Origin of the sequence: Mangrovihabitans endophyticus (assembly GCF_014646155.1) — a bacterium.
Classification (GTDB): Bacteria; Actinomycetota; Actinomycetes; order Mycobacteriales; family Micromonosporaceae; genus Actinoplanes; species Actinoplanes endophyticus.
Window position 1 is genome coordinate 346,030 of sequence record NZ_BMMX01000002.1, and the last position, 50,292, is coordinate 396,321.

Here is a 50,292-nt window from a genome sequence, read left to right on the forward strand (position 1 = left end):
GCCGATCTTCTGGGGTTGATCCGCGCCCCGGGCGACCTGCGCTGGCCCGTCACCACGGCCGACGGCGACGACCTCGACCCGGCCGTGGTCGAGCTGCACGAGGCCATTCTCGCCGCCACCCGGGAGCTGAACCCCACCGAGACGTCACTCAAACAGAGCGCCACCCGGCTGACCAGCGCGCTCACCGACCTGCAAGCGCAGCTACCCGCCGCCGGTCAGGACCACCGGCCGGAGTGGGACACCGACGAGGGCGTCATCGTCGTCCGCGTCGCCGACGACCAGGGCCTGAGCCCGGTCGCGCAATTCGCCGGCCGGATCGCCACCGAACGCCGCGACCAGGAGCAGCTGCTCACCGACGCCGAGCAGCGGGTGTTCGAGGACGCGCTGCTGGGCCAGCTCGCCGGGCAGATCCACCGCCGTACGGTCGAGGCCCGCGACCTGGTCGCCGCGATGGACACCCAGATGCGCGCCCGGCGGATGTCCTCGGGCCTGACCGTCGGCGTGGGCTGGCGCCTGTCCGACGACCTCGACGCCGAGCAACGCGAGGTGTGCAAGCTGCTCGAACGCGACCCCGCCCGGCTCGGCCCGGCGCAGCTCACCACGTTGCGGCGGCACTTCGCGGGCCGGATCCGCTCGGCCCGCGCGCAGGCGCCCGAGAAGCCCTACCGCGACCTGCTCGCCGAGGTCCTCGACTACCGGCAATGGCGGGTCTTCGCGTTCACCCTGCACCGCCCCGGCGGCGTCACGGAAGCGCTCACCCGCGCGCGGCACAGCCAGCTGTCCGGCGGCGAGCAGTCCGTGTCGCTGCACCTGCCGCTGTTCGCGGCCGCCAACGCGCTGTTCGGCTCCGCCCGCCCCGACGCGCCCCGGCTGCTCGGCCTGGACGAGGCCTTCGCCGGCGTCGACGACAACGGCCGCGGCGAGCTGATGGCGCTGGCCAAGCGGTTCGACCTCGACCTGTTCATGACCGGCTACGACCTGTGGGCCACCTATCCCGCGGTGACCGGAGCCGCCCACTACGACCTGTCTCACTCCAGCGTGGACCACACCGTCTCGGCGGTGCTGCTGGTGTGGGACGGCACCGCGAGCATCGCCGACTTCGACGGCAGCCTCGCGCACGCTCTCGGCGCCCCCTCGTCCCGGGCCGCCGCGCATGGCTGACCTCACCGCGGATCCCGGCTGGCGCCGGCTGCTGGCGGCGGCCAGGCGGAGCCTCGAACGCACCGGCGGCGCCCTCGACGGCACGATCTCTCTGTCCATGCCCGACGACGCCGAACGGCTCGTGGTCATCGGCATCACCGGCACGCACCGGCCGCCGGGCGTCGGCCGGGTCACCGTATGGCTGGCGGAGCTGGACGCGCACCTGCGCGCCGTCTACGACCTCGGCCTGGCCGACGCGGTCGGACCGTTCCGCGACCGCCCCGGCGAACGCGCCCGCGAAGCCACCGCCCGCGACGACGTCATATCCCTCGCCGGCACCAGCCGCCACGCCGGCACGCCGTGGTTCACGCGCTGGCTTGCCGGCCTGCCGCTCACCCGCATCGTCCGCGCCGGCGTGCCGTTCCCCTCGGTCATCGCCGTCCTCGACGCCCTGCCCGCCGCCCTTGAGCCGCTGCCCGCCTTCGCCGAGCGGGTCCTCGGCGACACCAAGGCCCTCGCCGGCGGCTCGGCCCGAGGCCTCGTCCTGCGCGCCCTGGCCGCCTGGCACGGGCTGCCCGCCCCCATCGGCGCGGAGCAGGAACGCGCCCTGTGGGAGCTGGCCGGCGTGATCCCCGACGACCTCGCCAGCCAAGTCCTGGTACTCAACCTGCCCGCGTCCGGCGGCCCACTCGGCGACTGGCTGACCTCGGCCGCCGCGGACCACGTACCATTCCGCGCCACCCTGCACCAGCTACGCCTGTACACACTGCACCTCGACGCGCCCGCCGTCTTCGTGTGCGAGAACCCGGCGATCCTGCGTGCCGCGGCGGGGCGTCCCGGCTCCCCGCTGCTCTGCACCGAGGGCGTCCCGTCCGCCGCCGTGCACGCGCTGCTGGCCGCCGCTCCCGCCGCCACGATCCGCTGGCGCAACGACTTCGACTGGACCGGAGTGCGCCTCACGGGCTCGGCGCTCACCCGCTACCCCGGCGCGGTGCCCTGGCGGATGAGCGCGGCCGACTACGCCGGTGCGGCGGGCAGCGGGGTAGCCCTTTCCGGTGCATCCGCGCCGACGCCGTGGGATCCCGGCCTCGCCGAGCTGATGTCCCGAACCGGCCGCGCCGTCATGGAGGAACGCCTGCTCGACACGCTGCTGAACGACCTCACCCACACCACCCGGCCGAGCCGTTAGAAGAGCCGTCCCCGGTAGGGGTGGGCGGGCCCTGCCGCTCCTCCCACCGCAGCAGGTCAGCCTGCCATTCCGGGAGGTCGGGACAGTATTCCCTGATGGCCTGTGGTTGCGGCTGGGCGACCAGGAATTGCCAGTAGTCCTCGATCGCCGTCCGCGCGACATCGGCCGCGAACTCGTCCTCGGCACCGGGCACTCAAAGGTTGGTGATCAGCAGCGCCGTGGGCGTGAACGACACTGCGTAGTTTTCGCTGCTCCATTCGTCGAACGGCGGCTCGCCACGAGCCGCCTCGTCAGCCATCGCCAACGCGTCCAGGATGACGATGAAAAAGGTGCCGAGGTCGGTGGTCAGCCACTCACCGAGCAGGTCGTACCGCTGATCCTCAACCTGATAGACGGGATGTCGGTGCACGCGAACGCCTTGCCTCAATGAAGGGCAGCTCCCAGAGGAGCTGCGACGCGCGCTAGCGGACACTGAAATCGTCCTGACCCTTGACACCGGATCCAGTTCCTGAGCGCCTCGTGATGCACGTTCAACTGCTCGGCCAGCCGGCGGATCGTCGGTTTCGGGTCCGACTCGCGGTACAAGCGCACGGCACGCGCTCGCAGCTCATCGGGGTACTTCTTCGGTGCGGCCACGGATACTTCCTCCCCATGATCAGACGATCATGCTTGACCAGCAACAACCCACCCATATCTGAACTACTTCAGATACACTGGGGGCATGTCGGTGCAAAGCTTCCCGTACAGCTCTTTTCTTCGAGGGCCTTCTCAGGTCCTGCCGTCGCTCACCGACGCTGACGTCATTCTTGAGCGCCGTGACGAGGAGAATCTCATCCTCAGCCGTGCCGAGCGGTTCGAAGCGGTCGCCACCGGCCTTCGCATCGCGGCACGATCGCTGGCCATCCTCGCCCGCCGCCACCGCGACCTAGCCGAAGAGGCACTCGCCGAGGAACTCCCCTGGCTGACCTGGCTCCCAGCCGAGGAACGCCTCACCTGCGTACGCGAACTGCTCGCCGACCTCGTTGCCGGCGCCGACACCGGCCTCCTGATCCCCTTCGCCCGCAATCTCGCATCATGGCGTTCCACCGCCGAAGCGTGGTCCGACCCGCGACTCGCCCGCGACCTACAGGGCCCGTTCGATGGCGACGGCCCCGTCCTCGACCGCCCGGCCGGCGATCCGGCATGAGCGGACGCGGCGCGGAACTCCCCCGGCCCAACCCCTGGACCGTGCGAGCAGCGGATCGTCAGGCCTTCCAAGGCTGGCAGCGTCTTCTGACGGCAATCCCCGACAACCTCGACCGGGCCTGGACAGCGCTGACCAGCGACCCTCGCCACATCGGCCAGCGCCAACACCCCTTGAAAGGCCAGCTCGGCACCGTCAAGGTCGGCGGAGCATCACTCGAACAATGGCAGTACGAGGTCACCGGCGCCGGACGCATCTGGTACGCCATCGACGACGACAACCGCACGCTCTGGATCACCCGCGCCGGCGCAGGCCACCCGAAACAAACAGACACCCGCGGCCGATAACCGATCCGATCAGATGCTCGATCAACCGCAGAAGGTGGTCGGCAGAACCAGCCGCATCTCACCCAGCAGATGTCCCGCACAGGCACTGCACAGGCAAGCTGCCGGGCGATATGTCCTCGACCACGAGGTGTCAACCGCCCGCGCGCGAGGCAACAGCCCGAGTTCCGGCTGCTCCGGTTCATCAGCTTTGGCGATGCGTGACGGTGCCGGACCGAGGCGAGCGATCCGGGTGTCTCACGCGAACATCTGCCACTTCGCGGGACTTCTGGTCGTGGGCGACGGTGCCCGGCTCGTGCACGGACAGGCTGTGCGACACGATTGTGTATTGAACTGGACCAATGTGCAGACCTCGATAGGCTTGCACGGATTGCCGCACTACCCCGGGAGGGTCGTATGGAGCCACGCAGCGCCGCGGCGGCCGGCGACGACTTCCCGTACGAGTTGCGCACCACCTGCTACATCGAGGTCGGCAACGACGGCAGTGTCACGCAGGGCGTTAGCGAGCAGGCGTACCAGCGGGCGGTGGCGGGCACCTCGCGGTTGTTCGCGGTGTGGCCGGGCTCCTACTCCAGCGACCTGTTCGCGATCGACGCCGGACGTGGTCCAGAGGCAGACTTACCTCTCGAGCGATACGTAGACTCCGGTCGGACAGCGCCTTGGCGAGGTCACCTGATGGATTCGACGTGTCGGCGAGAGGATGTCCGGGGGTCACCGGCAGGTCTCGCAGCAGAAAGTCCCATACCGCGAGAGCTTGCGGCGCCGGAGGATCTACGGCCCATGCGCTGCTGAGAGCCATCACCAGGCGCTCGCCGTCAGTCCCGTACTGGTCAGTCACGCTGGCTCGTTGGCCGGTAATAAAGTCGGCGAGCACCACAGGACCGTCACCTGCCGCGCCGGACTTCGACAGCTTCGCAAAAACCGATCGAATACGGGCCTGTGGTACCCGTGTCACCGCGGACACGTACGCTGTCGCGGCACGGTCGCCGCGATTCAGGGTCACGCGGCGGGTGCCTTCAGATCCTGCTCAACGCGTTCCGTGTAGCCGGCGGCCTGAAGCAGCGCGTTCAGCACCGTCGTTCCGGACACGGCGCCACGCAGACCGAGCCGGCCGCCCTTGCCCCTCAGATGGCGCGCAAGTCCAGCCCGGGTTTCGCGGCGGCCGGCCAGGAGATCCGCGGCGACCTTGCCTACGTGAGCAGGATTATGGCCTCCCATGCGATCGTCCAGCAGGTCAGCAACGGTTCGCCCGGGAGAAGTGACTGGTAGCCCGTTGACCACGGTCACTTCGGCATTGTCGAGGGCACGAACTCGATACCGAACATCCTGCTGCCTACTCCAGCGACGGTACGGGACAGTGATGTCCGCCGGCCATGCGGACAGATCACCGGCTTGCCACACCTGAGCGGCCGCCGCATGGGAAAGGACGGGGCCACTGGCAAGGTCAGCGTCGGGGTCTCGGTCAGGGTTGGTCGCCAGCCATGCAGCCCTGAGATCCAGCAGGTCCGGCGTGTTACCCCTCACGAGGTAGATACCGCGACGCAGCGGAAGGATCACCTCAGCTTGCGCGAGACGGCCTAGAGCGGCACGGCTGATCCCTCGTACGGCAGCCTGAGCCGTGCTGACCAGCCCAGTCTGCTGCTCCGCTATCGCCGCCAGTGTCGCGAACCTTCGCGCTTCCATACCGCTAATGTACGGCCCAGCGATACAAACGTCCACCTAAAGCGTCGCCCTACCTAGCTGACTGGACGCTGTCGCTGCCAAATAGTCCCGCCTAGTACGGCAGCCGCCATTCGTGATCATGGCTGGAGTTCGAGGTTGAGGCGGCGGGAGTAGTGGGCTCGTCTAGCTCGTGCCTGATGCCGGCGTCGCCAGCGTGACCAGCGCAAACGGTAGGCGATGCTGCGCGTTGGCCGGATCAGCAGGACGTTGATCAGGCGGCGGATCTCGTTGACGGTCAGGTCGATCATGTCGGGCCGGTCTGCCGATCGGGCATTGGCGGCGCAGATCGCGAGGACCGCGAGAGCGGCCAGGGCAAGGGTGGCAAACCGGTGCCAGGATGTCCACCGGCGGACCTGGTGCTGGTCCAGGCCGACCTGGCCCTTTCCAGCCTGAAACTCTCATCCGCGATCCAACGAACTCCGCCACCCGCACCGGCCGGAGTTTCAAGGCAATCGACACGGCTCGGCGATACTCGACTCGACTTTCTTCTCGCCGCGGCGCCCGACGGTCTCTCCGCGAGCGTGGTCCGGTTGGACATCTGCCGGTTCATGCTCGACGCCCAACGCCTCTACGAGCTATAGGGCTTCCAGGAACGAGAGCCTTACGAAGGCAGCGAGATTCCCCGCAGACCTTCAGCCGTACTGGCGGTTCTACGAACGTGAGCTCTGATTGCCGATCTCGTTCTTCCACAGTGACGCGTCGAGTTCGGCGATCGCCTTGTCCCGGTGTCGCCGGTACGTGTTGAACGACAGGTGCAGTTGAACCGCTATGCGTTCCTGGGTGGTGGTCGGCCGGAGGAACGTCCGGCTCATCAGCTCGCTCGCGTCGGGTTCCAGCGAGCCGACGCCCGCCTCGATCAGTTCTCGGAGCGTTTCGGCGGGCGTTCGGCCGTCGCGCGCGTTCCGCCGGATCATTCGCGTGCGCAACAAGGGGTTGTCTCGCAATTGTTCCGGGTCGTGCAGATGACGAAGCGCATCCCGTAGGCCATCGGTGAACTCGGATCGCGACAGAACTGTCTCGCCGGCGCTGTCCGCGGCCGGACGTGCCGGTGCACCCAGTTGGCGGGCATGGAGAACCTCGACCCAGTCCGGGATGCCGACCCGCCGCCAGTCATGGGCGAATACCGGGAACACCGTCGTGCCGACAGTGAAGTCGGCATCGGTGGCTACCCAGAAGTCGAGGAACTCCATGGTGGGCGTCCAGAGCTCGGCGTTCTCGAAGGCGGCGACCAGGCTCCAGGCCGTGTCGTCACGCAACTGCAGGATGTCCAGCATTTGGCAGGCCACGAACAGGGTCAGAGACGGTGACGGGTGCTGGCCACGCTCGCGATCGAGGAAGAAACGCCAGGCACGAACCCGCTCGTCGGCACGAAGCGTGCCGCGTTTCGACGCGTACAGCCACATCGCGTCCGCGCCCGGGTCCACGCCGAGATCGGCCTCGGTCAGGTCGAGGCAGGCGGTATACCCGCACAGGTCACCGGAGGCCGAGCGGAAGACCCGGAAAGCTTCAGGACGGCAGGCCATCCAGTACGCCGCCAGCTCGGCCTGCTCTGCCCCCTGCCATTCGGCTGTCATGGCGACGATGGACGCCCGGTCGCCGTCCTGCAGTCCGTCGGCGTACGTCTGCATCGGCGGTGCCAACGCACTCAACGCTTCGAGCCCGGAGCGGGCACCGTTGAGCACGACCGTACGTGCGAAGAGCTGAAGCCGCTGCCGTTCGTCGGTCAGTGCGAGCACTTGCTGATGAAACGCGGCGAGTTTCCGGCGATGCATGTCGCAATACCGAGCCGGGTCTCGCCAGCGCAGATCCGCGTCAATGAGGTCGCGGACGACGTCGTGCGGGAACAATCCGTGCGGGCTCTCCTCCACGAATGGCAGGCGGCGCAGCCAGGAGAACAACTCGCCCACGTCACCGCCGACCATCGACCGCAGGAGATCCTCGGTGGTAGTCGGTGCGTGCGCGAACACTTCCAGCGCTGTCCGATGCCGCGGGCTAGGTGCCTCGCCGATCATCTGGGCGATCAGCATGCGCATCACATCGGGCAGGTCACCGAACGTACGCGGCACGGCGCCCCGGCGCACCACGTCGAGCAGCATCGCCAGTGTCAGCGGGTGGCCACGGCTGATGGCCAGCAAGCGATCCTGCGTCCAACCGGAAACACCCCGACCCGTCAGCCATGCCCGCGCATCCCGATCGGTCAGATTACCCAAAGTGATGACTCGCATCAGTTCACGCCATGCCGGGTCGGTGAGCCACCGCGGCCCCGGGGCCTGTCTGCCGGCGATGACCACGAGGCAGTCTCCGGGCAGCGTCGGCAGGTACTTCTCGCGCACCCAGTCGTCAATCGGTTCGAGCAGCTCGTAGGTATCGATGAGCAGGACCAGCCGACTGTCGTCCAGCATGGGCAGGGTCGCCGATCCGAATGCCAGATGCCGGGCGTCAACCTGAATCGTCGTACGCCCCTGCTGTGCCGCCAGGTGCGCGAACGTGCTGAGCAAGGTGCTCTTACCCACTCCACCGGGACCGTGTACGAAGATCATGCCCGGGGTGTTCAGCGCGTCCTGGAACAACGCGACTTCCGCGTTCCGGTCGGCGAGAGACTGGCGCCGCAACTCGTCGATTACCTCACCGAGCGATGCCATAGAGCCGATTCTAGATCGGCCGTGCGGACACTCACGACTGCTGCGGTCGTCAACCCACTGCGTTCCGAACGGGAACCGGGCATCAATGGGCATCGGATGGGCAGCCGGATGGGCAGCCGGCTTCAGGTCCGCCGCGCGATGCTCGTGGCGTCATCCATCCGAAGGGGTCACATGAACAGCACGAAACCTCACGAGTTCCCCAGCAACTGGGGACGGTGGGGCGACAACGATGAGCTCGGTGCCGTCAACCTCATCACCGACGAGGCCCGGGCACGGGGCGCCGCCGAGGCTCGCACCGGCGTGACGGTGTCACTCGCCCGGGTGACCACGCCGTTCCCGCTGACCGGCGGTCCGCTGGGAAAGACCTCGACGACGAACACCGCGGTGCAGACCATGATGCTCTTCACTGGTCACGCGGCACCCGCCATGGCCGAGGTGCTGGTCGTCACCACGCATCATGCGGAAGTCACCCACCTGGACGCGATGGGCCATTGGGTTGCGGGCGGGAAGGTGTATCCGGGCGTCGACGCTGCTGACAGCTCCGGACCTGCCGGTGTCCGGCACGGTGCGGCGGAGGTCTACGGCGATGGCATCCTCACCCGCGGCGTCCTGCTCGACCTGGCCCCCGACGGCCGGTTGGCCCCGGCCCACCCCGTGACCGGCGCAGACCTGGACGCAGCGGCGGATCGCGCCGGTGTCGAGACTCTGCCGGGCGACGCGATCGTGGTCCGAGGCGGCTGGGACCGGGTCTACGGCAGTGACGAACCCGAGCCGGGACTGACGGTTGACGCGATTCACTGGATACACGATCACGGAGTCGCCGTGTACGCGGGTGACATCGGCGACGCCCGCCCGCCGCTGCCGGGCGAAATGCCTGGCGCCCTGCACTTCCTCGCATTGGGCCGGCTCGCCATACCGCTCGTTGACGCCACTGAACCGGAGGCGCTGGCGGCGATGTGCAGGCGCCTGGGCCGCTGGACGTTCCAGTTCGTGATCGCGGCCCCCCGCATCGCCGGGACCACCGGTCTGCCGGTGAACCCGCTCGCGGTCTTCTGACCGCCCGGACAGCCTCGGGATCGGCGTGGTCATCTGGTGGTCGGCTGATGATTCTCTCGGTGTCTGGCCGACGTTCAAGTAGCCGAACGCACGTACTCAAGCCGGTGTCGCGGGCCGCCCGCCACCAGATACCGGCCGCGCGGCCCGGGGAACATGCCGGCCACCACAGGCCCCTTACCGGGGGGCTATCAGCAGCCGCTCCGGCTTTCACTCGGTTTTCTCTTGACACTCCCCTCTAGACCAGCCTTCTGAACTGCGAGAACACTCTGTCGGGCTCGCAGCGAGGTCGAGCAATTCAGTCACCTGCAACACCTCAGGACCGCCAAGCGCAGGCGCGACGACTCCCTGCGCCGTTCACTCTAGACCGCGTCCCCCGACTCGCATCGCCACCTCTTCGGCAGCCTGCCGTGCAAGATCAATGAGGTCGAGGAGGGACGACGGGAGCCCCGATCAAGCCCGTCCCGGACGGCCGCAGTCGTTCAGGTCTGACATCGCTCGTACGTCTGGAGCGAAGCAGCGCCCTGCCGTCAGGGCGCGGGCCGTATGCTATTGCCGCCGGCAGCGATCAAAGGGTCTCTCGCCGGTGTCGTGGTTGTTGCATTGGTGCGCCGCAGTCTGTTGCTGAGGTTGAGGAAAGTGGTGGCGAAGTTCATGACGACGGGCAAGGTAATCCGTTTCGACGAGGTTCGCGGCTACGGCTTCGTGACTCCCGACACCGGGGCCGATGACGTATTCCTGCACGTGAACGATTTGACGTTCGACAAGCGACTGCTCACTCCCGGGACGCGCGTGCAGTTCGTCGCAGCGGAAGGAGACCGAGGGCTAAAGGCCACTCAGGTTCAGATCATCGAGCAGGGCCCCGTCGGGCCGACTGGCCGCACCGTGAAGCCGGCTACGGCGACTGCGGAAGGCCGCTCGGAGGACGACGAACTTTGCGACATCCTGCCCAGCGCCGAACTGAGGGCTGAGATCACTGAGGCGCTGGTGACGTCCATCCCGACGCTGACCGCGACGCAGATCGTGGGGGCGCGCGAGTGCGTGCTGAGAATCGCGGAGCTGCACGGCTGGACAGAGGACTGACCTCCCAGGCACACCGGGCGGGACGGTCACGAACGGCGCGAGGGTGGAACGCGGGCTCCGGCAGGGCGGACGAAATCTAGGTCACCCCGGCGGAGCGTCCCGTGTCGGAAACCTTTCGTTACAGGGATCCGGCGCTTTGCCCGTGTCGCGAAGCCGGCGTACCCAACCGGCGGCGATGTGCCGGGGGACGTCGTAGTGGGTGGCGACCTTGGCAACACTGCCCACCCGCCAGTACACGACGGCGAGATCGTCAGGAACACCCTTGGCCTGCGGAGTGCCTGGGGACGGCGATGTCGCTTTCTCCTCCTGTGCCTCCTCCTCACCGGAAGGAGGCAGGGCGCCGAGGCGCCTGCCCAGGGGCAGCTCGGCCACCATCGCCCAGACGGATCGGAAGTCGAGCCGGGCGATCTCGCCGGGAAATCCGGCGGCGTCGGCACCCAACCGTACGGTCACGGCATGCACCCGCAGCCCGTCCGGACCACCCTCCGCTACCACCGTGGCTTGAGGTCCGTCCTCGCTGTCCGACGTCACGGTGATGGTGAACGTGCTCATGCCGAGCTTCCGTCTGCCTGGGTCGCCATCTTCCGCGCCCGGCCCATCCAGCCCTGCGCGGTGTGGCGGGGCGCACCGTAGTGCTTGGCGAGCCCGGTGACACCACCCTCGCGCTGGTGCACGGCAAGGACCTCGTCCACCGGGGCATCCGCCGGTAGGCGCGTTCACCCTTACGGCCTCCGTCAGTGAGTGTTCTAGAGGGTTGTGGTTCGGGCTTGTCGTCGTTGCTGGCGGCGGGTTGGTCCGCCTCGGGTGAGCCTGCGCAGCGTCTGGTTGATGGCGGCCCAGCGGATCATCTCTTCGGAGACTGACGGGTCTCGCTCGTAGTCGCGGGCCAGGCGGCGGTGAGCGGTGAGCCAGGCCAGGGTGCGTTCAACGACCCAGCGTTTGGGATGGACCTGAAAGCCGCGCTGCCATTTGGGTTTGCGGACGATGTCGATCACCATGTTCAGCGTGCGGGCGGCCCACTCGATCGAGGACAGTTTCTCTGTGTGGCGTGGGAGGTGGGTGTGGTCTGTCTGTCCGAACAGAGTCATCGGTTCGTGGTGATGCTGTGGGTTGTCGGGTCTATGGAGTGCGTACCGGTGGTTGAACCGGGTCGGATCACGTAATTCGCTTGTGTCGGCTGTGGAGAGCAGGTGATGGTGGGTCCGCGGGAGGTTTGATGACGCTGGTGGATCTCAGTCCAGTCCTGGCCGACATTAATCGAAAATATGGGCGGCCTGGGTTGGTTGCGGGTGTCACCGATCGGCAGCGGTTATGGGCCGTCGGTGCTACCGGTGTCCGGCGGTTGGGCGATTCGACACCGGTCACCACATCCGACCCGTTCCACATCGGGTCGATCGTCAAGGTGATGACCGGACACGTGATCTTAATCCTGGTGGAGCGAGGGCTGCTGGCGTGGACGACGACCGCCGGAGAGGTTCTTCCCGGCGCGTCGGCCATGCACCCGCAGATGCGCGTGGCCACGGTCGCCTCTTTGCTGTCGCACCGATCGGGCATGGCGGGATACTCGGAATCGATGGCGGTTTGGGAGCCGTTCGCCGGATGGAGCGGCACGCCGACCGAGCAGCGGGCGCGGTTCGCCGCTCATGTGCTTGCCGTTCCTCCTGCGGTGCCGCCCGGCGAGGGCTTGTATTCCAACGCCGCGTATACCGTGTTGGGGGCGATGGCCGAGCGGGTCGCCGGCTACCCTTGGGAGGATCTGCTCCGCTCAACCATCCTCTCCCCGCTGGGCATGGATTCGGCCGGGTTCGGCTGGCCGGTTTACGCCAGAACAGAGGCGCCGATCGGCCACCGTGAGGTCGGTGACGGGTTCGAGGTCGCAGAGCAGGAGCTGACCACGCCGCTGAGCCCGGTGCTGGCGTCGGTAGGTGACATGCACATGACCGTGGCCGACCTCGCGACGCTCGCCCGGGCAGAGCTGAACAGCCTGGCCGGTGAGCACACCGCGATCGGTTCGGTCCCAGCGATATACCACGGGATCGGCTATCCCCCACCGGTGGCGCAGGAATCCTCCTCAGCAGGCAGCGCCGGCACGTTCTACGCGCTCGAAGTGCTGCGCCCGGTCCAGCAACAGGGCATCGTCGTGATGGCCAACGCGGGCGACGACAACGCCCTCATCCGGGGCTCTGTGCTGGAAGCCCTGACCGAGTATCTGACCCGATCGCCCCGAAACGAATAACGCAACGGCGAGCCCGTACATCAACCTGGCCACTGACCACAACAGTAGTTGACTCAGCCGACCCGGCCCAACGGCGCACAAAAGTAGCCACGACCCGCTCGCAATGCGGCGTCACATCCAGCTCGGTGTCCGCTTTCTGGCGGAGCTGGCAGACGACGGCCACGCACTGGAGTTCGCCATCGGTACCGGAAGAGTCGCCATACCCCCGATCGAGCACGGCGTTCCGGTGGCCGGCATCGAGCTCTCCCAACCGATGGCCGACCAGCTCAACAGGAAGCGGACGGACATCCCCGTGGTGATCGGCGACATGGCGACGACCACCGTCGCGGGACAGTTCTCGCTCGTGTACATCGTCTGGAACAGCATCAGCAACCTCCGCACCCAGCCCGAGCAGGTCGCCTGCTTCCGCAACGCCGCCCGCCACCTCGCACCGGGCGGACGATTCGTCATCGAGCTACCAACTGATCGGCGCCGGACGGCACATCCTGCACGCCCCCAAGCATCTGCTCGTACCGGTCTCCCACACCCTGGAATCGACGGCGCTGCACGCCGCGGTCCCGCCGGTCCTGTTCGCCGCGTTCGAACACGCGCAGTTCTTCCGACCGTCCACCACCCGGCGCTTCACCGACCTGGCCAGCCGACTGCCCTTCGTCGCGGCGCTGGGCGTGGACATGCCGCCGAGCCCCGCCCCCGGAGTGCGCGGCGGCGATCTGGATGTTCGCGATCCCCTGGCCAGCGAGTGGACCGTCGTCGTCCTCGGTGCCCACTCCATGATCGGACGTCTCACCGTCCGATGACCTGACCGGCACCGGCTCGGATGCCGGCTACCGGCCAGTCGCTAGCTGCGGGCTGCGGCCCGGACACGGTGAGCATCTGCAGCAACGACTGGGGTGTACAGCTCGACCGCACCGCCCAGCGGCCGATCGGCATCGCGGTGTCCCACGGGGCGCAGCCACCGCGTTCCTCGCCGGCGCCTGGTGGGGCGTTTCAGCCGTCGTCGTCCGGCTGTGCGACTGCGCACGGCTCATGTGCACATCCGCTCGGCAGCGGCACCCCGGAGATCTCCGGATGATTACGGAAGTCGGGTCTCGGCAACGCCGCTCGGTCCAGCTTCCCGTGGGGAGTGAGCGGCAACGCGTCCAGGAGGAGAAAGGCAGCGGGAACCATGTATCCGGGCAGCGCGGAAGCCGCGCGCGCCCGCAACGCCGTCGGCGCCGGCTTCACGTTTTCGTCGTCCGCGACTATGTAGGCGACCAGCCGGGAGATGCCGGGTCTGCCGGAAATGGCGACGACCGTAACCTGAGCCACCCCAGGATGGGCGGACAGCACCGACTCGATCTCGCCCGGTTCGATGCGGAATCCGTTCACCTTGATCTGATCATCCATGCGGCCGAGAAACTCTAGCGTCCCGTCGACGCCGCGACGCGCCCGGTCACCGGTCCTGTACATTCGCGAACCGGCCGGGCCGAAGGGATCGGGAAGGAAGCGCTCGGCGGTCGGGGCGGGTCGGCTCCAATAGCCTCGTGCCACTCCCGCACCGGCGATGAAGATCTCGCCTTCCTCTCCGGGTGGCGTCACCTGGAGAGCATCGTCCAGGACATGAATCCGTACGCCGGGGGCAGCCACACCGATGGGGACCGGCCCGTCGGAAAGCCTTTGCCCGGGCCCGACGCGGTATTCCATGCATCCCACGGTCGCCTCGGTGGGACCGTACTCGTTGAACACCGTCACCCGCGGCATCTGCCTGCGCAGCCTGCGCAACATGCCCCCGGTCAACTGCTCTCCTCCGACGACAAGTTGTTCAGCGGGATGAAACTGCGGGGGTAGCAGTGACAGAACGTGGAGATGGCCGGGTGTCACCTTGAGAAAGCCCAGGGGAATCCGCTCCAGGACCATGCGCGTGGCCGCGTAATCGGCCAAGTCGGCAATGTGAACCCGACCACCGTGCAGCAACGGCAAGTACAGCGCGGTGACAGTGAGGTCGAAGCTCAAGGACGAGTGCAGCAGAGTAGAGGTGCGCGCGCCAGGATACGAAACGGCCGCCCACGCCACATAATGCAGGAGGGAACGATGCTCGATCATGACGCCCTTCGGCTGTCCTGTCGAGCCAGAGGTGTAGATGACGTACGCGAGATGGTTCGGTTTCAATGGGGCGATCCGCTCGCCGTCGCGTATGTTCGCCACATCGGCCGCGGACGCTGTGGGCTCCTCGGACGGGTCGACGACCACGGGCACGTCATTCGTCTTCCACGATCCCTGCTGAGCAATCACACAGATCGGTCGAGCATCCCCGATCATGTGGCTCAGCCGCGTTTGTGGGTAGTTCGGATCCAGCGGCACATAGGCGGCGCCTGTCTTGAGCACAGCCAGAATCGCCGTGATCGCCGTGCAGCCCCGAGGCAGGAGGATGCCCACCAGAACGTCCGGGCCCGCGCCCTGGCCGAGCAGCCTCCGCGCCAACCGGTTCGCCCGAGCATTCAGTTCACGGTACGTGAGTTCCTGTCGATCATCGGAGACCGCGACTGTGTCCGGACGACGAGCGACCTCCCGCTCGAAACGGTTGGGCAACGTATCGTCCGCGACGGCGGTGAACTGAGGAGAATCGGTGTCTTCCGGCATGGCTGCGATTCACTCCTGAGTCGGGTGAGCCGAGGGGAATGTGCACGATGTCGTCAGCGGATGCTGAGTGGACGCAGATCGGTCCAGACGCTCCGGACGTGTTCAAGGCATTCACTTCGCGTGCCTCGGTGCCCCGTTTCCCGCCACCCATGCGGGATGGGCAGGAGAGCGGGCCAGACCGAGTACTGTTCCTCGTGGTTGACGACGACGGTGTGTACGGGCTGGTGCTCGATCATGGTGGGGTGTTCCTTTCCGTGGAGGGTGCGATCTCGGGCCGGGCGCAAGGCAAACGGTTCATTCGACGACCGGTTCCGGCAGATCGTGTCGAATATGTGCCAGGGTCGAGGTGCCGAGTGGAATCAGCGCGAGACACAGTCCCACAGTGGTGATCCAGACGGTGCCGCGCAGGCCGACGGTGGAGCCGAGAATTCCACCGGCGAGCGCGCCGACAGGGGCGACGCCCATTGCTACAAAACGGTTGGTCGCGGCCACGCGGCCTTGGAGACGATCCGGGGTGATCGACTGGCGGACCGTCAATACCGTCACGGTGTTGGCTACACCGAACGAGGCGAACGTAAAATTGATCACCATGAGAGCGCCGACCGTGTAGATCCCCCACGCGCCCAGCAAGGCGATCAGCGGCATGACGGCGTTGGCCACCCCGGCGGTCAGCAGCAGAGTTCGGCCGTACCCCAACCGTTTCGGTAGCCTGCCGGCGAACATTGCACCGACCAGGAATCCTGGTCCCAGGGCGGCCATCACCAGGCCGATCTCACTCGCCGTCAGTTTCAGGTCGTGCGGCATGTACTGCACGAAGACCACCTGGAACGCGGTGAAGGAAAGGTTGAAGGCCGCGGCCATGAGGCTCATCGAGCGCAGCGGCTCGTTGCGCAACACCAGCTTGAGCCCGTTCCCCATCTGCCGGAGCGTGCCGGCGACACCGCTGCCCGAGGAGTGCTTGACGATTGTCTCCCGGTGCCTGATCAACCCGACGTTGACCACCGAGAGCACGTAGGAGAGCGATGCGGCGCACACCGCGACCGGCGCGGTCAGCCACTGGATCAGCGCACCGCCGAGCGCCGGACCGCCGATGGTGGCCGCCGATTGGGCGCCACCGAGGCGCGAGTTGCCGAGCCCGAGATCCTCCCGTGCGACCAGCCTCGGCAGGTACGCCTGCGCGGCAACGTCGAACAGTACGGTGCCGCAGCCGGCGAGGAAACCGACGACGTACAGCCAGCTGATACCCAACGCGTGCAGCCAGTACAGGACGGGAATCATGCCGAGCACCAGCGCCCGGCCCAGATCCGCGGCCACCATGAGATGTCGGCGTCCCCATCGGTCTACGAGCACGCCGACGAACAGCGCCACCAGCAGATAGGGAAGCCGAATGGCGGTGGACAGCAGTCCGACCTGTTGCGACGTGGCGTGCAACGCGAACACCGCGGTCAGTGGCAGGGCCAGTTCTGCGATCTGGACCCCGAACAATGACGAGGTCTGGCCGATCCACAGCTTGGTGAAGTTGGTGTTCGTCCACAGACTGCGGCGTGCCCGGGGTGTCTGACCTGGTACTCGGTGTGCGGCAGTGGATGACATGCAGCTTCCTGAGGGTGAGGAGGAGCTGGACGATGGACCTTCGCAGTGCCTGGTTCGGGCGGGTCGCTCCTCAGGGGACCGGGACGCCTGCGGGCCGGCCCGCGAGAGCCGCCTCGATCCGGGACGCCAGCTTTGATGCGTTCGCATCGCGGATCATCGAGAGGTGCTCCCCCGGTGACTCATCGATCAGCAGCCGGCCGGCGATACGTCGTTTCCACCCGTAGTCCCCTCCGGTGAACGGTCCGCGTTCCGCCCGGATCAACAGCGCATCTCCCCGGTACGGCTCACGCGGGGTGTCTCGGTAGGTGATCAGGGCGCGGGCATGCCGCTGATACAGCCGGACCAACCGGCGCAATTCTTCGACGCTGTTCGCGTCGGGGCGCTCATCCGTGGTGCCCCTGGTGAGCCGTACGACGCGGTCAAGCCGCGCGTCCGGATCGAGGGCTTCGAGCTCCGCCTCGGTGATCGGCAGCTTGTCGGCGAACGCGCCGACAATGGCTGCGGCTTCAGAGGTGATGTATCGCGGTGGCACCGGCTCGTCGATGCTCGCGCTGACGATGACCAGCGACCCGACCGGCTCGCCGACGGATTGGAGCTGCCGGGCCATCTCATGGGCGACGATGCCGCCCATGCACCAGCCGCCCAGATGGTACGGCCCCTGCGGCTGAACGGTACGCAGGTCGGTCAGGTACAACTCGGCGATCGCCTCGATGGTCTGCGGCCTGGGGACCTGCGGACCTGCGTATTCCGGCGCCTGGATCGCATGGAACGGCCGGTCCGGATCGAGAGCCTCGCAGAGTTCTGCGTAGCTGAACACGCTGCCGCCCAGCGAATGCACGAAGAACAGCGGCGGTTTGCCGCCCGTCGGCCGCAGCGACAGCACCACGCTGCTCGCGGTTTCTCGCTTGCCGTCGATGATCCGGGCAAGCTCAGCCAGCGTGCCACCCGGCAGAGCGGTGAACGGGATGTCTCGCTCGGCCAGCGCCCGGAGTCGCATGATCACGCGCAGCGCCGCCAGCGAGTTGCCGCCGAGTTCGAGGAAGTTGTCCGTAGCACTGATCCGAGCGAGGCCCAGGACGTCGCGCCAGATCTCGGCGATCGCGCGCTCGGTCGCGGTACGTGGTTCGACGAACGTCTCGGTCGAGGACCGGACCTCCCCCGGCGCCGGAAGCCGGTTGCGGTCTATCTTGCCGTTCGGAGTCAGCGGGAAGGCATCGAGCACCACGAAGGCTGCGGGAACCATGTACGCCGGCAGTGCGGAGGCGACAACGCCGCGCAGTTGCGCCGCGCCCGGCGCAGCACCCTGCGGCGTCACGTAGGCGACCAGTTGCTGCTCCCCTGCCCGGACCTGCCGGGCAATCACCGTCACGCCGCCCACGCGCGGGTGGCGGGCCAGAACCGACTCGATCTCACCCAGCTCGATCCGGAAGCCACGGATCTTGACCTGATGGTCGGTGCGGCCGAGGAAGTCCAGCGCACCCGAAGGCAGCCGGCGCACGACGTCGCCGCAGCGATACATGCGGTCGCCCTCTTGCCCGTACGGATCGGGCAGGAACCGGTCGGCTGTCAGGTCCGCGCGGCCGAGGTAGCCGCGCGCCAGCCCGACGCCCGCGATGTACAAGTTTCCCGGCACGCCTTCGGGGACCGGGTTGCATGCATCATCCAGGACGTAGACCCGGGTGTTGGCGATCGGATGGCCCAAGGTGACCGGATCATCGGGGTTCAGCAGTTGGAGACAGGACCAGATGGTGGTTTCGGTCGGGCCGTAGGCGTTCCACACCGCAGGGAACCGGCTGGTGAGTTCCGATGCCAGGTCGGCCGGCAGCGCTTCGCCCCCGGTAATCACCCGCAGCTCCGGGTCTGGCCGCAGTCCGGCTTCCACGAGCAGGCGCCAGCTCGACGGGGTGGCCTGCATGACGGTCGCGTTGCTGTTCTCCACGAACTCGCGCAGTCGGAGCCCGTCGACCGCGATGTTGGGCGCGAGAACGAGTTCCGCACCTGTCATCAGGGGCAGATAGACCTCGAGTGCGGAGATGTCGAAGGACAGCGAGGTCACGGCCAGCATCCGGTCTCGGTGGGTGAATCGCAGATCGCGTTGGACGGACAGGAGCAGGTTCAGCAGTGCCCGGTGCGTGATCTGCACGCCCTTAGGGCGCCCGGTCGAGCCGGAGGTGTAGATGACGTACGCGAGGTGTTCCGGTGTGACGGCGAGCGGAGGTTCGTGGTCCGGGTACCCGTCGTCGGCGACGCCCACGGTGAGCACCGGCACGGCACCGCGTTCGAGTGCTCCGGTCAGCTCCGGCTCGGACAGCAACACCGCGACGCGGGCGTCGTCCACCATGTACTGAAGGCGGTCCTTCGGGTATTCCGGGTCCAGTGGCACGTAGGCGCCCCCGGCCTTGAGCACCGCGAGAAGGCCGATGATCAGCTCGGCGGACCGGTGGAGATGCACGCCGACCAGGATGTCCGGCCCGACGCCGAGGTCACGCAGACGCCAGGCCAGGCGGTTTGACCGAGCGTGTAGCTCGCCGAAGGTGAGTTCCCCTTCGTCGGTGCGAAGGGCGATGGATTCGGCGCGGATGGCCACCTGCTCGGAGAGAAGTTCGGGCAGCGTGCGGGCGGGAAGGTCCAGCGCGGTGTCGTTCCAGCGCCGCACCAGCCGGTGAACCTGCTCGGCGCCGAGCAGGTCGGTGGCCATTGCCGAGGCGTTCGGCGCGGCGGTCAGCGCGGTGAACGCTGCCGCGTAGTAACCACCGATCTCGACGATCCGCTGTTCGGTGAAGACGGCCCGGTCGAAGTTGATGCGCAGCCGCAGGTCGCCCGTGCTCGGATCGGTGCCGAAGTTGGCGGTGAACGGAAAGCTGGTCTGCTCGAAGAAGTCTTCGGAAACGATCGTGATCTGGTCTAGCTGCATGTGGTAGCTGCGGAAGTTGCGGTGATCCACCACCGTTTCGAAGAACTCGCGCCGCCGCGAGTCCTGCAACATCTGAGCCATCGGGTAGCGGCGGTACGGCAGCGCCTCGCTCTCCTGGTGGTGAATCCGCTGTGCCAACTCGATCCAGCTCGCTTCGGCGACCTCGGCCACCAACGGGAGGGTGTTGAGGAAAAGGCCGACCGTCTCGTCTCCGTCCGGGGTCTCCGGGCGGCCGTTGCTCACCCGGCCGGTGACCACCCGGCTGCGCCCCGACAACAATGCCAGAACCCTGGCGTGGGCGGCGAACATGACCGCCTTGACGGGAACCTTCGCGCGCGCCGCCACCGAGCGCAGTTTGACTGCGAGTCCGTCCGGCAGCGGGACTTCGTGCACCTGTGCCTGACGTTGAGCGGTGAGACTGAGTCCACCCTCTCGGAAAAGTCCGGTGAACTCGGTGTCGGCCACCGTGTGGACCCAGTAGTCGCGGGCCTGCGCACTGGCGAGCGCTTCCCGTTCCAGGCTCACGTAGTCCCGGAATCGGGTGACCGGTGTGCTGGGCGGGGCGTCACGGCCGGCCAGCAAGGCGTCGTATCCGGCGAGCAGATGAGAGGTGACCAGTGACAGGCTCCAGCCGTCCAGGATGGCGTGGTGGAAGCTGATGCCGATCTGAAAGTCCGTGTCGCTGAACACATGGGCGTTCAGCCTGAGCAGAGGCGGTTTTGTCAGGTCGAAGGGGGTGACCTTCTCCCGTGCGGCCCATTGCGCGACCCGGCGCCGCTGCTGCGTCTCGGGCAGCTCACGCAGGTCGTCCACCGTGAGGGGTGTCGGCGCCGAGGCATGCACCAGTTGCATGGGCTCGCTGAAGCCCGCCAGGTCAACGCTGCTGCGCAAGATGTCCGAGCCTTGCACGACGCGCGCCAGGATCGTGCGCAACGCCGTCTCGTCGAAGTGCCCGGCCAGCCGGATGGTGGAGACGTCGTGATACGTAGGTGTGTCCGGATCCTCCAAGCTGTGGTACAGCATCCCGGCCTGGAGCCGTGTCAGCGGATAGGCATCGATGATTACAGAGGGGTTCGGCATGTCTTTCCTGTTCTGTCGTTCCCGCTGAAGCAGGCCGGCTCGTTCGAACGCTGAGGCGCTCAGAGGCCTTGGCCGGGCAGTCTGGCGAGATCGTCCGGCGAGAGCAGTCCGAAGGCGGCGAGGGAGACCTGCTGCGCCACGGCTGGGGTGGTGGCTTTCCGTCCGGTTGCGGCGGGGGAAGCCAGCCAGGCGGCCAGTGATTCGACCGTGGAATGGGTGAACAGTTCGGTCAACGGGAAGTCGAGACCGTGTTCGCGGGCAAGCCCGACGAGCCGCACCGCGTGCATAGAGTCTCCGCCCAACGCGAAGAAGTTGTCGGTGACGCCGATCTGATCGAGACCCAGCACGCCCTGCCAGAGGCCCACCAGCCGGCGTTCGATATCCGTGCGCGGCGGGAGGTGTTCGATGCCGGCGGAACCGTGACGTCCGGGTGCCGGCAGGGAGCGCCGGTCCAGCTTGCCGTTCGGGCCGAGCGGCAGCGCGTCGAGCACCACGAAGGCGTTGGGCAGCATGTGCTCGGGCAGTGTCCGGCCGAGCGCCGTGCGCAGAGTCGCCGGATCAGGAGAGCCGCCTTCCACGGCGGTGAGGTAGGCGACGATCCGGCGGTCGCCCGGCTCGTCCTCGCGCACCACGACCACGGCGTGCCCGACGTCGGGGTGGCCGGCGAGGGCTGCCTCGATCTCGCCCAGCTCGATCCGGAAGCCGCGAACCTTGACCTGGTCATCGATGCGGCCGAGATAGTCCAGCGTGCCGTCGGGCCGCCAGCGGGCCAGATCGCCGGTCCGGTAGAGACGGCCGCCGTGGACGGCGAACGGGTCGGGGACGAATCTGTCGGCGGTCATTTCCGGTTGGCCGCCGTACGCCCTGGCCAGCTGGACCCCACCGACATGGAGTTCGCCGGGCACCCCGACCGGAGTGGGTGTCATCTGGCCGTCCAGCACGTAGACCTGGGTGTTGGCGATCGGGGCGCCGATCGGCACGCCGGCTTCGGCCCAGTCCGGTCGGCTGGACCAGCGGGTCACGTCGACGGAAGTCTCGGTCGGGCCGTACAAATTCTCCAGCTTGGCCGCGAGCATGCCGTGGAACGTGCGTGCCAGTTCCGCGGGGAGCGCCTCTCCGCTGCACACCACGAGCCGCAACGACGTGCATCGCGCCGCCGGTGCGGCCGACAGGAAGAGCTTCAGCATGGGTGGCACGAAGTGGCAGACCGTGACGTGCTCCCTGCGGATGAGCTCCGCCAGGTACTCGGGATCGCGGTGGCCGCCGGGTTCGGCCAGGATCATTCGTGCACCGGTGATCAGCGGCCAGAAGAGCTCCCACACCGACACATCGAAGCTGGTCGGCGTCTTTTGGAGGACCGCGTCCGCCGTGTCGAGCCGGAAAGCCTCCTGCATCCAGAGCAACCGGTTGACGATTCCCCGATGCGGCACCTGAACGCCCTTCGGCCGTCCCGTCGAGCCGGAGGTATATATCATGTACGCTAGGTGCTCCGGGCCGACCAGCGGATCCGGAGGCTGCTCGGGGCGGCCGGCCGCGGTGTCGGGCCGGACCGCGACGACGGTGACGCCGACCGTGGCGGCCAGTCCGTTCGCCGGTGTCCCCGGCCGGGTGAGCAGGACTCGGGCTTGCGAGTCGCGAAGCATGAATTCCAGTCGTTCTCGCGGATAGCCTGGGTCCAGGGGCAGATAGGCCCCGCCTGCCTTGAGAATCGCCAGGAGCGCGACCACCATGTCGACCGACCGCTCCATGTGGATGGCAACCACGACATCCGGGCCGACACCGAGCTCTCGCAGTTCCCAGGCCAGATGGTTGGCCCGCAGATGCAGGCCGGCCCCGTCGAGCTGGTCGTTGCCGCAGCGCACGGCGACACTGGTGGCACCGCTCCGCGGAGGCTTCTTCAGGAGTGAGGTCAGCGTCCACTCCGTCGGATACGCGGCGTGCGTGGCGTTCCACTCGTGCACCACCCGGGCGCGCTCGTCCGCGCCGAGCAGGTCCACGCTGGCGACGCTGGTCAACGGGTCGGCGGTCACGGCGACCAGCATGTTGGTGAAGTGCCCGGCAATCCGGTCGATGGTCGTGGGATCAAAGAGCTCGGTGTCGTAGTCGAGCCACCCGATGATCTCCGCGCCGGTGTCCGTCATCTTCAGGTTGAGGTCGAACTGGACGTTCGCTTCGGAGATCTCGACCTTTTTGCTGATCATTCCTGGCGCCTCGAACGTCGCAGGCCGGATGTTTTGCAGGGCGAAGAGCACCTGGACCAGAGGGCTGCGCGATAGGTCGCGGTGGGGCACCAGCTCGGCGACGAGTCTGCCGAAGGGCACTCGCTGGTGGGCAAAGGCCTGCAGTGCGCTGTCGGTGGTGCGCGTGATCAGATCGGCGAATCGCGGGTCACCGGTCAGGTCGAGAGGAATCGGTACGGTGTTGAGGAAACAGCCGACCATGTCCTCGAACTCAGCCCGGTCCCGGTTGGCGACCGGGCTTGCGATCAGCAGCCGTGTCTGGCCGGTGTGACGGGAGAGAACGGCGCCGAATGCCGACAGCAGTGTCATGAATGGGGTGCTGTCCGCGCCCCGCGAGAGCGAACGCACCTTCGCCGCCAGACTGGACCCGATCACCAGTCGGTGTCGCGCGCCCCGGTGTGCCTGGATCGCGGGCCGCGGGTGGTCCGTGGGCAGGTCCACGACGGTCGGTATGCCTTCCAGCCGTCGTGACCACCAGGAAAGCAGATCTGCCAGGGGTTGCCCTTCCGCTGCGGCCCGCTGCCACCGCGCCACGTCGGAAAACTGCAGACCGGCGCCGAGATCGGCCAGTTCGCCGTCCAGTAGTGCCCGGTATGCGTGGGACAGATGGTCCAGCAGCACCGCGAAGGACCAGCCGTCGAAAGCGATGTGATGGATTGTCAGGACAAACAAGTGTTCCTCGTCGGAGACGCGGATCAGCAATGCTCGCAGGGGCGGGCCGACGGCGAGGTCGAAGGGCCGCCTGGTCTCTCGCATCGCCTCCTGGATCGCGGCGTCGCCGTGGTCACGCGTTTCGGCCCGGCGCAGGGCCACGCGGAGATCCGCAATCACCTGTTGTGCCGGAGCATCCCCGACCCGCACGAATCGGCTCCGCAGCACCGCATGTCGGCGCACCACGGCCTCCAACGCCTTCTGCAGGGCGTTCGGATCCAGCCGACCGCACAGGCGCAAGACCAGGGGCATGTTGTACGCGGCGTCGCCCGGCCGAAGCTGGTCCTCCAGCCACAGTTGTTCCTGCATCCAGGACAACGGTGCCGACTCGAACCGGTTCGTCCGCGGGACCGGCTTATCGGGTGCTGAGGCGGCCGTCCGCTCGATCAGCCTGGCGAGGGCACCCACGGTGGGATGGTCGAACAACTCGCGCAGCGAGAGGTGGACCTGCAGCGACCGGCGGATGCGTACCAGGACCTGGTTCAGCAGCAGGGAATGCCCGCCGAGGGCGAAGAAGTTGTCCCGGGAACCGATGCGCTTGCGGCCCAGCACCTCTTGCCACACAGCCGCCAGCGTCTCCTCGATGCCGGCTGCCGGCGCGCGGTAGTCCTCGGGGTCGGTCGCGGATTCCTGGCGGCCCCGTTCGCGGAGGGCCTTCCGGTCGATCTTCTGGTTGACGGTCAGTGGAAACGCATCCAGGATCACGTAGGCGGCGGGAATCTTGTAGTCGGCCACTTGCTCGGCGAGAGCCGCCCGCAGCCGGTTGAGCTTGAAGCGATCTCCTCCAGTCACCAGATAGCACACCAGTCGGTGGCCTCCCAGCGCCTGGGTTTGCGCCATGACCGCGACCTGTTTGACGCCCGGATGCCTGGCCACGGCGGCCTCGATCTCCGCCGGCTCGACCCGGAAACCACGCACCTTCACCTGACGATCGGCGCGGCCGAGACAGTCCAGCAGACCGTCCGGCCGCAGCCGGGCGAGGTCACCCGTGCGGTAGATCCGGTCCGTGCCCCGGACGGAGAAGGGATCTGCGGTGAAGCCGCCCTGGTCTGCCGGATCCGCATACCGCGCCAGGTGCGGACTGCGCACGACCAGCTCGCCGATTTCGCCGATCGCCGCCGGACGATCTCCGGCCAGAACCAACAACTGAACCTCGTCGACACCAGCACCGAGCGGCACCGGGCCGACGCCGGTTCGGACCGTCTCGCCACTACGCCGCGCTACGTGCACGGAGATGGCCTGGGGTGTCTCCGTCGTGCCGTACATGTTCAGCAGGTCGGCCCCGGGGGCGAGCGCCGCCCAGTCTCGCACGGTCCGCCACACAAGCGTGTCACCGCCGAAGCCGACCAGCCTCAAGGTGGGCCACTGCGAAATGCCGGCGGTCACGGCGACATCGGCGAGCGTATCGGCGAGCGCCGGTGTCAGATGAGTGATGGTGATTTCCTGGCGGCGCAGCCACTCGGTCAGGGCCGCAGCGTCGCGGACATCAGCCTCGGGGAAGACGGCCGTGGCTCCGGCCCAGATCGGCGCGAGCACATCGCGCAGGAATGGGTCATGGCCGAGTCCTGACAGCACCGCGAAACGGTCGCCGGGGCCTATCGTAAAGGTGCGGGTGTACCAGTCGAGGAAGTGGACGACGGGGCCGTGGGTGCCGAGGATCTGCCGGGGCGACCCCGTGCTGCCGGAGGTGAAGCCGACGTACATGAGGTCCGACGCCGACCAGAGGCCGTGGCCGTTCAGTGGTGGACCGTCGTCCTCCATCGTGACCACTGGGCCGGTCATCGTCAGTCCGGTCAGCCGGCCGGGCACCGGCTCGATCCATGCCTTCGGCCGCACCTGATCGGCGCGTGCGGCCAGTTCGGCCGCGGGCAGGCCGGTGTCGAAGACAGCGAACGCCGCACCGGCACGCGATGTCGCGAGTATGGCGACCACGGTGGAGGGGTCACGAACACCCTGGACCGCCACCACGTCGTCGGCGCCAACGCCCAGGTCGGCGAGTCGGCGCGCCAAGCGCTCAACATGTTCCGCCAGCTCACGATAGGTCCATCTGCCGGACCGGCCGGCCAGCGCAGTACGGTCCGGGTGATCCTTCGCGTGCTGGCGAAGTCGTTCCAGCACGGAGCACGGAGCGGTGGCGGTGAGTTCGATCAGGGGGTTGGGAGTGAGGGAGACAGCCCGCCCGGTAGCCAGATCGAATTGCGCGACACGCCGATCAGCGGTCACCACCGCCTGACGAAGCACCGCCGCGACCTGCTCCAGGAGGTCGTCGATCCGGTCCGCCGCGTACCGGCTCGCGTCGTAGACAGCTTCCAGGACCAACCGGGTGTCCTGCGTCGACACGTAGAGCGTCACATCGAACTTGCTATCCGTTTCGGGCATCGGCAAATGCTGCGTCGTGCAGCCGTGCAGTTTGAGCTCGGCGACCGGCGGGAGCACATTGAAGAAAACCTGAAAGAGCGGGTTCCGGACCAGGCGGCGCTCCGGTGCCTGGTCTTTGACCAGCGATTGGAAGGGCAGTCGCTGGTGTGCGAAGGCGTCGAGCGCGCTGCTGCGGACCCGGCCGAGCAGCGTAGCGAAGGACGGGTCGCCGTGAAGGTCGAGCCGCAGGGCAAGCGTGTTGAGATAGCAGCCCACTGCTTGTTGATCCGCGACGCGGCGGGTCGACACCGGGGTTCCGACCAGAAAGGACCGCTGGCCGCTCTGACGCGACAGAACCACGCCGAACGCCGACAACAACGTCATGAAGGCAGTGGCCTCGTGCTGTCGGCCCAGGTCGCGTATGTCAGCGCTGAGTTGCGGATCGAGGAGCATTCGCCGCTGCCCGCTGGGGTTTCCCGGCTCCCCCGCCCCCTGCTGATCGGTCGGCAGTTCCAACACGCTCGACGCGTCGGCAAGGTAGCCGCGCCACCAGTCCAGCAGTCCGTCGAGGGCCTCCGGCCTGAGTTCCTCCCGCTCCGCGTCAACGACATCGCCGAACTGCCGTGTTGGTTCACTCATCGTCGGTGCGGCGCCGGAGACCGCGGCGTGGTACACCGTGGAGAGCTCGGTCAGAAAGGGGCCGAAAGACGACGCGTCGAAACACAGGTGGTGCACCGTGACCACCAGCAGGTGTTCCCGGTCACCGGTACGGAGGACGGCCACCCGCAGCAGAGGTCCTCGGCGAAGGTCGAACGGCAGCCGGATTTCACGTCGACAGGCACGGTCGCCGGCCGCTTCCGGGTCCGGCGACGTCCGCAGATCCTGTTCGGTCACCGGCACTCGCGTCTCGGGCCGCACCACCTGCCGGGGCATCCCGTCGAGGTCGGTGAAGACGGTGCGCAGCGCATCGTGCCGGGCGACCACCGTGTCCACTGCGTGCTGCAGGGCGCCGGGGTCGAGCGGTCCGGACACACGCACCACCATCGGCACGTGATACGCGTCGTGGTCGGGGCGGAGTTGTTCCTCGAACCAGATCCGCTCCTGAGTGAAGGACAGCGGGAGCGGCCCGGCGGCGGCGGTGCCCCCGACTGCGGCCACGTTCGTACCGGTCATGCGGTCCTTCCCGGGTTCACGAGTGCGGTGGTCAGCGTTCGGGAAAGCCCGCCGGGCGTGGAGTTCAGGACGGTCACCAGGTCCAGCTCCACCTTCCATTGCTCGTAGATCCGGGCGATGAGCACCACGGCGTGGAACGAGTCGCCGCCGTGGCCGATGAATGTTCCGTCGTCCGGGACGTCGACGCCGAGCAACTCCGAGATCATGGCGCGGACCTCTGCGAGATCGACTTGATCGACTGGCTTGCACGCAGGATCCGGAAGGACATCCATGAACCAGCTCCAGGGGATGAGTGTCGACTGTGGAGTCATTTGCACCGCGCGTCGCGGCAGGCAGGACGCCCGTCGGCGGGATTGACAATCCCGGATCGGACGCCACAAACTCACACTGTACAGATTGCGGCGCGGAGTTCAACGCCTCGACGCCATCAACCTTCGTCAACGGCGCCAGTGGCCACGCCTCGCGATCGGTGCGGCGCCAGAGCCGAACGCGACCGTTCCGAGCACTGCCTAACCGGGAAGTGAGCCCCGCCATGACCGTTGCCACGTCGAACCCGCCGGCCACTGCCACACGACGCCGCAGGAGCGGCCGCGTCAGATGGACCGCGGTTACTCTGTTGTCGGTCGCCATCACCGGCTACTTCGTCGGGCAGTACGCGACCGGCAGCCTGGCCGCCCTGGGCGAGCAAGGGGTCGGTTTGGCCGCCACCTACGCCGACCGGCCGGTGCCGGTGCAGGCCGCCTTCTACGCCCACATCACGTTCGCCGGATTGGCGCTGGTCGCAGGTCCCTTCCAGTTCGCCACGATGATCCGCCGCCGGTGGCCGGTGGTGCACCGCTGGATCGGCCGGACCTATCTGGCGTCGATCGCACTGGGCGCACCGGCGGCGCTGGTGATGTCCTTCTTCAGCTCGGCGGCCGTCGCAGGCTTCTTCGGGTTCGGCACCCTCGCACTGCTGTGGGCATGGACCTCGTACCGGGGCTATCGTGCGATCCGCAACGGCGACATCGCCAGTCACCAGGCCTGGATGATCCGCAGTTTCGCGCTCACCTTCGCGGCACCCACACTGCGGCTCTGGCTGGGCGTCCTCATGGGTGCCCAGCTCAGCCTCCACCTCGCCCCGGCTGCCGACGCCTTCACCAACGCGTACGCGGTGGTGCCGTTCCTGTGCTGGTTGCCGAACATCGTGGTCGCGGAGATGATGATCCGCCGCCGCGACCTGCCCGGTCTGCGATTCTCGTCGTCACCGGCGGCCCGCTCGGCCGCAGCCGGCGCAGCGGGCATCTGACGATCCTCTGCACGCTGATGTCCGCGGGCAATCCGCGCCGTCGCCGGCCGGCGTCGCGCCGCAACATGCTGCGGGCGCAGCGGATCAGCGCCGTGCCAGGATGTGCACATGGCCGGACGGAGGACGCTCAGACGCTCGAACTACCACCATGGCGACCTGCGCGCGGCGCTCATCGCGGCGGGGATCGTCCGAGCCCGAGCCGGCGGCCCGCAGGCGATCGTCCTGCGGGAGGTGACGCGGATCGTCGGGGTCGCGCCCAACTCCGCGTACGCCCACTTCGCCACATTGGCCGAGTTGAAGTGGGCAGTCGCCGATGAGGCACTCCGTGAGATGGCCGCAGCCATGGCAGCCCATCTGGACACGGTAGCCTCCGACGAGCCGAGCGACCCGGTCGCGGGAGCGCAGACCCATCTGCGGGAGGTCGGTCGCGCCTACGTGTACTACGCCATCGCCGAGCCGGGCCTCTTCCGCACCGCCATGGGAGGCAAGCCCTCGGCGACGCCTCTTCCCGGAGAGCCCGGCAACGGCCCGGAGGACGACGGCCGGCTCGTGCCTGACGCGTTGCTGCTGCGCAGCCTCGCCCGGCTCACCGACGTCGGTTACCTCGACCCGACCGACCAGGCGCAGGCGGTGGTTGCCTGTTGGGCCATCGTGCACGGCCTTGCCCTGATGCTGCTCGACCTGCTCCCACCGATGTCCGCCGACGAGCAGAACGAAAAAATCGACGCCGCCCTCGACGTCCTGGTCACCGGCCTCGCCTCGCCCCTCAACAGACGCGGTCGGTGAGCAAGGCCGGCTCGGGTGCCGCCGACGTTTTCGTCGAGTCACCCACCGGTCAGTTCCTCGCCGGCGGTGTCCTGGGCACCGACGTCACGAGCGTGTCAACGCCCACGGAGGGGCACCGCCGCGGCGGGAGTCCAGCCAATGGCCGGGGCGATGTGCTTCGTGATCGCCTCAAGGATGCGGGCGTTGTAGGCGACGCCCAACTGGTTGGGCACCGTGAAGAGGACCGTGTCGGCCGCGCGTACCGCCTCGTCGCGGGCCAGTTCCTCGGCGATCTGATCAGGCTCTCCGGCGTACGTTCGGCCGAACCGCGACCGGACCCCTTCGAGCAGGCCGATCTGGTCCTCCTGCGCGCTGTCGCCGAAATAGAGGCGGTCGATGTCCTCGGTGATCGGTAGCACGCTGCGGGAGACCGACACCAGCGGTTCGCGGTCGTGGCCGTGGTCTCGCCACGCCTTACGGAACGACTCGATCTGCTCGGCCTGCAATTGGTCGAACGGTACGCCGGTGTCCTCGCTGAGCAGCGTCGAGCTTTGCAGGTTGACGCCGATGCCCGCCGCCCACTGAGCCGTGGCCCGGGTGCCCGCGCCCCACCAGATCCGGTCGCGCAGGCCGGGCGACTGCGGCTGGATGGCCAGTCCGCCGCTGATGCCTGTGCGTGCTGGGTCGGTGCGGGCGACGGCCGCACCATCGATCGCGGCCAGGAACAGCTCGGTTTTGGTTCGGGCCGCGTCGGCGGCCGTCTCGCCCTCGGCCGGCACATAGCCGAACGCCTCGGCACCGCGCAGTACGGTCTCCGGCGATCCCCGGCTGACGCCGAGCTGCAGCCGGCCGCCGCTGATGAGATCGGCCGCCGCCGCTTCCTCGGCCATATAGAGCGGGTTCTCGTAGCGCATGTCGATCACGCCGGTACCGATCTCGATCCGCGAGGTGCGGGCTCCGATCGCCGACAGCAGCGGGAACGGCGACGCGAGCTGGCGTTCGAAATGGTGCACGCGCACGAACGCGCCGTCCACGCCCAGCTCTTCGGCGGCCTCAGCCAGCTCGATCGTCTGCAATAGGGCATCGGCCGCACTGCGTGTCTGTGAGGCGTTGACGTTGCGCCAGTGCCCGAACGAGAGGAACCCGATCTTCTTCTTCACGCCCAGCTCAACCGTCGTCCGCCACCGTGGATTCCCGTACGGCGTGGCCGGACGGATTGATTCTTGCCGAGTACCAGCAACGCGACGGCTATGTCGAAGCTCCAGCCCGTCTATGGCCCGGGAGCCGGATTTCATAGCGGATCCACAGGATATTGATCGCCGTCTCATAGATCTTCTTCTTATCGTCGCCCGGCAGAGATACCGATCGAAGGAGTCAAATGTCCGATACGGTGCGAGACGCCTCGCCTTCCAACGGGCCAGCCGGCATCAATGATCCTGCCCTGCTTGAGCGCCGGGCATTCATGAAGCGGTTGATGATCGGTTCCGGCGCGGCGGCCTTCGCCGCGATGGGTGCCGCGACGCTGTCTACCGGGATGGCCTGGGCCGCTGACCCCAGCCCGTCGGCGAGCGCCAGCACACCGCCCAGCGGTGGACCGCCGCCGGGCGGAGGTCCCGCGAACCAGAGTGTCACTGACGACTTCTTCGGTCTGACTGCCGACGGGTACCGTATCGACGATCTGTTCGCCGTCCACTCGACCGGGGTGAGCACTGCGGAGGTCGTCGCAGCGGCCACCGCGTTCCTGGCGGCCTTGGACGACACGCAGAAGGCAGCCGCGCAGTTTGACCTGCGCTCGATCGAGTGGCGACAGTGGAGCAACGTCGACAGCTACGTCCGTAACGGCGTGCAGCTCGGCGAGATGACCGCCGCGCAGAAGCAAGCCGGGCTGGCCCTGGTCCGCTCGGCGCTCAGCGCCCGCGGGATCACACTGACCGACACCATCCGGCGGATCAACGGCGTCGCCGGCCGGTTGATCGGCTCGACGGTCACGTTCAACGAGGACTACTACTTCTTCACCGTCATGGGAAACCCATCGGCAACCGAGCCATGGGGTTTCCAGTTCGAGGGTCACCATTTGGTCCTCAACTACTTCGTCCTCGGTGACCAGGTCGTCACGACCCCCTCATTCCTCGGCTCCGAACCAACCACCGTGACCGACGACCAGACCGGTGCCGAGCTCAGCGTATTCGGTGACTTCTTCGACCTGGCCGTCACCACCATCAACGCCTTAACCCCGGCGCACGCTGCCACTGCCATCCTGACGAGCGACAAGACCGGCGATGACAATGTCGCCGAAGCCTTCAAAGACAACGTCGAAGTCTCGTACGCCGGAGTACGCGCCGACGGATTCTCCACCGCAGAGAAACGCGCACTGCTGGCCCTGATCGCTCATTTCCTCTCGGTCCACGACACCGGTCACGCCGCGGTCAAACTCGCCGAGGTCACCCGCCACATCGACGACACCTATTTCGCCTGGAAGGGAGCCACGACCGACGACGCTGTGTTCTGGCTCCGCGTTCAGAGCCCGGTCATCTACATCGAGTTCGACTGCGAAACGCCCGGCCCGCTCGGCAGCATCTATGGCGCCGGCGGACCCGGAGGCGGTTCGAAAGGCACGCCCAGCCGCCAACATGTGCACTGCGTCATCCGCACCCCGAACGGCAACGACTACGGCAAAGAACTCCTGCACATGCATTACGCGACCGCGCCGCACCACCGACACTGATCCACGCTCGCCCGCGGCCGTGGCCCAGCCTGCTTCACCGGCACACCCACGCCGAGAAATGGGAATGCACGTGACATGATCGAGTGACGATCCGGCGTGTGCCCCGCTTTCCAGTCGATAACCACCTTGTCCGCGCGGATCTTCGCCTTCGAAATGTCGACGAGCTCTTCCACCTTCGGCAGGAACGCATCGATCAGCTTCGGCCGCGGCGCCGTCCGAACCCGCAGCGACTCCAAGATTTCCATGATCTCCCTGTCAGACTTGGTCATGGTCTCTCCGGTCGGGTCGGTTGCAAGGTCAGCAACCAGCAGCCAACCGGCCGGAGAGATCCACATTCACGTGCCCGAGACGGAGATCACCTGACCGTCCAGCAGGATTTCTGCTGTCCGCGAGCAGGGACTCAACTGTCCGCCAACAAGGATTTTTCAGCGTCCGCTAGCATCCCCATTCCAGTGATCTCTAGCCTTGAGATTCCGATCGAGCCCAACGAGTACCCCGACAGCCGATGCGAGGGCTCGCGCCGAAACTGGTTGCCTCAACGAGTCCGATTCGGCAGATTCTCCGGATGGATGAGACAACGCTCGCCAACCGCCTCGCCTGGGACACGGCCTACGAAGCACAGCTACCGGCTTACAACGAGATGTTGGCTGAGGGCGCGACGGGCGCCACACTCTTCGCCAGCGAACGCGTACTACTCACCGACATCCTGACAACTCGACCTACGGTCGTCCATCCGCAAAGCGGCAACGGACAGGACGACATCGCCCTGATCCAAGCCGGAGCTCGGCAGGTGATCGGCATCGACTACAGCGGGACGGCAGTGCGTATCGCGCAGCGCCGCGCCAACGAACTCGGCGCAGCCTGCCACTACGTGATCGCTACCGTTCCTGGAGTGCCTCTGTCCGACGGCTGCGCTGATCTCGTCTACACCGGTAAGGGCGCTCTGATCTGGATGCCCGACATCGATGCGTGGGCGACCGAGATGGTCCGACTGGTGCGACCCGGCGGCCACCTGTTCCTCCACGAAGGCCACCCCGCCACCGAGTTGTGGACCTGGGACCTCGATAAGCCGCGAGTCCGCCCGGACCGCAGCTACTTCGGCCGCTCCTTCGTCTGCGACGACAACAGCTTTCCGGCCAACGGGGCCGTCATGTGGCAATGGACGCTCGGCCAAGCCGTCACCGCAATCGTCCGGGCCGGCTTCGCGATCAAATGCCTCGAGGAGTACGCCGAACCGTTCTGGCGCATGGGCGGCATCGACGCTGCGGCCTTCCAAGGTCGTCTTCCTAACTCGTTCGCCCTGCTAGCGAGCCGTCCCAACGCGGCGTAGGTAGAGCCTGGATCAAGGCAACGTCCTCACCATGAGCAGGCTCAGTGACGATCTCACGCTACGAAAATCTTGCCAGAGCCGCTCTTAGCCGTACGCCGACACCTGCACGATCTCCAGGTTGCGGACCGCGACGTCGGCGACATGCTCGACCGTGGTCCTTCTCGTTGTCGGTCAGCACCTAGGCGGGCACCCCGCCGAGTCGGCGCTCGGTCGCGTCCAGGCAGGCCACGATCGTCGGCAGAGTCTTGTCGAACACCGGGATAACCACCCGGAACCGCGACCAGGCCAGCCATATGCACCACAACGACCTCCGCCGGCCCCCGATGCGCGGACCCTCACCCCAGTCGAACTGCATCCACAAGCCCGGCTCCGGAATCCACGGACGGAACACCCACCGGCGATCGGCCTGCCACGCCTGCCTCACCGCGGCGATCGACGCGTCGTGCGCTCTCCGCCCGCGAAGCCCATCGCAGTGATCCGCCGATGCACCACATCCGCTCAGACCCGGCCTCCCGAACGAGCGGAACGTGGGGTCCGTAACGCGAACGGCTCTGGCTCACTTTCGGTGGTGACGGGGACTGAGTCGAAAATGAACCCTTACTGGGCTGTACAAACAAATAACGGCGGATCTCGGTCTTGAGGAGATGCGCCATCATGACGACCGAACCGATCGTCGAGCAGGACCCTGTGACCGGGCTGGACAGCTCAGCCACCGATGAGCAGTTGATCGCGATGCTGGCCGACCGGGCCCGCGGCGACGGGCTGAAGCTGACTGGCGAGGGCGGGCTGCTGCAGAAGCTGACCAAGCGGGTCCTCGAGTCCGCGCTCGAGGGCGAGATCACCGATCACGTCGGGCTATGACAAGCACGACGTGCAGGGTCGGGGCAGCGGGAACTCCCGCAACGGCCATCGGGCCAAGACGGTGATCACGGACGTCGGTCCAGTCGAGGTGCGGGTTCCCCGGGATGTGGCCGGCACGTTCGAGCCGCAGATCGTGCGTAAACGCCAGCGCTGGCTGACCGGGGTCGACGACCTGGTCCTGTCGCTGTCGGCTCGTGGCCTGACCGGTCTGCACCTGGTGGGCGCGGCGACCTCGCCGGCAGTCACCGGGATGACCGCCTCACCGTTTAGCTGCGCCAGCCGCACGGTGACGGTCACGTTGGCCGGCGCGTTGCCGCCAGGTGGGGCCACTCGCCTCGCCGTGGACGGGAGCACGGTTTCCGGGGCCCGGCACTCCGGGATGTGATCTTCAAGCGATCGATCCGGCCATGTGCACGGTGGCGGAGCCTCAAGGTCGGGGCTGGCTGTTCGCGGTGACCCACGTCGACCTGCCGAGTGACCCGGATTCGACGTTCTGCTCCCTGGCCGATCCGGCGGCGTGCCCGACCGGGGTGCACGACAAGCGGCGCGCGCCTGACGAGGTCGACCCGGTCGGGCACAACGTCGACGCCGCGCTGGGCGGCAGCACCGCCTACAACCTGCAAGCCCACGGCCGCGTGGCCCACGGCTCAGCCGTACCGGCCGGTTGTAACTGCTGCGCCGGGGCCGGGGCCGGCGGAGACCGTACCCGCCGGCCTCTGCGGTTTAGACACGGTCGCGGCCGACACCAGCACCGACAACGACGCCGATCTGCGGTTAGCCCTGCCGTGACCGCCACGTCCTCACCAGTCCCGGCCGCGGAGGGCCTCTTCAGGCAGTGCGGTGGCTGCCGGTCACGGGGCCGCCGGTTGCTTGGCGCGCTCGTCGGCGCCGAAGATGTCGTGATAGAGGTCGGCGCCGTAACTGGTCGGCAGCGGTTCACCCGCAACAACCTTGAACGTGCGCCGACCGTCGGGCCGGCGTTCCGCCCGCAGGAACACTGCATGCTCCGGGGAGGCGCTCTGCATCTGGTGGGCCAGGTCGTACAGGTGGGTCACCGTGACGACGCTGACGTGTCGTTCGGTGAGCGCTTGGATGATCTGCCGGTTGATCTCGGATCCTTCCCGCTCGTTGGTGGCGGCGAAGGATTCATTGAACAGCACCAGGGCGTGCCCGCGCAGGTGGTCGGCGATGCCCGCCATGCGGGCCATCTCCTCGTCGAGTTTCCCGCTGTCCATGCCGGCGTCTTCTTCCCGCTTGAAGTGGGTGAAGATCCCGGAACGGATCCCTGCAGTGAGGCTGGTGGCGCCGACCGGCATGCCGCATTGCATCATCACCTGGGCCAGGCCGATCGCGCGCAGCAGCGTGGATTTGCCGCCCTGGTTGGCACCGGTGACCACAATCAGGCGGGTGTCGGCGGCGGTGAGGTCGTTAAGCACGACCTGCTGCTGCGGTGCCCGCAACGCCAGGCACACGTCGTACAGGCCCGAGGCGGCGATCCCGTCCCGCTCAGCGGCCTGCGGCTCGGGGCGGCACAGCGGGGCGTGGAGCCGGTCGAGGCGTTGCTGCAGCCGCAGGCAGCCCAGGTAGAAGGCGAGTTCGGTGCGCAGCATGGTGAAGAACGCCAGAATGTGCTCGGTCGACTGCGCGAGGGCGTTAGCGACCAAGTTGACGCCGCGGTCGCGTAGCTCGCCGAGGGCGCGGGCGCCGGCTTCGTCGCGGTCGGGGATGCGGTAGGTGTAGGTCTCGGGAACGTCGGCGGTCAGCTTCTGCCACCAGCTCGGCCGGTTGACCGCCCGGCGCAGCACGTAGTCGATGCCGCGGCCGCCGCGCCCGAGCAGGGCGCTGATCAGCACCCCGTCGCGGAACTGCAGCTGCTTGACGTGCTCGTCGAGACCGGTCAGGTAGTCGTCGTCCAGTTCCTCGGCGATCATCGCGAAGAAGCGGGTGAAGCCGGCCGACTGGAACTCGGCGCCGTGGGTGTCGGCGATGGCCCGTAGCCGGCGTAGCATGCCGGCGAACATCTGCAGCACCTCGACCGAACGGTGCAGGACCAGGTCGGGGCTGGAGTGCAGGAACCCGAACCCGAAGTAGCTCTTCTTCTCACCCTTGATCGCGTCCACGGTCAAGGTGTACAGGTCGCTGATTACCTGGGGATGGGCGGCGCAGTCGGCCAGCACGTCCTGCCGGTAGCGGATCTCCTCGACGTCGCTCAGGCCGACGGGAACGACCCGGCGGACGACCTCGGCCAGGAAGTCGTCGCCACCGCTCATCGCCTCATACAGGGTGTCCAGGTGCAGGTCCTGGACGAGGTCGTCGGTGCCGAACGGCAGCGGCTGTTCCGGGTCGAGGTCGCGGTCGGCGAGCAGCAGGAACGTTTTCATGCGATCCGCTCCTTGAGCGTGTCGTAGGTCAGCCCGTACTTCTGGGCGATGCTCAGCGCGTACGACAGCCCGTTGGCGTCGCGGCGCACGACGTTGAAGGTGCGCTTTGCCGCGTCGTGCTCGTCGACGGTGGAGACCATGCTGACCGTCGCCTCACCCATGCGCGACAGTTCCTCGACGAACGTGACGTACACGCCGAGGCAACCGAGCTCGAGGAGCCGGTCCATGATCCGCTCGCCGAGGAACAGCGCGTCCTCAAGCGTGGTGGAGGTGAAGATCTCGTTCATGATCACCACGCTGTCGCCGGTGGCGTGTTCCAGGATGCGGTGCACGCGGATCAGGTCGTCTTCGAGTTTGCCGTGCAGGTCGGTGGCGACTTCCTGGCGTTCGAAGTGCGTGTAGAGGCCGTCGGGCAGGAACAGCTCGGCGCGGGCGCCGGGTACGGGGCAGCCGAGCCGGGCCAAATAGTGCAGCTGGCCGAACATCCGCGCGTAGGTGGTCTTGCCGCCCTGGTTCGGGCCGGAGATGACCAGGATCCGTTCGTCGCCGTCCAGGTCGACGTCGTTGCAGACCACCGGCCGGTCGTTCTGGGTGAGTTTGTCGGCCAGGGCCACGTCGAACGCCTGCCGGACCCGGGTTTGTTTGCTGGCGGTGGAGACCACGGGAAGGCAAGACTTCAGGCCGTGGGTGCCGAGCAGCCCGACGTAGTCGATCCAGGCCAGGTAGAACTGGACCTCGCGGTCGAAATCGGTGATGACCGGGTCGAGGAAGCCGCCGTGGCGGGAGACGAACGCGGCGACTGCGTCGAAGATGTCGGGGTGCAGGTTCGCCACGTATTGCAGCACGGTCGCTTCGACGCGGTTGAGGTCGGCCAAGTCTTGGAAGCTGGCGCGGTAGTCCTTGACCTCGCCCTGCCGGAACCGGGCGAAGGTGTCGGTGACTTCCCGGCTGTAGTCGGGTTCGTCGGCGTAGCGGCCGACCCGGATCCGGTCGCCGCGGATGTCGATCGTGTACCGGATGGTGGTCAGCTGCTCGCGTAGCCGGCCCGCTTCGGTGGCGCGGTCGCTGAACTCGGGGCCGGCGGCATACGACTGCAGGAAGGCGTGCAGGCCCTTCAGCCCGTGTGAGCGCAGCTTGAGCTCGCCCAGGGCGTCGGTCAGGCCGGTGACCGCCTGGGAGTACAGGTGGATCGCGTCGAGGAACCACAGCTGCTTCTGCCGCTGGTAGTACAGCGCCTTCACCTGCTCCAGATGCCGGCGCACCGCCCGCATTTGTTTCGCGAACTCGGTCACCGCGCCGCGCACGTCCGGCTGCTGCAATTCCCGGAGCACGTCGTGCCGGTAGCCGACGGTGCGCTCGTGGACCGGGGTGTAGAAGTAAGGGGCAAGGTTGTAGGTTTCGCGGCCACGGGTCACCGCCGCGACGACTTGGTCGAGGTTGAGGTCGCCGAAGACATCGGGCTCGTGCCGGGCGTCGATGCCGGCGCGGTCGGCCGGGTCGTCGAACAAGATGCTGGCGAACCCGGCGGCCGTGGTCACTGCGCGGTCCCGACCGTGGCGGTGCCGCTGACCTGGGTGTCCGCAGTCAGTAGTTGCGGCTCGGCGGCCGTTCGTGACCCCAGTGACGGGCTGGGGCGCCATACGTTGCCTAGGTAGACGGTGGCGCCGTGGGTGGGGGTGAACGCGAGTTTGCGCAGGTGCCCGGCGATCGGTGGGCGCATCGGCAACCGGCCGATGTCCGCCAGATCTACAAACGAGGGCGTGAGGCCGGGTTCGCAGGGCTGCGGCTGGGCGTGCGGGTCGGCGGCTTCGGCCTGGAAGACGATCTCGATCAGGTGCTGGCCGTAGTCGAGGTTGGTGGTTTCCAGCAGAAACGCCACGGACAGCACGTTGACGGACAGGCCGGTTTCTTCGCGGACTTCGCGGATGGCGCAGGCTGCGGTGCCTTCGCCGAATCCGGGGGTGCCGCCGGGCAGTACCCAGTCGCCGGCGTCGCGTTGCAGCAGCAGAATCGTGTCGCCGCGCAGCACCACGGCCGAGCAGCGCAGGTGCACTTTGTGGGACTGTTTGTCGTTCATCGCGTGACTCCCGGTCGACAGCGAGACCGGCAGCAGCGGCAGGCCTCGACACCAAACAGCCCGGACCGGCTGGTCCGAACCGTGGTAGAGGCCATCAGCGCGAGGGCGGTTGACGGCGAGCCTCATCGCCTGCACCCGCCAGGGCGGGCACAACGTCAACGGTAACGCGCTGATGGCAGGTGCGCATCTGGTTCCGCGGCCGACGTGGCCGGCGACGACGAGGGCCGGGACGCCGGTTACGGCCGTCTGCTGGGCAGGGCGGCATGGATGATGACGGCAGGTTCTCCCGGAGCCGGACAGCAATCTCCTCGATGGCTGTCGCGGCGGTGATGACTGGGCCTGCGGTGGCCAGTTGCCGGGGCGTTGCCCGTGTCCTCCGTGGGGTCGTGCTCATGAGTGATGGCCGTGGTTCTCGGTGTGGTGCAGGGGGTGCACCGCAACGATCGCGGTGGCGGAGACCGCGGCGAGCCCGGCCACTACAGCGGGCGCCGGTAGGTGCAGTGCCGTTGCTGCGACGGTGATCGCGATCGCAGTGATAGCGGCCAGCGCGGGCGCCCAGGTGCGTGGCCGGATGAACGGGCCGTCGGCGATGAGCAGGTAGGCGGTCAGCAGTACGGCGAGCACAACGGTCGGTCCGGTCGTCAGCCGCGGCGAGGGCGGCAGTTGATCAGCGGTCAGGCCGGCAATGGCGCTGGCAGCGGAGGGGGTGGCACAGCCCGTCCAGCGGGTGGCCGCCACGGCGAACACCACGCTGAGTGCCGCGAGCCCGCCGGTGACCGGTCGGCCGGTGGTGACCAGGATCGCGGCGATCGCGGTGCCAATCGCCAGCCCTGGTAGCCGGGCGATCATGGTCGCCTTCGTTGCCAGGCGCGGGCAACATCGCTGATCGTCAGTTGCAGGGCGGTGTCGCCGGTCCAGACTTGCACCGGCATGCCGAGGCGGACCAGGTCGGCGTGGGTGGCGGCGCGGTCGAGCTGCCAGAGCCGCTCGGCAAGGTCATCACCGTGGGGTGTGGCGTGCCGTCGCCGGGCGAAGGCGATCGAACCGGCAGAGCGATTCGGGCGGGGATGGCCGAGTACGTCGATGATGCTGGTGTGCAGCCGCCGCCGGGCGAGGTTGTGCAACACGGGCATGATCCGCTCGTCGGCGAGCGGGGTCAGGACGATGACCTGCGCGTCTGGTGGGAGCATCTGGCCCGGTAGCCGGCTCGGGTCGGGGTTGACGACGCTGATCTGCGCGGCCCGGGTGGACAAGATCAGGTCGGCGATGCGGTACAGGTGTATGCGGCCGGTCGCGGGGGTCAGCCACTGCAACAGCCCACCGACCGCGATGACGCCGACGCGGTCACGGTGCGCCAGCGCGGTACCGACCAGAGTGGTGGCGGCGCGCACGGATACATCTAAAGTCGACTGCTGCGGTGTGCCGGCGATGTCGCCGAACACGTCGATCGCGATGATAAGGTCAGCTGCCAGGTCGGCGGCGCGGACGGTGACCATGGTGCGCCGCTGCCGGGAGCTGGCCGCCCAGTGCACATCCCGCAGCTGATCCCCTATCTGGTACGGGCGGATGGCGGTGAATTCGATCCCCGAACCGCCCTGGCGGCTCGGGTGTTCGCCGACGCGGCTGAGCACCGTGTTCGTCGCCGGCGTGCCGGCGAGACGTTCCGGCCGCGGCAGCACGGTCGGCGCAGCAATCGGCATAACAGCGGTCGCGTGAAACATCTGCCAATCGTCCGTGCAGTCGACGTGCATCTGCGGACACCGCCGTCGGCGGCGGGAACCGGGGTGACGGTGACGCTGGGTGCGGCGACCAATCGAGCATCCGTGCTCGCCGCGAGTGCGGCCGCGCGGACGGTGACGGTGACGGTGACGGGATCGCCTTCGACGCAGCGGCGGGTGTCGAGGTCCGCGGTGACCGTAACGGTGGCCGGGCGGCCGATGTGGGTTCCGGCGGCCAGTACCGCCAAAGGGCCGGCGGCCAGCACGAGTAGAGCCGGTCGGCCGGTGAGCACGGCCGCGATCAGCGCGAGGACCGCGACAGTGCTTAGCCGCCGCGCGCGAGGCGACGGCTGCCACGTCAGGGCCAGTGTCCGAGTGGTCATGATCGCAGCGCCCCATGCTGGCGGCGGCTCTCGGGTTGGGATGTGGTGCTGGGGCCGCCGGGTACGGCGGTCTCGGCCAGAATGTCGGTGACTAGCTGAGCGGCGCTGATGTCGCGGACCCACGTCTCCGGGGTCAGGGTGAGCCGGTGGGCCAGCACGCTGACGGCGTGGGTTTTGACGTCGTCGGGTAGCACGTAGTCGCGTCCTTCGAGCAGCGCGTGGGCTTTGGCGACTGCGAGCAGGTCGAGTCCGGCCCGCGGGGAGGCTCCGACGGTGATGCGGGGGTGCTGGCGGGTAGCGGTGAGCAGGTCGACGATGTAAGTCAATATGCGGCGGTCGGCCTCGACCGCGGCCGCGGCGGTTTGGAGTTCCGCCACGCTGTTGGCGTCTGCCACCGCGGTGAGCGCGTCGGGTGCGGGCCGGCCGGGGCTGCGGTGCCGGTGCAGCAAGGTGACCTCGTCGTCGGCGGGGAGGTAGCCGATCGTTCTCCGAAGCGTGAACCGGTCGAGTTGCGCTTCGGGTAGCGGGTAGGTGCCGTCAAATCGATCGGGTTGTCGGTGGCCAGCACGATGAACGGTTGCGGCAGTCGGTGGGTGTGCCCGTCGGCGGTGACGTGGTGTTCGGCCATGGCTTCCAGCAGCGCCGACTGGGTTTTCGGGGTGGCCCGGTTGATTTCGTCGGCCAGCAGCATCTGGGTGAACACCGGGCCGGCCCGAAACCGCAGGTCGCTGCTGGCGGGGTCGAGGTAGACGGCACCGGTGATGTCGGCGGGCATCAGGTCCGGGGTGAACTGGATCCGGGTGAACGACAGGCCGAGGACGGCGGCCAACGATTTCGCGATCAGCGTCTTGCCGAGGCCGGGGTGGTCCTCGATGAGGATGTGCCCGCCGGCGAGCACACCGAGCAGCATGGTTCGCACGGCGTCGCGTTTAGCGACCACGACCCGGTCGGTCTCGTCGAGGATGGCCGTGGCCAGGGCGGCTGCGGTGGCAGGGGTCATCGATTGAGCTCCTCGATCGCGGTGATCAGCGCGGCCAACGTGGCGCGGTCGACTCCGGGCCCGTCGTCGTCGCGGGGCGCCCGGGCGGGGTCGAGCAGAACCACCCGGGGCGCAACACAGGTCGCTGAGAACAGGTGCGTGGTGGCGGTGCCGCAACTGTGTCTGGCCGCCGCGTACAGCGAAGCCCCCGACCCGGACCGGGTTGATGTTTTGGCCGCTCACGAGCAGGTGTGGATTGTGCCTGCGCCGTCGTGGCGGGAGTTGGGGACGGCGCAGGCGTTGTTCGGGTCGGCGGATGTGGCTTCGGCGGCGAGGGCGGCGACGGCGTTTCAAGTGTTGCTGCTGACGAGGGAACCGGCCTGGTATGCGGCGTTGGCGAATCCGGGCCTGGTGGTGCGGATTTTGGGCTTGGACGAGTGATCCGCCGGGCGTAGCCGTTCGGACACTCCCGGCGACATTTGGTGCTAGTTGCGGCGTGTTCACCCCGTTTAGTGGCGGTTTGGTCGGTGAGAATGTCAGCCGCGGCCAGGGGAGGAACGGACTGGGCCCTGTCCGCGTTCCCAGTCCACACCCGGTCCGCTGGAGAACATTCCAATTCTCCCGAGTGCCCCGCCCGGCACCTACCCGCCCCCGCCGCAGGCTCGGAAGAAGAAGTGGCCGTGGATCGTCGGCGGCATCTTCCTTGCGTTCCTGCTGCTGTGCGGTGGCATCGCCGCGGTCGTGGGGATCGGCAGCAAGGCCGCCGTGGACGCCATCGACGAGGCCGACGCCAACAACTCCGGGAAGAACGCCGTCGCCGGGAAGCTGAACATCCCGGCCACGGACGGCAAGTTCCAGTTCACCGTCACCGGCATGGAGTGCGGCCAGAAGCAGGTGGGTGGCGAGTTCGGGCAGAAGGCCCAGGGCGAGTTCTGCATGGTGCACGTGCAGGTCAAGAACGTGGGCAAGTCGGCGGAGCTGTTCAACGACTCGTCGCAGAAGGCGTACGACGCGGACGGCACCGAGTTCTCGGTGGACTCCGGGGCGGCAATCTACGCCAACGGTGACTCGTCCACGTTCCTTGAGGACATCAACCCCGGTAACACGGTGAAGGGCGAGTTGGTGTTCGACGTGCCGGCCGGGACGGAGCTGGTGTCGGTGGTGTTGCACGAGAGCATGTTCACGGCGGGTGTGAAGGTCCCCCTGGCGTGAGGCGGCTGCTCGCGACGGTGGTGGCGGCTGCCATCGCCCTGTCCGGGTGTTCCGGGGAGGCCGCCGCCGACCTGGACGCCCGGCCGCAGGTCAGCCCGTCGGTTGCATCGGAGGTGCCGGAGGCGGAGTGTTCGGCGGTGACCCGCGCCTACGAGTCGTGGCGATCACGGACCGTGTCGCGGACCGGTGACAGCTATGCGGGGATCGTCCGGTTCCACTTGGACGCGGTCCCGGACCAGTCGGACGCTTTCGCCGATGACGTGTCCGGGTTTCCGGATCAGGAGTCGCGGGATTTGGCGGCGGCGGTCGCCCAGCACAATCTGGCGCTGGCGACGATCGGTGTGGATTTGGCCGTCGACGGCGCGCCGGGTGACACGTCGGTGGCCGATGCGGACGCTGCCCGCGGCGTACACCCGGTTCCGTAAGCGGGTGTGCGCAGGCTGGACGCCCTGACCGGCAGACACAGCAGCGCCCCCACCGAGAACGGTGGGGGGCGTTTGTGCGTCCTCGATCAGTCGGCGAGGTACCCGCCGGTCGTGATCACGTCGGCGACGACCACCGTCACGTTGTCCGGGCCGCCCCGCTCGAGAGCCGCAGCCACCAGCCCTTCCGCGGCCTGCTCGAGGGCGGCACGGCCCAAACCGTCCCGGATGGCGGCCTCGGGCACATATGAACTCAGCCCATCGGTGTCAGCGCTCACGGAATTCGGTTCTGGCGATGATCTTGTGGTCGACTTCGTCATGCACTGAACCGAAACTGCTAGTAGTCGCTATGAGGTCGCGCCGAGACGATACGGTCCCGGAGATCATGCGACTCCAGTGAGCCCTTTTCATCGTGACGGTGCAGGTCACGGTAGGGGCGGACCACCGGAGTCGACATAGGACGAGGCTCCCGGTAAGACAGCAGTCGACCAAGATCAGATGCCCCAACCGGGAGCCTCGCTGTGCTGTCCTACCCTGCCGCGATTCCGTTGTCCACTCGCAGCCTGAACCACCTCGCCGACCTCATCCGAGCCCACCGCAGCCGGCGCAGGTCCCGGTGGCGGCGTCTCGACCCCGGCCGGCAAGCCCTGCTCGCTCTGGCTCACCTGCGTAACGGCGACACCCTGACCCGTCTGGCCTGCAGTTTCGAGATCGGCGTGACGACCGCGTGGCGGTACGTCCGCGAGGCCATCGACCTGCTCGCCGCCACCGCTGACGACCTTGACACAGCGATGACCCGGATCCGGCTGCTCGCGTACGTGATCCTCGACGGCACCCTGATCCCGATCGACCGGGTCGCCGACCAGAAGCCCTACTACTCCGGCAAACACCGCCGCCACGGCGTGAACGTGCAGGTCATAGCTGACGCAGCGGGCCGGCTCGTCTGGGCGTCGGCCGCTCTGCCGGGTGCCGTCCATGACCTGACCGCAGCCCGCTCCCACGCCATCATCGAGGCCTTGGCCAGCGCGAAGGTGATGACGTTCGCTGACAAGGCCTACCAGGGTGCTCGCGGCAGCGTCCGGACCTCGTTCAAACGGCACCGCTACCGGCCGAAACTCTCCGCCTGGCAAAGAAGGTCAACCGGGCACACGCCCGGACCCGTGCCACCGGCGAACGCGCCAACGCCAGCCTCAAGACCTGGAGGATCCTGGCGCTCGGCCACGAGGGTCGCCGCCGCTGGAACGATCCGGCCCAGGGGGTGTGGTCCCGCGCCCAGGCCCACACCCCCTGGTCGCCACCGACCTCTGGGAACGTGCCCAGCAGACGATCAGCCGCCGCGGCACCAACAGCGAGATGGACGGGCGCGACGTCGCAGCAGCCGCCCCTACCTGTTCCGGGGCCTAATCATCTGCGGCCTGTACGGGCGCACGATGGTCGGCAGCGCGAACCACGGCCGGCCTGAGCCGCGGTGAGGCTGGTGATGGCGTACACGGTGACGGTGGACCAGCGTTCGGTGGCCGCGTTGTAGCGGCGGCGCCGGATCCGCAACGCCTGCACCGCGTACGGAAAGTCCAGTGTCAATGCTCCGAGGCAGGTGACGGCCTGTAACTCGCGGATGTCGTAGCGGCCGTGCCCGCGATCGCGGGTGGCATCCAAGGCTGGGGGATCTTCCCCCGGGGCAAGGCCTTGACCTGCCGATACAGTCGCGGCTGGTTGCGTTTGACGACGAACACGTAGCCGGCTTTCTTCTCCTCGACCAGCCAGCGGGCATGCTCGCGCTGGGTATGCAACGCGTCCGCCGTGATGATCGCACCGGCCAGATCCAGGCCGTCGAGCGGTGGCCGACACGATGCGGCGGCACAAGGTCCTGCGCACGGCCATCCGCAGCGAGCGTGGCGTTCCGTACCCGTACCGCCTTCCGCTGACGGAGGACCATGGCCTGCAGGTCGTGGCCGGCGGCAGCCCGGATCCCGGGCATCGGCTGCGGGAGCTGCTGGCCCAGCCCTTCGACCTCGCCCAGGATCCCCCATTTCGGGCACACCTCGTGCCCACCGGCCCCGAGAAGCACCTGCTGGCGCTGGCGCCCACCACGGGGCGACCGACGCCATCTCCCTGAGCACCCTCCAGCGGGACCTCGGCACCGCCTATGCGGCACGGGTCCGGGGCACGGCGCCGCAGTGGGCGCCCCTTCCGCTCGACTACGGCGACTTCGCGCGGTGGCAACAGGAACAGGCCACCGGCACGGGTTCCCTGGCCGACCAACTGGCTACCTGGGTCTCGGTGCTCGCCGACGCCCCGGCGGAGTCACTGCCACCCACAGACTCTCCACGATCGGCCGGCGCCACCGCACCGGCCTGCGGGGTGGCCACGGCGGAGCCTCCGCCCGCGGCGCATCAGGGCCTGCTGGAGTTCGCCGCCCGCACCGAGATCACCCTGTTCATGGCCCTGCACCTGGGCTTGCTGCTCGCCCTTCGCGGCTCGGGCGCACCGAGCGAACTGATCATCGGCACGCCGTCGTCGGGCCGCTTCGACGAGCGGCTCGCCGATGTTGTCGGGTGCTTCCTCAACCCGTTGCCGCTGCGCGTCGACCTGGGTGGCGATCCGACGGTGGCCGGCCTCGCGGAGCGCGTGCGGGCCACCGACCTGGCGGCGTTCTCGCACCAGCACGTGCCGTTCGAGCGGATCGTGGAGGCGCTGAGGCCGGAACGCGCGCCGGGCCGCCATCCCCTGTTCCAGGTCATGTTCAGCTTCATGGACTCGCCCAGCGACGGGCTGAGCCTGGCCGGGGTCGAGGTGACGCCCGTACGGGTCGAGCCCTGGGTCGCGAAGTTCGACCTGACCCTCAAGATGCTCGAACGGCGCGGACCCGCGGGAACCGCCGAGGGCATCGAATGCCAGCTCGAATACAGCAAGGACCTGTTCGAGCCCGCGACCGTGCGTGCGCTGGTGAAGCGCCTGCAGCAGGCATCCCTCCCTGCTGTCCGGCTCGGCGCCCGACACCAGGATCGGCGAGCTGGTGGCACGCCTCGAGGGGTGAGCGGGCGGCCGGGCTATGTCACCATCGGCCCCCTACCCCGCACCGTTTCATCCGGCGGCCTGCTGCGCCGCGTCCCGCAGGCCGGCCGGCCGCATGTCGGTCCAGACCTCTTCGACGTACGCCAGGCACGCTGCCCGGGTGTCCACGCCGTGTACGGTCCGCCAGCCGTCGGGCACGGGGAGCCGGGCGGGCCACAGGGAGTACTGCTCCTGGCTGTTGGCCAGCACCAGGTAATTGCCTACCTCGTCCTCGAAAGGATTCGCCATGATCAATCACACCTTTACGTGAGAGGCCGCCGGGCACCACGTCGTTGCGCCCCCGGCAAGGCTGCGCGCGTGCCACGCGGCCGGGCAACCGGCGGCAGGCCGTCAGGTCACCGACTGACCCGACGGCGCCCGGGGGGCTCAGCCGGGCGTCCCGTACCGAGCGGGCCGTCAGCGCCACGATCGCCGCGAGCAGGCAGATGCCGCCACACCCCGTGAAGAACACGGCGGCGCCCCAGAGGTCGACGGTGAAGCCGACCGCAGGAAAGAGCACAGGCGACAGTCCCAGCGTGAACAGCGTGGTCACCGAGGTCACCCGCCCCAGATAGTCGGGGTCGACCACTGTCTGGACCAGGCCGCCGGTGACCGCCATGGTGAGCCCGCTCGCCACGCCGACCAGGCCGCTGAAGACGATCGCGGCGACCAGGGTGCCGGCGTTTCCCAGCGCGGCCGTGGCCGCCGCGGTGACGAGCAGCGACAGGCCGATGGCCTGCCCGGCGCGTGCGATGGTGGCGCGCACGGTGAGCAGCAGCGACGCTGCCGTGGCGCCGATGCTGAAGGCGCTGGCGATCCATCCCATGCCGGAGGTGGACCACCCGCGCTCGTCGGCCAGCAGCACCAGCCCGGCCCCGACCGGGCCGCTGAAGCACATCTCGCTCAGCCCAACCACCGTTATCAGTGGCAGGAGGGCCTTGTGGTCGCGGATGTAGCGCAAGCCGTCCCGCAGCCCGTGCCTCCCGTTCGCCGCGTGCTCGGCGGAGTCCGGCCGGGCATTGACCCGTACGGCGAGGAGCAGCAGCAGTGACGCGCCGAACAGCACGCCGGAGGTCACGAACCCACCCCCCCGCGCTGAAAGCTGCCAGCACGCCCCCGGCGAGCACCGGGCCGACGGCGTTGCTGAACCGGATGGACAACAGCCGCATGCCCTGGATCCGCACCAGTTCGTCCGATGCGGCGATACGCGGGGGGAACGCGCCGACGGCGGGCATGAACATCGCGTCCACCGTGCCGAAGACCGCCGCGACGATCGCCAACTGCCAGATGTGCAGAGGCGCGACGAGTGCGACCGCGGCCATCCCGAAGATGATCACGCACCGGGTCGCGTCGCTGACGATGGCAACCGGCCGCGGGCCGAACCGGTCGGCGACGACACCGCCGAACAGCAGGAGCATGGCCCTGGGCAGCGCACCGGCGGCGATGACCAGGCCGGCCTGCGAAGGACCGGCCACCTGCGTCGCGGCCCAGGTGAGGCTGAGGAAGTACACCAGGTCCCCGGTCACCGAGGCGGTGTAGGCGGTCAGCCAGCTCAGGACGTTCGGGTCGCGGTAGGCGGGTCGCGCGGGCACGGCTCTCTCGACGGTCATGAGGGGTCCTGCTCGAGGCCCACGGTGCCGGGCACCGGGAACACCTGGAACTGCACGGTCAGCGGTGCCGGCGCGGTGGTGTGGTCGGTCTCCCGGTCGCGGTAGCGCGCCACCACCGCCAGGACTTCGTCCTTAAGGCGAACGGCGTCCGCCGGCGTGAGGTGCAGCAGCACGTCGCTGAAGACGCTGGCGTTCGCCCACTGCTGCGGCAGCAGCGGCACCTCGTCGGCCGCCTGGCGGAGGAGGTCGGCCCGGGCCAGGACGACGGCTCGGGTGTAGGCCCGACTCGCCTGCTCGTCCTCCGGGGCGAACGCCGCCGGGTCGTGGATCGACTGTTGGTGCGCGGCCTGCCACCAGAGTTCGCGTCCCGTCCCCTGCCCGACCACCTCGACGATGAACCCGTGGGCCGCCAACTGTCGCAGGTGATAACTGGCGGTGCCGGGCAGGATGTCGAGTTCACGCGCAAGCCGGCTGGCAGTGGAGGGCCCCCGCTGGCGCAGCCTACTGAGGACGGTCAGACGCACTGGATGCGCGAGAGCGCGTAGCCGCGCCTGGTCGAGGTGGATGTCCTGTTGCGCAGAGCTGCGTGCAGGGCCGGAGCCTCGGGCCTTGCTGGACATGCATACGACGCTAACGGCTCAGCGATCCAGTCACAAGAGTTCTTGTGAAGCAGACGCGACCGTTCACCCCACGCGCCTGCTCGCCGAGCCCGCGCCCCGACCGGCCGGGCCGCGGCACCCGGTGCGGCGTAACCAGATCCTGCACACCGCCAACCCATGAATGACGCTATCGCCCGGAACGCAACCAGCACTTATCCGAGGATATCCGTCCATGCCGGACCACCTCCGATAGGCCGATCAAGCATGCCGACGATCGCCCGCCGCAGTGTTCGACCGTGACACCGTCAGCCGGGAATCCTGAACACATAGGCGCTTGACAATCGCCGCGCGGCGCGCGGCTATATTGACCTTGACTGATGCAAGAACGTCACATTCGTCATCGGTAATCAGATCATGAACTCCTGCGAACTCATCGCGTCGACGTGCACACGAGCCGCCCGAGCACCACGGGTGCAGCAGTTGTGATGACTGAGACGATTCACCGCACTGAGCAGGGAGAACAACACCAAGACGAGCACGGGGGGTGTCCCTATAGGTTCTGTCAAGCAGCCAGGGCGAGCTTTTTCGCCGGTTTGTGCTGGTAAGGGGTCGAGTTGCGGAGCATGGCGTGTAGGACGTCGACGCGGCGTCGGGCGAGGCAGATGAGGGCGGCGTTGTGTTTCTTGCCTTCGGCTCTCTTGCGGTCGTAGTAGGCCCGGCTGAGCGGGTCGGACAGCGAGGCGAACGCGGACAGGAAGAACGCGCGTTTGAGCTGCTTGTTACCGCCCTTGGGTGGATGCTCGCCGCGGATGCTGGTGCCCGAGCGGCGGGTCACCGGGGCGAGACCGGCGTAGGCGGCCAGGTGGCCGGAGGTCGGGAACGCGGCGACGTCACCGACTTCGAGCAGGATCCGGGCTGCGGTCCTGACCCCGATGCCGGGCATCGAGATCAGGACCGAGGAGAGAGGGTGCGCATCAAGCATCTCCTCGACCTGGCCGGCGACCTGATCGCGCTGTTTCAGCAGCTCGCGCAGGCTGCCGGCCAGCCTCGGCAGGATGGTCTCGGCTGCGGTGCTGCCAGGGACGACAACGGTCTGGGCGTCCAGGGCGGTGAAGATCTGCTCGACCAGGCGGGCACCCATGCGCGGAGCCCGGGGCTTGACGACCTCGGTGAGTTTCGACCGGCCGGTCTTGCGCAGCCCAGCCGGACCGCCGCACCGCGACAACGCCTCCAGCACGGCCGGGTGCTGCACTTTCGGGCCGAGCACGCGTTCCAGCGGCGGGTGGATCTGGGTGAGCAGCCCTCGGATGCGGTTGGCGATGCGGGTGACCTCACCGGCGAGGTCGTCGTCGTAGCCGACCAGCATCTCCAGCTCGGCGAGGGTGTCGTCGCCGGCGTCGACGCGGCGCAGCGTGTGCGGCAAGGTCCGGGCCGCGTCGGCGATCACGTAAGCGTCGCGGGCATCGGTCTTAGCGGTGCCCGGATGCAGGTCAGCGAGGCGGCGCATGACCAGGCCGGGCAGGTAGCCGACCTGATGCCCGCACGCGCGGGCGACCGCGACGGGCAGGGCACCGATCGAGGCGGGCTGGTCGACTACGGCCAGGATCC

41 protein-coding genes, 9 pseudogenes and 1 riboswitch (1 of these 51 only partly in view) are annotated in these 50,292 nt (G+C 68.0%); of the genes and pseudogenes, 20 read left to right on the forward strand and 30 right to left on the reverse strand.

The genetic code is table 11. The features are described from left to right. Positions 1-1,161, forward strand: the 3' end of a protein-coding gene (locus IEY73_RS06045) for a TIGR02680 family protein (RefSeq protein WP_229715586.1). Its footprint begins 2,868 nt before the window's first position; 1,161 of the gene's 4,029 nt are visible here — the last part of the coding sequence; the start codon falls outside the window, past its left edge; the stop codon is at positions 1,159-1,161. Further along, positions 1,154-2,329 (forward strand): TIGR02679 domain-containing protein, encoded by a 1,176-nt coding sequence (locus IEY73_RS06050; protein ID WP_189078070.1) that lies wholly within the window; start codon positions 1,154-1,156, stop codon positions 2,327-2,329. Before IEY73_RS06045 ends, IEY73_RS06050 begins: the two co-directional genes overlap by 8 nt. Here IEY73_RS06050 and IEY73_RS33285 read toward each other — a convergent pair. Genes IEY73_RS33285 through IEY73_RS34335 form a run of 3 tightly spaced genes read right to left on the reverse strand, consistent with a single transcriptional unit; the run spans position 2,301 to position 2,965 of the window. Continuing rightward, positions 2,301-2,522, reverse strand: coding sequence for a hypothetical protein (locus tag IEY73_RS33285; RefSeq protein ID WP_194505933.1), 222 nt, complete (start codon positions 2,520-2,522; stop codon positions 2,301-2,303). The two genes, IEY73_RS06050 and IEY73_RS33285, sit on opposite strands and share 29 nt — an antisense overlap. After that, positions 2,523-2,738, reverse strand: a complete 216-nt coding sequence (locus IEY73_RS06055; RefSeq protein WP_189078071.1) for a hypothetical protein — start codon at positions 2,736-2,738, stop codon at positions 2,523-2,525. A gap of 14 nt (positions 2,739-2,752) precedes the next feature. Next, positions 2,753-2,965, reverse strand: coding sequence for a transposase (locus IEY73_RS34335; protein ID WP_189078072.1), 213 nt, complete (start codon positions 2,963-2,965; stop codon positions 2,753-2,755). An 85-nt stretch (positions 2,966-3,050) separates the two neighbouring features. Here IEY73_RS34335 and IEY73_RS06065 point away from each other — a divergent pair, with 85 nt between their 5' ends. Continuing rightward, complete coding sequence (locus tag IEY73_RS06065) at positions 3,051-3,515, forward strand: hypothetical protein (RefSeq protein WP_189078073.1); 465 nt, start codon at positions 3,051-3,053, stop codon at positions 3,513-3,515. Beyond that, the gene (locus tag IEY73_RS06070) at positions 3,512-3,859 is read left to right on the forward strand and encodes a hypothetical protein (protein ID WP_189078074.1); all 348 of its coding nucleotides are present in this window, start codon (positions 3,512-3,514) and stop codon (positions 3,857-3,859) included. Before IEY73_RS06065 ends, IEY73_RS06070 begins: the two co-directional genes overlap by 4 nt. A gap of 996 nt (positions 3,860-4,855) precedes the next feature. Here the strand turns inward: IEY73_RS06070 and IEY73_RS06075 are convergent. The 3 genes and pseudogenes from IEY73_RS06075 to IEY73_RS06085 all read right to left on the reverse strand — a co-directional run bounded on the left by IEY73_RS06075 (position 4,856) and on the right by IEY73_RS06085 (position 8,313). Beyond that, entirely contained in the window at positions 4,856-5,539 is a 684-nt protein-coding gene (locus tag IEY73_RS06075; protein ID WP_189078075.1) for a type IV toxin-antitoxin system AbiEi family antitoxin domain-containing protein, read from the reverse strand. 116 nt (positions 5,540-5,655) lie between these two features. Continuing rightward, positions 5,656-6,008: pseudogene (locus tag IEY73_RS34500) on the reverse strand (IS701 family transposase); the annotation flags it as partial. 220 nt (positions 6,009-6,228) lie between these two features. Then, positions 6,229-8,313: an ATP-binding protein gene (locus IEY73_RS06085; protein ID WP_189078077.1), complete on the reverse strand. Its 2,085-nt coding sequence runs from the start codon at positions 8,311-8,313 to the stop codon at positions 6,229-6,231. A 78-nt stretch (positions 8,314-8,391) separates the two neighbouring features. On the opposite strand from IEY73_RS06085, the gene IEY73_RS06090 reads away from it, so the two are divergent. Both IEY73_RS06090 and IEY73_RS06095 read left to right on the forward strand, forming a co-directional pair. Further along, positions 8,392-9,276: a cyclase family protein gene (locus IEY73_RS06090; RefSeq protein WP_189078078.1), complete on the forward strand. Its 885-nt coding sequence runs from the start codon at positions 8,392-8,394 to the stop codon at positions 9,274-9,276. A 639-nt stretch (positions 9,277-9,915) separates the two neighbouring features. Next, positions 9,916-10,356 carry a cold-shock protein gene (locus IEY73_RS06095; RefSeq protein WP_229715588.1) on the forward strand — a complete coding sequence of 147 codons (441 nt, stop codon included), beginning with the start codon at positions 9,916-9,918 and terminating at the stop codon, positions 10,354-10,356. An 81-nt stretch (positions 10,357-10,437) separates the two neighbouring features. Here IEY73_RS06095 and IEY73_RS06100 read toward each other — a convergent pair whose 3' ends face one another. The 3 genes and pseudogenes from IEY73_RS06100 to IEY73_RS34340 all read right to left on the reverse strand — a co-directional run. After that, entirely contained in the window at positions 10,438-10,908 is a 471-nt protein-coding gene (locus IEY73_RS06100; protein ID WP_189078079.1) for a hypothetical protein, read from the reverse strand. Beyond that, positions 10,905-11,048, reverse strand: a complete 144-nt coding sequence (locus tag IEY73_RS06105) for a hypothetical protein (protein WP_189078080.1) — start codon at positions 11,046-11,048, stop codon at positions 10,905-10,907. Before IEY73_RS06105 ends, IEY73_RS06100 begins: the two co-directional genes overlap by 4 nt. 189 nt (positions 11,049-11,237) lie before the next feature. After that, positions 11,238-11,348: pseudogene (locus IEY73_RS34340) on the reverse strand (IS5-like element ISFal3A family transposase); the annotation flags it as partial. A gap of 224 nt (positions 11,349-11,572) precedes the next feature. Between IEY73_RS34340 and IEY73_RS06115 the strand changes: the two are divergent. The 3 genes and pseudogenes from IEY73_RS06115 to IEY73_RS34345 all read left to right on the forward strand — a co-directional run bounded on the left by IEY73_RS06115 (position 11,573) and on the right by IEY73_RS34345 (position 13,389). Beyond that, positions 11,573-12,592: a serine hydrolase domain-containing protein gene (locus IEY73_RS06115; RefSeq protein WP_189078049.1), complete on the forward strand. Its 1,020-nt coding sequence runs from the start codon at positions 11,573-11,575 to the stop codon at positions 12,590-12,592. Positions 12,593-12,695: 103 nt separating this feature from the next. Beyond that, a pseudogene (locus tag IEY73_RS06120) lies at positions 12,696-12,983 on the forward strand (class I SAM-dependent methyltransferase); the annotation flags it as partial. Between the two features lie 136 nt (positions 12,984-13,119). After that, positions 13,120-13,389, forward strand: coding sequence for a DICT sensory domain-containing protein (locus IEY73_RS34345; RefSeq protein WP_373292747.1), 270 nt, complete (start codon positions 13,120-13,122; stop codon positions 13,387-13,389). A 190-nt stretch (positions 13,390-13,579) separates the two neighbouring features. Here the strand turns inward: IEY73_RS34345 and IEY73_RS06130 are convergent, their stop codons facing one another. The 6 genes from IEY73_RS06130 to IEY73_RS06155 are packed head-to-tail and all read right to left on the reverse strand — an operon-like array spanning position 13,580 to position 27,486. Beyond that, positions 13,580-15,211 (reverse strand): non-ribosomal peptide synthetase, encoded by a 1,632-nt coding sequence (locus IEY73_RS06130; RefSeq protein ID WP_189078081.1) that lies wholly within the window; start codon positions 15,209-15,211, stop codon positions 13,580-13,582. Between the two features lie 53 nt (positions 15,212-15,264). After that, on the reverse strand, positions 15,265-15,447 hold the full coding sequence (locus IEY73_RS06135) for an MbtH family protein (protein ID WP_189078082.1): 183 nt from the start codon (positions 15,445-15,447) through the stop codon (positions 15,265-15,267). A 58-nt stretch (positions 15,448-15,505) separates the two neighbouring features. Further along, entirely contained in the window at positions 15,506-16,951 is a 1,446-nt protein-coding gene (locus IEY73_RS06140; protein WP_306661469.1) for an MFS transporter, read from the reverse strand. Beyond that, entirely contained in the window at positions 16,875-20,798 is a 3,924-nt protein-coding gene (locus IEY73_RS06145) for a non-ribosomal peptide synthetase (RefSeq protein ID WP_189078084.1), read from the reverse strand. Before IEY73_RS06145 ends, IEY73_RS06140 begins: the two co-directional genes overlap by 77 nt. A 59-nt stretch (positions 20,799-20,857) precedes the next feature. Continuing rightward, positions 20,858-27,280, reverse strand: coding sequence for a non-ribosomal peptide synthetase (locus IEY73_RS06150; RefSeq protein WP_189078085.1), 6,423 nt, complete (start codon positions 27,278-27,280; stop codon positions 20,858-20,860). Further along, entirely contained in the window at positions 27,277-27,486 is a 210-nt protein-coding gene (locus tag IEY73_RS06155) for a phosphopantetheine-binding protein (protein WP_189078086.1), read from the reverse strand. The genes IEY73_RS06150 and IEY73_RS06155 overlap by 4 nt, the downstream gene beginning before the upstream one ends. A gap of 410 nt (positions 27,487-27,896) precedes the next feature. Here IEY73_RS06155 and IEY73_RS06160 point away from each other — a divergent pair, with 410 nt between their 5' ends. Together IEY73_RS06160 and IEY73_RS06165 are read left to right on the forward strand one after the other, a co-directional pair. Continuing rightward, positions 27,897-28,568: a DUF2306 domain-containing protein gene (locus IEY73_RS06160; RefSeq protein WP_229715591.1), complete on the forward strand. Its 672-nt coding sequence runs from the start codon at positions 27,897-27,899 to the stop codon at positions 28,566-28,568. 108 nt (positions 28,569-28,676) lie between these two features. Further along, the gene (locus IEY73_RS06165; RefSeq protein ID WP_189078088.1) at positions 28,677-29,354 is read left to right on the forward strand and encodes a TetR/AcrR family transcriptional regulator; all 678 of its coding nucleotides are present in this window, start codon (positions 28,677-28,679) and stop codon (positions 29,352-29,354) included. 95 nt (positions 29,355-29,449) lie between these two features. On the opposite strand, the gene IEY73_RS06170 is transcribed toward IEY73_RS06165, so the two are convergent. Beyond that, the gene (locus tag IEY73_RS06170) at positions 29,450-30,661 is read right to left on the reverse strand and encodes an LLM class flavin-dependent oxidoreductase (RefSeq protein WP_229715593.1); all 1,212 of its coding nucleotides are present in this window, start codon (positions 30,659-30,661) and stop codon (positions 29,450-29,452) included. Between the two features lie 50 nt (positions 30,662-30,711). Here IEY73_RS06170 and IEY73_RS06175 point away from each other — a divergent pair, with 50 nt between their 5' ends. Further along, the gene (locus IEY73_RS06175) at positions 30,712-32,058 is read left to right on the forward strand and encodes a DUF3500 domain-containing protein (RefSeq protein WP_189078089.1); all 1,347 of its coding nucleotides are present in this window, start codon (positions 30,712-30,714) and stop codon (positions 32,056-32,058) included. Here IEY73_RS06175 and IEY73_RS06180 read toward each other — a convergent pair. After that, positions 32,028-32,327, reverse strand: coding sequence for a hypothetical protein (locus tag IEY73_RS06180; protein ID WP_189078090.1), 300 nt, complete (start codon positions 32,325-32,327; stop codon positions 32,028-32,030). The two genes, IEY73_RS06175 and IEY73_RS06180, sit on opposite strands and share 31 nt — an antisense overlap. Positions 32,328-32,623: 296 nt before the next feature. Here IEY73_RS06180 and IEY73_RS06185 point away from each other — a divergent pair, with 296 nt between their 5' ends. Next, positions 32,624-33,388 carry a class I SAM-dependent methyltransferase gene (locus tag IEY73_RS06185; RefSeq protein ID WP_189078091.1) on the forward strand — a complete coding sequence of 255 codons (765 nt, stop codon included), beginning with the start codon at positions 32,624-32,626 and terminating at the stop codon, positions 33,386-33,388. Between the two features lie 90 nt (positions 33,389-33,478). Here IEY73_RS06185 and IEY73_RS06190 read toward each other — a convergent pair. Then, a pseudogene (locus tag IEY73_RS06190) lies at positions 33,479-33,886 on the reverse strand (IS21 family transposase); the annotation flags it as partial. Between the two features lie 234 nt (positions 33,887-34,120). Here IEY73_RS06190 and IEY73_RS06195 point away from each other — a divergent pair. Next, positions 34,121-34,454: pseudogene (locus IEY73_RS06195) on the forward strand (transposase); the annotation flags it as partial. 646 nt (positions 34,455-35,100) lie between these two features. Here IEY73_RS06195 and IEY73_RS06200 read toward each other — a convergent pair. The 6 genes and pseudogenes from IEY73_RS06200 to IEY73_RS06225 form a co-directional block, all read right to left on the reverse strand. Next, a complete protein-coding gene (locus IEY73_RS06200; RefSeq protein ID WP_189078092.1) occupies positions 35,101-36,630 on the reverse strand; it encodes a MutS-related protein in 1,530 nt (509 codons plus the stop codon). Beyond that, on the reverse strand, positions 36,627-38,168 hold the full coding sequence (locus IEY73_RS06205) for a MutS-related protein (protein WP_189078093.1): 1,542 nt from the start codon (positions 38,166-38,168) through the stop codon (positions 36,627-36,629). The genes IEY73_RS06200 and IEY73_RS06205 overlap by 4 nt, the downstream gene beginning before the upstream one ends. Continuing rightward, the gene (locus IEY73_RS34350; protein WP_229715595.1) at positions 38,165-38,707 is read right to left on the reverse strand and encodes an NUDIX hydrolase; all 543 of its coding nucleotides are present in this window, start codon (positions 38,705-38,707) and stop codon (positions 38,165-38,167) included. Before IEY73_RS34350 ends, IEY73_RS06205 begins: the two co-directional genes overlap by 4 nt. 78 nt (positions 38,708-38,785) lie before the next feature. Beyond that, positions 38,786-38,846, reverse strand: a riboswitch (Fluoride riboswitch). 251 nt (positions 38,847-39,097) lie between these two features. Beyond that, positions 39,098-39,556, reverse strand: a complete 459-nt coding sequence (locus IEY73_RS06215) for a hypothetical protein (protein ID WP_189078095.1) — start codon at positions 39,554-39,556, stop codon at positions 39,098-39,100. Continuing rightward, positions 39,553-40,428, reverse strand: a complete 876-nt coding sequence (locus tag IEY73_RS06220) for a DUF58 domain-containing protein (protein ID WP_189078096.1) — start codon at positions 40,426-40,428, stop codon at positions 39,553-39,555. The genes IEY73_RS06215 and IEY73_RS06220 overlap by 4 nt, the downstream gene beginning before the upstream one ends. A gap of 376 nt (positions 40,429-40,804) precedes the next feature. After that, a pseudogene (locus tag IEY73_RS06225) lies at positions 40,805-41,808 on the reverse strand (AAA family ATPase). Positions 41,809-41,946: 138 nt separating this feature from the next. On the opposite strand from IEY73_RS06225, the gene IEY73_RS06230 reads away from it, so the two are divergent. The 3 genes from IEY73_RS06230 to IEY73_RS06240 all read left to right on the forward strand — a co-directional run bounded on the left by IEY73_RS06230 (position 41,947) and on the right by IEY73_RS06240 (position 43,424). Continuing rightward, complete coding sequence (locus IEY73_RS06230; protein WP_189078097.1) at positions 41,947-42,228, forward strand: hypothetical protein; 282 nt, start codon at positions 41,947-41,949, stop codon at positions 42,226-42,228. 300 nt (positions 42,229-42,528) lie between these two features. Continuing rightward, the gene (locus IEY73_RS06235) at positions 42,529-42,999 is read left to right on the forward strand and encodes a DUF4352 domain-containing protein (protein ID WP_229715596.1); all 471 of its coding nucleotides are present in this window, start codon (positions 42,529-42,531) and stop codon (positions 42,997-42,999) included. Beyond that, entirely contained in the window at positions 42,996-43,424 is a 429-nt protein-coding gene (locus IEY73_RS06240; RefSeq protein ID WP_189078098.1) for a hypothetical protein, read from the forward strand. Before IEY73_RS06235 ends, IEY73_RS06240 begins: the two co-directional genes overlap by 4 nt. A gap of 86 nt (positions 43,425-43,510) precedes the next feature. On the opposite strand, the gene IEY73_RS06245 is transcribed toward IEY73_RS06240, so the two are convergent. Continuing rightward, positions 43,511-43,699, reverse strand: coding sequence for a hypothetical protein (locus tag IEY73_RS06245; RefSeq protein ID WP_189078099.1), 189 nt, complete (start codon positions 43,697-43,699; stop codon positions 43,511-43,513). A 243-nt stretch (positions 43,700-43,942) separates the two neighbouring features. On the opposite strand from IEY73_RS06245, the pseudogene IEY73_RS06250 reads away from it, so the two are divergent. Next, positions 43,943-44,631 (forward strand): annotated as a pseudogene (locus tag IEY73_RS06250) (transposase family protein); the annotation flags it as partial. A 194-nt stretch (positions 44,632-44,825) separates the two neighbouring features. Here the strand turns inward: IEY73_RS06250 and IEY73_RS33400 are convergent. Beyond that, positions 44,826-45,077 (reverse strand): hypothetical protein, encoded by a 252-nt coding sequence (locus IEY73_RS33400; protein ID WP_229715616.1) that lies wholly within the window; start codon positions 45,075-45,077, stop codon positions 44,826-44,828. Positions 45,078-45,258: 181 nt separating this feature from the next. On the opposite strand from IEY73_RS33400, the gene IEY73_RS33405 reads away from it, so the two are divergent. After that, entirely contained in the window at positions 45,259-45,537 is a 279-nt protein-coding gene (locus IEY73_RS33405; RefSeq protein WP_229715598.1) for a hypothetical protein, read from the forward strand. Next, positions 45,534-46,328, forward strand: a pseudogene (locus IEY73_RS34355) (condensation domain-containing protein); the annotation flags it as partial. The gene IEY73_RS33405 and the pseudogene IEY73_RS34355, both read left to right, overlap by 4 nt. A gap of 148 nt (positions 46,329-46,476) precedes the next feature. On the opposite strand, the gene IEY73_RS34505 reads toward IEY73_RS34355, so the two are convergent. The 4 genes and pseudogenes from IEY73_RS34505 to IEY73_RS06280 all read right to left on the reverse strand — a co-directional run. Then, complete coding sequence (locus IEY73_RS34505) at positions 46,477-47,553, reverse strand: MFS transporter (protein ID WP_444543369.1); 1,077 nt, start codon at positions 47,551-47,553, stop codon at positions 46,477-46,479. A gap of 73 nt (positions 47,554-47,626) precedes the next feature. Further along, a pseudogene (locus IEY73_RS34365) lies at positions 47,627-48,085 on the reverse strand (MFS transporter); the annotation flags it as partial. Beyond that, entirely contained in the window at positions 48,082-48,705 is a 624-nt protein-coding gene (locus IEY73_RS06275) for a winged helix-turn-helix domain-containing protein (RefSeq protein ID WP_189078100.1), read from the reverse strand. The gene IEY73_RS06275 and the pseudogene IEY73_RS34365, both read right to left, overlap by 4 nt. A gap of 541 nt (positions 48,706-49,246) precedes the next feature. Further along, a partial coding sequence (locus IEY73_RS06280; RefSeq protein WP_189078101.1) for an IS110 family RNA-guided transposase occupies positions 49,247-50,292 on the reverse strand: 1,046 nt, incomplete at its 5' end.

Bases quoted from the DNA above. Each gene is read 5' to 3' on its own strand.
- IEY73_RS06050 (WP_189078070.1), top strand. From the start codon at position 1,154: ATGGCTGACCTCACCGCGGATCCCGGCTGGCGCCGGCTGCTGGCGGCG.
- IEY73_RS06065 (WP_189078073.1), top strand. From the start codon at position 3,051: ATGTCGGTGCAAAGCTTCCCGTACAGCTCTTTTCTTCGAGGGCCTTCT.
- IEY73_RS06070 (WP_189078074.1), top strand. From the start codon at position 3,512: ATGAGCGGACGCGGCGCGGAACTCCCCCGGCCCAACCCCTGGACCGTG.
- IEY73_RS06075 (WP_189078075.1), bottom strand. From the start codon at position 5,539: ATGGAAGCGCGAAGGTTCGCGACACTGGCGGCGATAGCGGAGCAGCAG.
- IEY73_RS06085 (WP_189078077.1), bottom strand. From the start codon at position 8,313: ATGCCCATTGATGCCCGGTTCCCGTTCGGAACGCAGTGGGTTGACGAC.
- IEY73_RS06090 (WP_189078078.1), top strand. From the start codon at position 8,392: ATGAACAGCACGAAACCTCACGAGTTCCCCAGCAACTGGGGACGGTGG.
- IEY73_RS06100 (WP_189078079.1), bottom strand. From the start codon at position 10,908: ATGAGCACGTTCACCATCACCGTGACGTCGGACAGCGAGGACGGACCT.
- IEY73_RS06115 (WP_189078049.1), top strand. From the start codon at position 11,573: ATGACGCTGGTGGATCTCAGTCCAGTCCTGGCCGACATTAATCGAAAA.
- IEY73_RS06130 (WP_189078081.1), bottom strand. From the start codon at position 15,211: ATGCCGGAAGACACCGATTCTCCTCAGTTCACCGCCGTCGCGGACGAT.
- IEY73_RS06135 (WP_189078082.1), bottom strand. From the start codon at position 15,447: ATGATCGAGCACCAGCCCGTACACACCGTCGTCGTCAACCACGAGGAA.
- IEY73_RS06140 (WP_306661469.1), bottom strand. From the start codon at position 16,951: ATGCGAACGCATCAAAGCTGGCGTCCCGGATCGAGGCGGCTCTCGCGG.
- IEY73_RS06145 (WP_189078084.1), bottom strand. From the start codon at position 20,798: ATGCCGAACCCCTCTGTAATCATCGATGCCTATCCGCTGACACGGCTC.
- IEY73_RS06150 (WP_189078085.1), bottom strand. From the start codon at position 27,280: ATGACCGGTACGAACGTGGCCGCAGTCGGGGGCACCGCCGCCGCCGGG.
- IEY73_RS06155 (WP_189078086.1), bottom strand. From the start codon at position 27,486: ATGATCTCGGAGTTGCTCGGCGTCGACGTCCCGGACGACGGAACATTC.
- IEY73_RS06165 (WP_189078088.1), top strand. From the start codon at position 28,677: ATGGCCGGACGGAGGACGCTCAGACGCTCGAACTACCACCATGGCGAC.
- IEY73_RS06170 (WP_229715593.1), bottom strand. From the start codon at position 30,661: ATGAGACGGCGATCAATATCCTGTGGATCCGCTATGAAATCCGGCTCC.
- IEY73_RS06175 (WP_189078089.1), top strand. From the start codon at position 30,712: ATGTCCGATACGGTGCGAGACGCCTCGCCTTCCAACGGGCCAGCCGGC.
- IEY73_RS06180 (WP_189078090.1), bottom strand. From the start codon at position 32,327: ATGACCAAGTCTGACAGGGAGATCATGGAAATCTTGGAGTCGCTGCGG.
- IEY73_RS06185 (WP_189078091.1), top strand. From the start codon at position 32,624: ATGGATGAGACAACGCTCGCCAACCGCCTCGCCTGGGACACGGCCTAC.
- IEY73_RS06200 (WP_189078092.1), bottom strand. From the start codon at position 36,630: ATGAAAACGTTCCTGCTGCTCGCCGACCGCGACCTCGACCCGGAACAG.
- IEY73_RS34350 (WP_229715595.1), bottom strand. From the start codon at position 38,707: ATGAACGACAAACAGTCCCACAAAGTGCACCTGCGCTGCTCGGCCGTG.
- IEY73_RS06215 (WP_189078095.1), bottom strand. From the start codon at position 39,556: ATGATCGCCCGGCTACCAGGGCTGGCGATTGGCACCGCGATCGCCGCG.
- IEY73_RS06220 (WP_189078096.1), bottom strand. From the start codon at position 40,428: ATGTTTCACGCGACCGCTGTTATGCCGATTGCTGCGCCGACCGTGCTG.
- IEY73_RS06275 (WP_189078100.1), bottom strand. From the start codon at position 48,705: ATGTCCAGCAAGGCCCGAGGCTCCGGCCCTGCACGCAGCTCTGCGCAA.